The 54499-nt window shown below is 72.6% G+C and carries 51 protein-coding genes, 6 tRNA genes and 3 pseudogenes; 23 read left to right on the top strand and 37 right to left on the bottom strand.

Annotation, left to right across the window (positions count from 1 at the left end; translation table 11 throughout):
• Nucleotides 1-191 precede the first annotated feature (191 nt).
• Nucleotides 192-263 (bottom strand) — tRNA-Val (locus AC5WRT_RS12970).
• 82 nt (nucleotides 264-345) lie between these two features.
• Nucleotides 346-774 (bottom strand): TIGR02611 family protein, encoded by a 429-nt coding sequence (locus AC5WRT_RS12965; RefSeq protein ID WP_496093388.1) that lies wholly within the window; start codon nucleotides 772-774, stop codon nucleotides 346-348.
• Nucleotides 775-964: 190 nt separating this feature from the next.
• Between AC5WRT_RS12965 and AC5WRT_RS12960 the strand changes: the two genes are divergently transcribed.
• Complete coding sequence (locus AC5WRT_RS12960; RefSeq protein ID WP_004002642.1) at nucleotides 965-1378, top strand: SsgA family sporulation/cell division regulator; 414 nt, start codon at nucleotides 965-967, stop codon at nucleotides 1376-1378.
• Nucleotides 1379-1687: 309 nt separating this feature from the next.
• Complete coding sequence (locus AC5WRT_RS12955; RefSeq protein WP_496093389.1) at nucleotides 1688-2248, top strand: CGNR zinc finger domain-containing protein; 561 nt, start codon at nucleotides 1688-1690, stop codon at nucleotides 2246-2248.
• Nucleotides 2249-2315: 67 nt separating this feature from the next.
• Here the strand turns inward: AC5WRT_RS12955 and AC5WRT_RS12950 are convergent, their stop codons facing one another.
• Both AC5WRT_RS12950 and AC5WRT_RS12945 read right to left on the bottom strand, forming a co-directional pair.
• Nucleotides 2316-2468 (bottom strand): hypothetical protein, encoded by a 153-nt coding sequence (locus AC5WRT_RS12950; protein ID WP_165289388.1) that lies wholly within the window; start codon nucleotides 2466-2468, stop codon nucleotides 2316-2318.
• A gap of 198 nt (nucleotides 2469-2666) precedes the next feature.
• Nucleotides 2667-3116, bottom strand: coding sequence for a hypothetical protein (locus AC5WRT_RS12945; RefSeq protein ID WP_496093390.1), 450 nt, complete (start codon nucleotides 3114-3116; stop codon nucleotides 2667-2669).
• Nucleotides 3117-3438: 322 nt separating this feature from the next.
• Between AC5WRT_RS12945 and AC5WRT_RS12940 the strand changes: the two genes are divergently transcribed.
• Entirely contained in the window at nucleotides 3439-3969 is a 531-nt protein-coding gene (locus tag AC5WRT_RS12940) for a DsbA family protein (RefSeq protein ID WP_496093391.1), read from the top strand.
• 31 nt (nucleotides 3970-4000) lie between these two features.
• Here AC5WRT_RS12940 and AC5WRT_RS12935 read toward each other — a convergent pair whose 3' ends face one another.
• The 3 genes from AC5WRT_RS12935 to AC5WRT_RS12925 form a co-directional block, all read right to left on the bottom strand.
• Nucleotides 4001-4825 carry a GNAT family N-acetyltransferase gene (locus AC5WRT_RS12935; RefSeq protein WP_496093392.1) on the bottom strand — a complete coding sequence of 275 codons (825 nt, stop codon included), beginning with the start codon at nucleotides 4823-4825 and terminating at the stop codon, nucleotides 4001-4003.
• A 113-nt stretch (nucleotides 4826-4938) separates the two neighbouring features.
• A complete protein-coding gene (locus AC5WRT_RS12930; protein WP_496093393.1) occupies nucleotides 4939-5760 on the bottom strand; it encodes an aminotransferase class IV in 822 nt (273 codons plus the stop codon).
• Entirely contained in the window at nucleotides 5757-6812 is a 1056-nt protein-coding gene (locus AC5WRT_RS12925) for a chorismate-binding protein (RefSeq protein ID WP_496093394.1), read from the bottom strand. The genes AC5WRT_RS12930 and AC5WRT_RS12925 overlap by 4 nt, the downstream gene beginning before the upstream one ends.
• 178 nt (nucleotides 6813-6990) lie before the next feature.
• Between AC5WRT_RS12925 and AC5WRT_RS12920 the strand changes: the two genes are divergently transcribed.
• From AC5WRT_RS12920 to AC5WRT_RS12900, 5 genes are all read left to right on the top strand, one after another.
• A tRNA-Gly gene (locus AC5WRT_RS12920) sits at nucleotides 6991-7063 on the top strand.
• 38 nt (nucleotides 7064-7101) lie between these two features.
• A tRNA-Cys gene (locus AC5WRT_RS12915) sits at nucleotides 7102-7175 on the top strand.
• Between the two features lies 1 nt (nucleotide 7176).
• A tRNA-Val gene (locus tag AC5WRT_RS12910) sits at nucleotides 7177-7248 on the top strand.
• Nucleotides 7249-7294: 46 nt separating this feature from the next.
• A tRNA-Val gene (locus tag AC5WRT_RS12905) sits at nucleotides 7295-7366 on the top strand.
• A 29-nt stretch (nucleotides 7367-7395) separates the two neighbouring features.
• Nucleotides 7396-7467: transfer RNA gene (locus tag AC5WRT_RS12900), tRNA-Val, on the top strand.
• Between the two features lie 51 nt (nucleotides 7468-7518).
• Here AC5WRT_RS12900 and AC5WRT_RS12895 read toward each other — a convergent pair.
• From AC5WRT_RS12895 to AC5WRT_RS12885, 3 genes are all read right to left on the bottom strand, one after another.
• Nucleotides 7519-7800: a TFIIB-type zinc ribbon-containing protein gene (locus tag AC5WRT_RS12895; RefSeq protein WP_496093395.1), complete on the bottom strand. Its 282-nt coding sequence runs from the start codon at nucleotides 7798-7800 to the stop codon at nucleotides 7519-7521.
• A gap of 279 nt (nucleotides 7801-8079) precedes the next feature.
• The gene (locus AC5WRT_RS12890; RefSeq protein ID WP_496093396.1) at nucleotides 8080-9036 is read right to left on the bottom strand and encodes a phosphotransferase; all 957 of its coding nucleotides are present in this window, start codon (nucleotides 9034-9036) and stop codon (nucleotides 8080-8082) included.
• 385 nt (nucleotides 9037-9421) lie between these two features.
• A complete protein-coding gene (locus AC5WRT_RS12885) occupies nucleotides 9422-9598 on the bottom strand; it encodes a hypothetical protein (protein WP_330341125.1) in 177 nt (58 codons plus the stop codon).
• 601 nt (nucleotides 9599-10199) lie between these two features.
• Here AC5WRT_RS12885 and AC5WRT_RS12880 point away from each other — a divergent pair.
• Nucleotides 10200-11516 (top strand): annotated as a pseudogene (locus AC5WRT_RS12880) (serine/threonine-protein kinase); the annotation flags it as partial.
• Between the two features lie 137 nt (nucleotides 11517-11653).
• Here AC5WRT_RS12880 and AC5WRT_RS12875 read toward each other — a convergent pair.
• From AC5WRT_RS12875 to AC5WRT_RS12835, 9 genes are all read right to left on the bottom strand, one after another.
• A complete protein-coding gene (locus AC5WRT_RS12875; RefSeq protein WP_496093397.1) occupies nucleotides 11654-12472 on the bottom strand; it encodes a TrmH family RNA methyltransferase in 819 nt (272 codons plus the stop codon).
• 88 nt (nucleotides 12473-12560) lie between these two features.
• The gene (gene cobA, locus AC5WRT_RS12870) at nucleotides 12561-13793 is read right to left on the bottom strand and encodes a uroporphyrinogen-III C-methyltransferase (RefSeq protein WP_496093398.1); all 1233 of its coding nucleotides are present in this window, start codon (nucleotides 13791-13793) and stop codon (nucleotides 12561-12563) included.
• A 170-nt stretch (nucleotides 13794-13963) separates the two neighbouring features.
• Nucleotides 13964-18202: a nicotinate-nucleotide--dimethylbenzimidazole phosphoribosyltransferase gene (cobT, locus tag AC5WRT_RS12865; protein WP_496093399.1), complete on the bottom strand. Its 4239-nt coding sequence runs from the start codon at nucleotides 18200-18202 to the stop codon at nucleotides 13964-13966.
• A 382-nt stretch (nucleotides 18203-18584) separates the two neighbouring features.
• The gene (cbiE, locus tag AC5WRT_RS12860) at nucleotides 18585-19814 is read right to left on the bottom strand and encodes a precorrin-6y C5,15-methyltransferase (decarboxylating) subunit CbiE (RefSeq protein ID WP_496093400.1); all 1230 of its coding nucleotides are present in this window, start codon (nucleotides 19812-19814) and stop codon (nucleotides 18585-18587) included.
• 87 nt (nucleotides 19815-19901) lie between these two features.
• A complete protein-coding gene (locus AC5WRT_RS12855; protein ID WP_496093401.1) occupies nucleotides 19902-20540 on the bottom strand; it encodes a GNAT family N-acetyltransferase in 639 nt (212 codons plus the stop codon).
• Between the two features lie 129 nt (nucleotides 20541-20669).
• Nucleotides 20670-21500, bottom strand: coding sequence for a MetQ/NlpA family ABC transporter substrate-binding protein (locus AC5WRT_RS12850; RefSeq protein ID WP_496100234.1), 831 nt, complete (start codon nucleotides 21498-21500; stop codon nucleotides 20670-20672).
• A gap of 117 nt (nucleotides 21501-21617) precedes the next feature.
• Nucleotides 21618-22355: a methionine ABC transporter permease gene (locus AC5WRT_RS12845; RefSeq protein ID WP_496093403.1), complete on the bottom strand. Its 738-nt coding sequence runs from the start codon at nucleotides 22353-22355 to the stop codon at nucleotides 21618-21620.
• Nucleotides 22352-23386, bottom strand: coding sequence for a methionine ABC transporter ATP-binding protein (locus tag AC5WRT_RS12840; protein WP_496093404.1), 1035 nt, complete (start codon nucleotides 23384-23386; stop codon nucleotides 22352-22354). The genes AC5WRT_RS12845 and AC5WRT_RS12840 overlap by 4 nt, the downstream gene beginning before the upstream one ends.
• A 340-nt stretch (nucleotides 23387-23726) precedes the next feature.
• Nucleotides 23727-24377: an HAD family hydrolase gene (locus tag AC5WRT_RS12835; RefSeq protein ID WP_496093405.1), complete on the bottom strand. Its 651-nt coding sequence runs from the start codon at nucleotides 24375-24377 to the stop codon at nucleotides 23727-23729.
• An 87-nt stretch (nucleotides 24378-24464) separates the two neighbouring features.
• On the opposite strand from AC5WRT_RS12835, the gene AC5WRT_RS12830 reads away from it, so the two are divergent.
• Both AC5WRT_RS12830 and AC5WRT_RS12825 read left to right on the top strand, forming a co-directional pair.
• Nucleotides 24465-24824 carry a hypothetical protein gene (locus tag AC5WRT_RS12830; protein ID WP_496093406.1) on the top strand — a complete coding sequence of 120 codons (360 nt, stop codon included), beginning with the start codon at nucleotides 24465-24467 and terminating at the stop codon, nucleotides 24822-24824.
• Between the two features lies 1 nt (nucleotide 24825).
• Entirely contained in the window at nucleotides 24826-25245 is a 420-nt protein-coding gene (locus AC5WRT_RS12825; protein ID WP_496093407.1) for a hypothetical protein, read from the top strand.
• 33 nt (nucleotides 25246-25278) lie between these two features.
• Here the strand turns inward: AC5WRT_RS12825 and AC5WRT_RS12820 are convergent, their stop codons facing one another.
• The 3 genes from AC5WRT_RS12820 to AC5WRT_RS12810 all read right to left on the bottom strand — a co-directional run bounded on the left by AC5WRT_RS12820 (nucleotide 25279) and on the right by AC5WRT_RS12810 (nucleotide 27597).
• Nucleotides 25279-25776 carry a GNAT family N-acetyltransferase gene (locus AC5WRT_RS12820; protein ID WP_496093443.1) on the bottom strand — a complete coding sequence of 166 codons (498 nt, stop codon included), beginning with the start codon at nucleotides 25774-25776 and terminating at the stop codon, nucleotides 25279-25281.
• A gap of 46 nt (nucleotides 25777-25822) precedes the next feature.
• Nucleotides 25823-26329, bottom strand: a complete 507-nt coding sequence (locus AC5WRT_RS12815; RefSeq protein WP_496093408.1) for an RNA polymerase sigma factor — start codon at nucleotides 26327-26329, stop codon at nucleotides 25823-25825.
• Nucleotides 26330-26421: 92 nt separating this feature from the next.
• Nucleotides 26422-27597, bottom strand: coding sequence for a glycerophosphodiester phosphodiesterase (locus AC5WRT_RS12810; protein WP_496093409.1), 1176 nt, complete (start codon nucleotides 27595-27597; stop codon nucleotides 26422-26424).
• Between the two features lie 366 nt (nucleotides 27598-27963).
• Between AC5WRT_RS12810 and AC5WRT_RS12805 the strand changes: the two genes are divergently transcribed.
• Nucleotides 27964-28635 (top strand): lysophospholipid acyltransferase family protein, encoded by a 672-nt coding sequence (locus AC5WRT_RS12805; protein ID WP_496093410.1) that lies wholly within the window; start codon nucleotides 27964-27966, stop codon nucleotides 28633-28635.
• 310 nt (nucleotides 28636-28945) lie between these two features.
• Here the strand turns inward: AC5WRT_RS12805 and AC5WRT_RS12800 are convergent, their stop codons facing one another.
• The 4 genes from AC5WRT_RS12800 to argH all read right to left on the bottom strand — a co-directional run bounded on the left by AC5WRT_RS12800 (nucleotide 28946) and on the right by argH (nucleotide 33666).
• Nucleotides 28946-30469 (bottom strand): MFS transporter, encoded by a 1524-nt coding sequence (locus tag AC5WRT_RS12800; protein WP_496093411.1) that lies wholly within the window; start codon nucleotides 30467-30469, stop codon nucleotides 28946-28948.
• Entirely contained in the window at nucleotides 30466-31017 is a 552-nt protein-coding gene (locus AC5WRT_RS12795; RefSeq protein ID WP_496093412.1) for a TetR/AcrR family transcriptional regulator, read from the bottom strand. The genes AC5WRT_RS12800 and AC5WRT_RS12795 overlap by 4 nt, the downstream gene beginning before the upstream one ends.
• 81 nt (nucleotides 31018-31098) lie before the next feature.
• On the bottom strand, nucleotides 31099-32070 hold the full coding sequence (locus AC5WRT_RS12790) for an aldo/keto reductase (RefSeq protein ID WP_496093413.1): 972 nt from the start codon (nucleotides 32068-32070) through the stop codon (nucleotides 31099-31101).
• Between the two features lie 162 nt (nucleotides 32071-32232).
• Complete coding sequence (argH, locus tag AC5WRT_RS12785) at nucleotides 32233-33666, bottom strand: argininosuccinate lyase (RefSeq protein WP_496093414.1); 1434 nt, start codon at nucleotides 33664-33666, stop codon at nucleotides 32233-32235.
• 410 nt (nucleotides 33667-34076) lie between these two features.
• Between argH and AC5WRT_RS12780 the strand changes: the two genes are divergently transcribed.
• Entirely contained in the window at nucleotides 34077-34664 is a 588-nt protein-coding gene (locus AC5WRT_RS12780) for a pyridoxamine 5'-phosphate oxidase family protein (protein WP_496093415.1), read from the top strand.
• 3 nt (nucleotides 34665-34667) lie between these two features.
• Complete coding sequence (locus AC5WRT_RS12775; protein WP_496093416.1) at nucleotides 34668-35372, top strand: L,D-transpeptidase family protein; 705 nt, start codon at nucleotides 34668-34670, stop codon at nucleotides 35370-35372.
• Nucleotides 35373-35402: 30 nt separating this feature from the next.
• Here the strand turns inward: AC5WRT_RS12775 and AC5WRT_RS12770 are convergent, their stop codons facing one another.
• Entirely contained in the window at nucleotides 35403-36881 is a 1479-nt protein-coding gene (locus tag AC5WRT_RS12770; protein ID WP_496093417.1) for a sensor histidine kinase, read from the bottom strand.
• Entirely contained in the window at nucleotides 36878-37618 is a 741-nt protein-coding gene (locus AC5WRT_RS12765) for a response regulator transcription factor (protein WP_496093418.1), read from the bottom strand. The genes AC5WRT_RS12770 and AC5WRT_RS12765 overlap by 4 nt, the downstream gene beginning before the upstream one ends.
• 208 nt (nucleotides 37619-37826) lie before the next feature.
• On the opposite strand from AC5WRT_RS12765, the gene AC5WRT_RS12760 reads away from it, so the two are divergent.
• The 8 genes from AC5WRT_RS12760 (at nucleotide 37827) to AC5WRT_RS12725 (ending at nucleotide 45783) form a co-directional block, all read left to right on the top strand.
• On the top strand, nucleotides 37827-39179 hold the full coding sequence (locus AC5WRT_RS12760) for a ferredoxin reductase family protein (protein ID WP_496093419.1): 1353 nt from the start codon (nucleotides 37827-37829) through the stop codon (nucleotides 39177-39179).
• Between the two features lie 28 nt (nucleotides 39180-39207).
• Nucleotides 39208-39702: an FMN-binding protein gene (locus tag AC5WRT_RS12755; RefSeq protein ID WP_496093420.1), complete on the top strand. Its 495-nt coding sequence runs from the start codon at nucleotides 39208-39210 to the stop codon at nucleotides 39700-39702.
• A 73-nt stretch (nucleotides 39703-39775) separates the two neighbouring features.
• Nucleotides 39776-41158: a ferredoxin reductase family protein gene (locus tag AC5WRT_RS12750; RefSeq protein ID WP_496093421.1), complete on the top strand. Its 1383-nt coding sequence runs from the start codon at nucleotides 39776-39778 to the stop codon at nucleotides 41156-41158.
• 17 nt (nucleotides 41159-41175) lie between these two features.
• The gene (locus tag AC5WRT_RS12745; RefSeq protein WP_496093422.1) at nucleotides 41176-42012 is read left to right on the top strand and encodes an FMN-binding protein; all 837 of its coding nucleotides are present in this window, start codon (nucleotides 41176-41178) and stop codon (nucleotides 42010-42012) included.
• A complete protein-coding gene (locus AC5WRT_RS12740; protein ID WP_496093423.1) occupies nucleotides 42005-42808 on the top strand; it encodes an FAD:protein FMN transferase in 804 nt (267 codons plus the stop codon). The genes AC5WRT_RS12745 and AC5WRT_RS12740 overlap by 8 nt, the downstream gene beginning before the upstream one ends.
• A gap of 82 nt (nucleotides 42809-42890) precedes the next feature.
• Nucleotides 42891-43058 (top strand): hypothetical protein, encoded by a 168-nt coding sequence (locus AC5WRT_RS12735; protein ID WP_496093424.1) that lies wholly within the window; start codon nucleotides 42891-42893, stop codon nucleotides 43056-43058.
• Between the two features lie 74 nt (nucleotides 43059-43132).
• Nucleotides 43133-44947, top strand: a complete 1815-nt coding sequence (locus tag AC5WRT_RS12730; protein ID WP_496093425.1) for an ABC transporter ATP-binding protein — start codon at nucleotides 43133-43135, stop codon at nucleotides 44945-44947.
• Nucleotides 44944-45783 carry a serine/threonine-protein kinase gene (locus AC5WRT_RS12725; protein WP_496093426.1) on the top strand — a complete coding sequence of 280 codons (840 nt, stop codon included), beginning with the start codon at nucleotides 44944-44946 and terminating at the stop codon, nucleotides 45781-45783. The genes AC5WRT_RS12730 and AC5WRT_RS12725 overlap by 4 nt, the downstream gene beginning before the upstream one ends.
• Before the next feature lie 15 nt (nucleotides 45784-45798).
• Here AC5WRT_RS12725 and AC5WRT_RS12720 read toward each other — a convergent pair whose 3' ends face one another.
• The 7 genes from AC5WRT_RS12720 to argC form a co-directional block, all read right to left on the bottom strand.
• Nucleotides 45799-46566 (bottom strand): hypothetical protein, encoded by a 768-nt coding sequence (locus tag AC5WRT_RS12720; protein ID WP_496093427.1) that lies wholly within the window; start codon nucleotides 46564-46566, stop codon nucleotides 45799-45801.
• Entirely contained in the window at nucleotides 46556-47143 is a 588-nt protein-coding gene (locus tag AC5WRT_RS12715) for an RNA polymerase sigma factor (protein WP_496093428.1), read from the bottom strand. The genes AC5WRT_RS12720 and AC5WRT_RS12715 overlap by 11 nt, the downstream gene beginning before the upstream one ends.
• 565 nt (nucleotides 47144-47708) lie before the next feature.
• A complete protein-coding gene (locus AC5WRT_RS12710; protein ID WP_496093429.1) occupies nucleotides 47709-48254 on the bottom strand; it encodes an arginine repressor in 546 nt (181 codons plus the stop codon).
• Between the two features lie 7 nt (nucleotides 48255-48261).
• Complete coding sequence (locus AC5WRT_RS12705) at nucleotides 48262-49467, bottom strand: acetylornithine transaminase (protein ID WP_496093430.1); 1206 nt, start codon at nucleotides 49465-49467, stop codon at nucleotides 48262-48264.
• A complete protein-coding gene (gene argB, locus AC5WRT_RS12700) occupies nucleotides 49464-50375 on the bottom strand; it encodes an acetylglutamate kinase (RefSeq protein ID WP_496093431.1) in 912 nt (303 codons plus the stop codon). Before argB ends, AC5WRT_RS12705 begins: the two co-directional genes overlap by 4 nt.
• Nucleotides 50372-51550 carry a bifunctional glutamate N-acetyltransferase/amino-acid acetyltransferase ArgJ gene (gene argJ, locus AC5WRT_RS12695; RefSeq protein ID WP_496093432.1) on the bottom strand — a complete coding sequence of 393 codons (1179 nt, stop codon included), beginning with the start codon at nucleotides 51548-51550 and terminating at the stop codon, nucleotides 50372-50374. Before argJ ends, argB begins: the two co-directional genes overlap by 4 nt.
• Nucleotides 51547-52575, bottom strand: coding sequence for an N-acetyl-gamma-glutamyl-phosphate reductase (gene argC / locus AC5WRT_RS12690; RefSeq protein WP_496093433.1), 1029 nt, complete (start codon nucleotides 52573-52575; stop codon nucleotides 51547-51549). Before argC ends, argJ begins: the two co-directional genes overlap by 4 nt.
• Before the next feature lie 304 nt (nucleotides 52576-52879).
• Between argC and AC5WRT_RS12685 the strand changes: the two are divergent.
• Nucleotides 52880-53323 (top strand): annotated as a pseudogene (locus tag AC5WRT_RS12685) (DUF6314 family protein); the annotation flags it as partial.
• On the opposite strand, the gene AC5WRT_RS12680 reads toward AC5WRT_RS12685, so the two are convergent.
• Entirely contained in the window at nucleotides 53308-53901 is a 594-nt protein-coding gene (locus AC5WRT_RS12680; protein WP_496093434.1) for a histidine phosphatase family protein, read from the bottom strand. The pseudogene AC5WRT_RS12685 and the gene AC5WRT_RS12680 sit on opposite strands and share 16 nt — an antisense overlap.
• A gap of 73 nt (nucleotides 53902-53974) precedes the next feature.
• Nucleotides 53975-54421 (bottom strand): annotated as a pseudogene (locus tag AC5WRT_RS12675) (GNAT family N-acetyltransferase).
• Nucleotides 54422-54499 lie beyond the last annotated feature (78 nt).

The following is a 54499-nucleotide window of genomic DNA, read 5'->3' as shown; positions in this document are numbered from 1 at the left end:
GTTGCCGGTTCGGCAAAAAGGAGGGTCGGGCCGCACGCCCCGACGCAAGGGGCCCGCAGGCGGCCGGTGATCAGGAAAGGGAGCCGACGGGGCGGCACGCCGGTCGGCACGGACGGACTCCGCCGACCCGGCGCGGCCCGTACATGCCGACGGCCCACCTGCTCTTTCGTCAGATGGGCCGTCGGACCGGGTGGGCGATACTGGGTTCGAACCAGTGACCTCTTCGGTGTGAACGAAGCGCTCTCCCACTGAGCTAATCGCCCGGGCGTAGGAAGAACATTACCCCATGTCAGCGGTTGCTTCCGACCAAGGGCCGGGTGGGGCCGGCCGGGCGGCGCGGCCGGCTCACCCGTCCTGGATCCCCCACGGCACGACGAAGCCGAACTTCCACCTGTAGACCCCGGCCAGCACGGCCACGAACACCACCCCGATCGCGGTCAGCGCGATGTTGCGGCGACGCACCTCGGGTTCGAGGGCGCGCTGGGCGGCCTCGGTGACCTTGCACTTGGTCCAGCGGAGCACGAGCTGCGCCCAGACGAACTCGGTCGCCCAGATCGCCGTGCCACCGAAGATCACCACCCAGCCGGGACCCGGCAACGGCAGCATGACGATCCCGGCCACGACCACCGCGAGGCCGACCAAGAAGACGCAGACCTGCCAGCCGAGGTGCAGCAGCCGGCGGGCCTTGATGAATTCCGGTGCCCGGGAACCGAGCCGCCGGCCGCCCATCCCGTCCACGGCGGCCTCGCCCGACCCGTCACTCCCCGTATTCATACAGACAAACCCTACCCGCGCGATTCCGTCACCGGAATGGTCGTTGATCTCGTACGAGTTCTCGGCCGGAAGAGTTACGTAAAGCCACGCAAAACCCTCAGAGGGGTTTACAACGGCATCGTAGGTGGCATGTCGATTTCGCCGACGTGCGAATCCCCGAGCGCACACTGAGCGAAAGGCCCTGGCGCTTATGAACACCACGGTCAGCTGCGAGCTGCACCTGCGCCTCGTTGTGTCGAGCGAGTCCTCCCTGCCTGTCCCCGCAGGCCTGCGGTACGACACGGCCGACCCCTACGCCGTGCACGCCACCTTCCACACCGGAGCCGAGGAGACCGTCGAGTGGGTGTTCGCCCGCGACCTCCTCGCCGAGGGGCTGCACCGTCCCACCGGCACCGGCGACGTCCGAGTCTGGCCGTCGCGCAGCCACGGTCAGGGCGTCGTGTGCATCGCCCTCAGCTCCCCGGAGGGGGAGGCCCTGCTCGAGGCCCCGGCAAGGGCCCTTGAGTCCTTCCTGAAGCGAACCGACGCCGCGGTGCCCCCGGGCACGGAGCATCGGCACTTCGATCTGGATCAGGAGCTCTCACACATCCTGGCGGAGAGCTAGGTCGCGGCCCTCGAAAGCAGCCCGGCGCCGTCCACTCGGGGAGACGGCTCGGGCCAAGACAACCGCATACGGCACAGCCCGGCGCCGTCACCGTGAGCGATGCACGCGGGACGGCGTCCAGGTGTGCCCGCCCGCTTCCGCCGCCGTGCGACCGGGGCGCGCGGCGCGCCGGAGGGAACCAGTCCGGGCGCGGAGGCGTTCCACCGGCAATCGGAGTCGGGCTCGGGCCGGTGCGGTGGGCGCGGATGTCGCTACCATCGGCCAGCATCGGCGGGCGTCGGCCCGACCCCCCAGGCCAGGGAGCGAACAGTGCTGATCACCCACGACACCCGGTGCGCGCTCGACACCGTGGTGGATCTGGTGAACACCGCGCCGGAGGACGACGCGGCGGCCGACGGACTGCCCGACGTCCCGGCCCTCGCGGATTTCGTACGAAACCACAAGATCAGTGATGTCGGTGTGCTGTCGGAGTTCGACCTCTCGGCGGTGCGCAGGGTCCGGGGCCGCTTCGCGGCGATCTTCGCCGCGGCGGACGCCCGCTCGGCCGCGGGGCTGATCAACGAACTGGTCGCTGCGGCGGGCACCACCCCGCGCCTGACGGACCACGACGGCTACGACTGGCATGTGCACTACTTCGCACCCGGCGCCTCCGTGGCCGACCACCTCGCCGCCGACTGCGGCATGGCGCTCGCCTTCTTCGTGGTGGCCGGGGAGCAGGAGCGGCTGCGGCGCTGTGAGGCACCGGACTGCCGGCGCGCCTTCGTCGACCTCTCCCGCAATCGCTCGCGCCGCTACTGCGACAGCCGCACCTGCGGCAACCGGCTGCACGTGGCCGCCTACCGGGCCCGGAGGAAGGAGGCGACGGGCTGACCGGCGCGGGACTGCGGCCGGGGCGACGTCGGTCCCGGCGGGTGGCGCCGGGACGGACGTGTACGGCTCACAGCAACAGCAGGTCGTGCAGCGCAGCCATGAGGAGCAGACACCCGATCACCGCAAGGAAGATCATCAGCGGTGGCTGGGATAGGGCGAAGAGGCACCCGCGCGGCTCGTCCTTCGGCGGCGCGGCCTCGCTCTGTCTCGTGTCCAGCATCTCGCCGCAGATCATGGCGCAGAGGAGGGCCTGCGCGCGATCAACACGCTCGTGGAGTCCGGGAGTTGCCGCATATCGCGCCGTGTCGTCCGACTCGCTTCGGGTTGTGAACGGTTCCGGCCGGACGCGCGACGCTCTGTGTCGTTTCAGTCCGGGGGGGCCGGCAGGGCGGTCGCCCCGCCGTGGAGGCCGCAGGTGTCATATGCCGTGCTTCTTGAGAATGGCCTCGATGTCGCTGAAGTCGTCGCCGGAGCCCGCCGAGCCGGCCGCGCGCGGGGCGACGGAACCCTTCGCGGACCGGCTGCCCGCGCCCAGGGACGGTGCGGAGGCCCCCGGAGCCACGGCCTCGGTGCGCTCGGCCCCGGCCACCGCACGCCCGGCACGGGTGCCGCCGCGCCGGCGCTCCACCGCCCGCGTGCTCGCGAACAGCAGCCAGGCCGCGCCCAGCACGCCGAACCCCGCCCAGGCGGTGGGGCTGAAGGCGGTGTCGGCGAGCCAGCCGACGACCCCGGTCATGACCAGGCCGACCGGCACCAGCGCGTAGGCCGCGATACGGGCCGCCGCGAGGAAACGCTTGCGGTAGGCCGTGACCACCGCGATACCCAGGCCCGCCGCGGACACGGCGGAGCAGACGGTCTCGGCAATCATCCGGTCCTCCTGGCGGGCTGGGTGGGGGGCAGATGTCTCCCGGACGCGGCACACCGCACGGCACGACGCCTCCGTCCCCTCCATCCTGCACCGCCCCGTGCCGGCGATGCCATGCTCCGGCGGGACATCAGGGACATCTCCGGGTCGTCTCCTGCCGAGGTGCGGTGGGCAGCCGTACCGGCACGTCTCCCGGGCCCGCGGCACCCCGGCCGCGCCCACCCTGCGCGGCGGCCCGCACCGCACCCACGTCCCCCGGGCCGGCGCACGGCGGCCGTACCGGCCCGATTGGGTCGCCCGCGTCCGGCCTGGAAGACTGGTCGGCATGAGCGACTCCTCCCCCGATCCCACCCCCGCACGCGCCGACGCCGTCGTCCTCGACATCTGGTGCGAGCTGCAGTGCCCCGACTGCCGCACCGCCCTGGACGACGTCCGCGCGCTGCGTGAGCGCTACGGCGACCGGCTGGAGGTGCGGCTGCGGCATTTCCCGCTGGAGAAGCACAAGCACGCCTTCGCCGCCGCGCAGGCCGCCGAGGAGGCGCTGGCGCAGGGCAAGGGCTGGCCGTACGTGGAGGCCGTGCTGGAGCGGGTCGAGGAGCTGGGCCGTGCGGGCGAACCCTTCCTGGTCGAGGTGGCCGGTGAACTCGGCCTGGGCGCCGACGAGTTCGACACCGCGCTGATCGACGGCCGGCACATACTGATCGTGGACGCCGATCAGGCCGAGGGCAAGGCGATCGGGGTGACCGGCACCCCGACGTACGTCATCGGCGGCGAGCGCCTCGACGGCGGCAAGAGCCAGGAGGGTCTGCGCGCACGCATCGAGGAGATCGCCGACCGTCTGCTGGGCGGCGCCTGACCCGCGGACCGCCCCCGACACGGCGGGACGCCTACCACAGGGCCTTGGAGAGAGCCCGGACCGTCGTCTCGTAGCCGAGCGACTCGTACAGCCGCTCGGCCGGGGCGTTGCCCGCGTGCACATTGAGGCCGAGGAGCGGCCGGCCGGCCTCGATCGCCTGGCGTTCCGCCAACAACATGAGCGTACGGCCGTGTCCCCGGCCCCGGTGCTCCGCGTCGGTCTCGACGTCGTACACGAAGGCCTTGGTGTCCTGCAGGGCCACCCACAGCATGCCCACCCGGACGCCCTCGTGCTCCAGGACGCTGAACAGCATGCCCTCGGTCGCGAGCCCGTGCGGCAGCAGGTGCTCGTGGTCGCTGCGGGCCTTCTCGTACGCCGTGGCCTCGGGGACGCCGCGCTCCATCCACATGCGCGCGTAGTGCTCGCTCTCGTACGCGTGCCACACGTCGAACTCGGTGTCCGTCATCGGCCGCGCGCCAGTTGCCGGCGGCAGTTCGGGCGGAACGGTCCCGAGGCGCTTCTCCATGCCGCGGTTGCGCAGGGTGTAGCCGAGAGCGCCGAACAGCCGCAGGGCGATGTCCGCGGAGGCGGGGACGAGGGTCTCGATCTGTGTGCAGCCCCACCCGCGCGCCACCTCCTCGGCGGCGAGCGCGGCCACCGTGCCCCGGCCGCGCCGCCGGTCGGGCTCGTCGATCCGCAGGCCGATGACGCGTGCCGTCGAGTCCCCGAAGGACGGCGAGGTGCCGAGGTGCATCTCGCCGACGGGACGGCTGTTCACGCACACCTGGAAGCGGCGGGAGCGGGTGCCGTCGGCGTTGTGCTGGAGCGGCTCGAGCGGCCGCAGGGTGGTGGTCATCAGTGGTGTTCTACCCGCGTCCGGCCCTCGAGTCAGCCGGTTTTCCGAGGACTGTGCCGCCCCGCTCGCCAGGCCTGCGGGAGCAGGTGTGCGCCGCCGACCCGCGTTCCGGCTCAGGGGTCCAGGTCCTGCGCGGCGTGCTCGTCGAAGATCCGCATCGCCTTCGCGGTGACGGGTCCCGGGGTGCCGGACAGCTCGCGGTCGTCCACCCGGTGGACGGCCTGGACGTCGCGCAGGGTGGAGGTGAGGAAGACCTCGTCGGCGCGCCGCAGCACGTCCAGCGGCAGGTCGGTCTCCTTGGCCCCCGTCCACTCGACGGTCAGCGCGCGGGTGATGCCGGGCAGGCAGCCGGAGGAGACCGGCGGGGTGTGGATCTCGCCGTCCAGGACGACGAACACGTTCGATCCGGTGCCCTCGCAGAGCTGTCCGACCGTGTTGCCGAACAGCGCCTCCGAGGCGCCGTGTTCATGAGCACGGGCGAGCGCGACGACGTTCTCGGCGTACGAGGTGGTCTTCAGGCCGGTGAGGGCGCCGCGCTCGTTGCGGGTCCACGGGACGGTGATCACGGCGGTGGTGTCCGGGCGGCGGCCGGTCTCGCCGAGGGCGACCACGAGGGTCGGGCCGTGCTCGCCGCGGTCGGAACCGAGCGGGCCGTGACCGCCGGTGTAGGTGATCCGCAGCCGGCCGAGCGGCATCGGGTTCGCCTCCAGCACCGCCGCGCAGGCCCCGCGGATCTCGTCGTGGTCGGGGTCGGGCAGGCCGAGGCCCCGGGCCGAGCGGGTCAGCCGGTCCAGGTGCCGGGTGAGCGCGAACGGCCTGCCGTGGACGGCCTTCACCGTCTCGAAGATGCCGTCCCCCACGGTGAGCCCGTGGTCGAAGACGGAGACACGGGCGGACTCCAGGTCCCGCAGCCCGCCGTCCAGCCAGATCCTCATGCGAACACCCCTCCACTCGCGTCGTACGCCCCCGACGCTACCGCGAGCAGCCGGGACGCCTTGAGCTCGGTCTCCTGCCACTCCCCCTCGGGCTCCGAGCCCCAGGTGATGCCGGCGCCGGTGCCGAAGCGCAGCATCCCGGCTTCCCGGTCGATCCAGAATGTGCGGATGCCGACGGCCAGCTCGCCGGTGCCCCGGTCGGCGTCGACCCAGCCGATGCCGCCGCAGTACGGCCCGCGGGGCGCGGTCTCCAGCGTTGCGATGATCCGCAGGGCGCTGGACTTCGGTGCGCCGGTGACCGAGCCGGGCGGGAAGGCGGCGTCGAGCAGCTCCGGCCAGCCGGCGCCGTCGCGCAGCTCGCCGCGGACCGTGGAGACCAGGTGGACGAGCCCGGGGTGCTTCTCCACGGCGCACAGGTCGGGGACGGTCACGCTGCCGGTGGCGCAGACGCGCCCGATGTCGTTGCGGACCAGGTCCACGATCATCACGTTCTCGGCGTAGTCCTTCTCCAGGAGGTCCGCCTCGGTGCGTCCCGTGCCCTTGATCGGCCCCGACTCCACGACACGCCCGTCCCGGCGCAGAAACAGCTCGGGCGAGGCGGTGGCGATCTCCACGCCGTGCTCCGGCAGCCGGATCGTCCCGGCGTACGGCGCCGGGTTGCCGCGGGCCAGCAGGGCGGCCAGGGCGTCCACGTCGGCGTCCGGGGGGACGGGTGCGCCGAGCACCCGGCAGAGGTTCGCCTGGTAGACCTCGCCGGCCGCTATGTGCTCGCGGATCCGGCGGACGCCCGCCGTGTACGCGGCCCGGTCCAGGGAGGAGGTCCACTCCTCCGCCGCCGGGCCCCGCCAGGCGCCCGGTACCGGGGCGGGCACCGGCTCCGTGCGCACGTCCGCGAAGCGGGCGCAGGTCAGCCGGCCCTCGAAGTCGGCGCAGACGGCCCAGAAGCCGGTGGATTCCAGGGCGGCCGGGTCGCTGGTCACGTCGAGGAGGCCGGTGGCGACGCGGTCGCCGAAACGGGCCAGGGGAAGCAGGCCGGGAGGGTCGTGAAGCACGTGGACGAGTCTAGGTCGGGCGTCCGGCAGGTGGCCCTGTGATGTCCCGGAGGGTGCTGTGACCACGAGGTCCGTCGAGGGCACCGCAGCACGCTGCGCAAACGCGTTTTTGTACTGGCCCGGGAATCCGCTAGAGTTCAACACGTCGCCGGGCCGCGCAAGCGGACCGAAACGACAGGCGGACGTAGCTCAGTTGGTAGAGCGCAACCTTGCCAAGGTTGAGGTCGCGAGTTCGAGCCTCGTCGTCCGCTCGAAGGAAGAAGGGGATCGTTCGGTCCCCTAGACTCCTGGTGGAGTGGCCGAGAGGCGAGGCAACGGCCTGCAAAGCCGTCTACACGGGTTCAAATCCCGTCTCCACCTCCAAGGACGATTAGCTCAGCGGGAGAGCGCTTCCCTGACACGGAAGAGGTCACTGGTTCAATCCCAGTATCGTCCACTGGATCCTCTCGTAGGATCCTGGATCTTCTCGAAGATCCCCACCCGCGCGATTAGCTCAGCGGGAGAGCGCTTCCCTGACACGGAAGAGGTCACTGGTTCAATCCCAGTATCGCGCACTGCCTGTGACTCACCCGTCACAGGGCACGGACGATTAGCTCAGCGGGAGAGCGCTTCCCTGACACGGAAGAGGTCACTGGTTCAATCCCAGTATCGTCCACGCGGCACGAAGCCCCCCGGTCGTCTCGTACGGCGGGGGGCTTCCGCGTGCTCAGCTGGAGAAGAGCATGTGCGCCCAGCTCTTGTGGTGGTCGTGGTGGTGGCCGTGGCCGCCGTGGTGACCGCCGTGCGGGGCGCCCCAGGCGGGCGCGTGCGGGGCCGGGTACGGCTGCGGGGCCGGCGGGACCGGCTTGGACCACTGGGCCTCCAGCTGGGTCAGCGCCTCCAGCTCGCCGTAGTCGAGGAAGATGCCGCGGCAGCCGCTGCACTGCTCGATCTGGACGCCGCTGCGGTTGTAGGTGTGCATCGGCGCGTGGCACTTCGGACAATGCATGGTCGGCTCAACTCCTCGCCGGTCGGTCCTGCTTCGTGCTTCTCCGGAACAGACTCCGTCCGGTCCCGGCTGGTTGCAGCCTAGTGCCCCCAAACAGGCAACGTTCGCCCCGTCGCGACGCCCGGCGCGCTCCCCCACTGCCTGGGGGCGTGGTAAGTGCCCCCACTCGCCGCACGGACCGGAGGCCCACGTACGTCCCGTACGAGGGCCTCCGGCCGGCACGCCGACAGCACGCACCGGACGCCCGCTCCCGACGGGCAGACGTCGCCTGCCGGGGCATCAGTCGCCGTCCAGCGGCGCCAACCGGTGCGGAACCGGGGACATTCGGGCACATGCGTCGACGACCGCCCGCTCCACCTCGTCCAGCGGGCGGTCGGCAGCAAGCGCCTTGGTGACGGCGAGGGCGGCCGTCTGCACGGTCAGCGCGCGGGCCGGCACGTCCAGGGCGGCCCACGGGTCACCGGCCGCGGGCACGGCCGGCCCACCGGCCCGGCGGTAGGCGCCGAGGAAACGGGTCCACTCGTCGGACGGGAGGAGCCCGCAGGCGTACCAGGCGGCTGGGCGGGCGAGGTCCCAGGCCGGGACGCCGGCGCCCAGGTCGTCGACGTCGATCAGCCGCCAGGGGCCGTCCGGCGCCGGGTGGCGGACGAGCTGACCGAGGTGCAGGTCGCCGTGGCACAGGGCGGGGGTGCCCGGCACGGGAGCCTCGGCGCGGGCCCAGGCGGGCAGGGCGGCCCAGGCCGCGAGAACGGGACCGGCGGCGGGGTGCGGCCCCGCAAGCAGGGCCGTGCGGAGCCGGGCGACGGCGCGGGCGGCCTTCGCCGGGCCGCGCATCGGGGGCAGTCCGGGCGGCGAGGGCGTGCGGTGCAGCCGGGCAAGGAGGGTGGCGGTGGCCTCCCAGGGGGCCGCGTCCGCGGCGCCCGGGTCCACGGGGGCGCCGTACGGCCAGAAGGTCACGAGGCGGCCCAGCAGCGCGGTCGGGGCCGGGGCGAGTGGTGGCAGGAGAACGCCGGGGAGGCGGGCGGCCATGGCGAGGCGCCGGGTCAGCTCGTCGGGGTCGGTACCGGGGGCGTGGGCCTTCGCGACGGTGCCGGCGTGCCGTACGACGGTGGCGTCGGGGCGGTCGGCGAGCGGTGTGCTGCCGCAGGCACAGGGGGCGCCGTCGGTGCCGGGGTGGGCGGCGGCCCTGGCCGTCGCGGTCAGCGCCGGTATGAGGGCGGGGGTGTCTGTGGTCAACGGTGCCTCGGCAAGGTGGACTGGGCAGACGAGGGTACTGGCGCGAACGGGCTGCTCGGCACCCCAGGGAGTTTCGTTCGGATCAGCCAGGGTCCGCGACGCCCGGCACGGCACCTCGCCGCGGGACCACCCGAGTACGCCCAGATACGCGGGGGATCCTCCGCCTTACGCTGCACCGCACCGGCGCCGCGGCCCGTCCGACCTGATCCGAACCAGACCCCCAGGCGTACGGCCCCGCCCTGAAAACCCGCCCCCTGAACGGCGCATGCCGGCGCAGCTCCCCAGCTGCGCCGGCATTCGTGCCGTCCGCCGCACCCCCGTCCCCACGGGGTTTCCTGGATGGATGTCCCCGCCCGGACCGCTCTTCCGGGCCTGGGGACGCCGCTCAGCGCCCCAGCATCACACCCACGGACGACGCCTGTGTGGCCACCGTCTCCCAGCCGTCGAAGACCAGCAGGAGCAGGGCCGCCAGGGGAAGGGCCATGAGCGTCGCCACCAAGGGGTGGCGGCGGCCCGTCCGGCGCGGTGCGAACGCCGGGCGTCGCGGTGCCGTGTGGGCCATGGTCCCTCTCCTGACCGTGTCGGTTGTCGTCGGCAGCGGCGGATGCCTGACCTCGGGGGACGAGTGCTGCACCCGCCGCTTGACCTCAAATCTAGGCGCGGGGCCGCATCACGGCGTCATGCCCTCGTATCGATTGCCGGGCCTCCCCGAGGATGAGGCACGATCCGGGACGTACTCCCCTGGGTGGAGACGCGCAACGGGGTCTCGGGGTCTTCCCGGAGGGGGCGCCCGCCGTGTCGGTCATGTCCGAAGCGCCCTGCGACCGGAATGAGTGACTTCGATCACTCCGGGCAGGGGTGGGACCGGCGCCGCGCACGGTCCGTCGCCGGCCCCGCGCCGGGGTCCGCGGGCCCCGGGCGGCGGGTGCCGGGCAGGCAGGGGAACCGATGCCACCTGGCGCGTCATGATCCCAACGCCTGCCCGCACTTGCGCCGTTGGCGACTGCGATGACCCAAGACCCCGGCCCGCGCCCGCTTCCTGACCGCGTTTCATGTCGTACCGCGGGAAGCCACATTCCTTCAGCGCCGGAGGGCGCGGCCTCTGCGCGCAGGCGGCCGTGGAAACGTAAGCTGTGCCACGTCACAGGGACCGGGCAGCGGGGATGAACATGGCGATGATGCGCCTGAGGCGCGAGGACCCGCGCGTCGTCGGCTCGTTCAGGCTTCACCGACGGCTCGGCGCGGGCGGCATGGGTGTGGTCTACCTCGGCTCCGACAAGAAGGGGCAGCGGGTCGCGCTGAAGGTGATCCGGCCCGACCTTGCGGAGGACCAGGAGTTCCGGTCGCGGTTCGCCCGTGAGGTCTCCGCCGCCCGGCGCATCCGGGGCGGCTGTACGGCCCGGCTGGTGGCTGCCGACCTGGAGGCCGAGCGGCCCTGGTTCGCCACGCAGTACGTGCCCGGACCCTCCCTGCACGACAAGGTCGCCGACGAGGGCCCGCTGAGCGCGGCCGACACCGCCGCGATCGGTGCGGCACTGTCCGAGGGCCTGGTCGCGGTGCACGAGGCCGGTGTCGTCCACCGGGACCTGAAGCCCTCCAACATCCTGCTGTCCCCCAAGGGGCCGCGGATCATCGACTTCGGCATCGCCTGGGCCACGGGCGCCTCCACACTGACCCACGTGGGCACGGCGGTCGGCTCTCCCGGCTTCCTCGCGCCGGAGCAGGTGCGCGGCGCGGCCGTCACCCCGGCGACGGACGTGTTCTCGCTGGGCGCGACCCTCGCCTACGCCTCCACCGGTGACTCGCCCTTCGGGCACGGCAGTTCGGAGGTGATGCTGTACCGGGTGGTGCACGAGGAGCCGCACCTGCACGGCGTACCGGACGCGCTCGCCCCGCTGGTGCGGGCCTGTCTGGCGAAGGACCCCGAGGACCGGCCCAGCACTCTGCAGCTGTCGCTGCGGCTCAAGGAGATCGCCGCGCGGGAGGCTCAGGACCTGGACGGCGGACGGCCGCCCGCGCCGCGTGCCGCGGAGGCGGACCGGCCCACCGGGCGGCTCGTGGACACCTACCCCGAGCCGCAGCGCGCCCGGCGCACCTCCCCCGGCACGCCGGTGCCTCGCGGCGGCACCCCCGCCCGGGGCGGAACACCGGCGCGTGGCGGAACGCCCGCACGGACCGGCAGCGGCCCGCGCGGAAACGGCACGGGCGCCTCGGCACGGCCCCGCTCGGCGCGTACGACCCCGGCACCGCGCTCGGGCAGCGGGGGCCGTCCGGCCCTGCGGAGCGGTTCCGGGCGGCCCCCGCAGCGGACGACGGGCACCGGGCTCCGGCCGGCCAACCCCCGGCTGTTGCGCCAGCGGCTGTTCGTGTTCGTGGTGGTGACGCTGCTCGTGGCGCTCGGCATCGCGGTGGCGCAGGGCTGCCAGGGTCCGGCCCGCGGGCTCGGCGACGACGCCGTCCCGCGGCAACGGCAGACACAGCCGGCCCACGCGGCGGACGCCGGGCGGCCGGTGCCCGACCGGTACGCTCCGGCACCCGCCACCAAGCTCAGGCGCCAGGGTCCTGTCGTCGAACCCGTCGCCCGCCCGACGGGCGGGCGGGAGTTCGACGACGGGAACTACGACTCCGGGCGGCCGGCGGTCACGGCGTAGAAGGCGACCGCCGCGGCCGCGCCCACGTTGAGCGAGTCGACGCCGTGGGACATCGGGATGCGGACCCATTCGTCGGCGGCGACCAGCGCCTGGGTGGACAGTCCGTCGCCCTCGGCGCCAAGCATCAGGGCCACCCGGTCCATCCGGTGCGGGGCGGCCTCGTCGAGGGTGCGGGCCTTGTCGTCCGGGGTGAGGGCGAGCAGCGTGAAGCCGGCCTCGCGGACCGAGTCCAGCCCCTTCGGCCAGGTCTCCAGCCGGGCGTACGGCACCGAGAACACCGCGCCCATGGAGACCTTGACGCTACGGCGGTACAGCGGGTCGGCGCAGTCGGGTGACAGCAGCACCGCGTCCATGCCGAGGGCGGCGGCCGAGCGGAAGATCGCGCCGATGTTGGTGTGGTCGTTGACCGACTCCATGACCACGACCCGGCGCGCGGACCGCAGCAGTTCGCCGGCCGTGGGCAGCGGCTTGCGCTGCATGGAGGCGAGCGCGCCCCGGTGCACGTGGTAACCGGTGACCTGCTCGGCGAGTTCGGGGCTCACGGCGTAGACGGGGGCGGGGAGTTCGTCGATGACGTCGCGCATGACGTCGATCCACTTGGCCGAGAGCAGCATGGAGCGCATCTCGTAGCCTGCTTCCTTGGCCCTGCGGATGACCTTCTCGCCCTCGGCGATGAACAGGCCCTCGGCGGGTTCGCGCTTGCGGCGCAGTTCGACGTCGGTCAGGCCTGTGTAGTCGGAGAGGCGCGGGTCGTCGGGATCCTCGACGGTGATGAGATCGGCCACAGGGTGATACTGCCTTGTCCTGGGTGTGCTGCCAACGGCTGGGAATGACTAGGTTACCCGGGGTTACGCATGATCAAGCGGTTGGTCGTCATGTGGTGGGCGCGGGGCCGACCGTCACGACCTCGCCGATCACGATGACCGCCGGGGGCCTGACGTCCTCGGTCCGCACGGTCTCGGCGACCGTGGCGAGGGTGGCGTCGACGCGGCGCTGCGCGGCCGTCGTGCCTTCCTGGACCAGCGCGACGGGGGTCTGCGGGGACTTCCCGTGCGCGACGAGCGTCTCGGCGATCTTCCCGATCTTGTCGACGCCCATGAGGATCACCAGCGTCCCGGTGAGCTTGGCCAGCGACGGCCAGTCGACCAGGGAGCGCTCGTCGTCCGGGGCGACATGGCCGCTGACGACCGTGAACTCGTGCGCCACCCCCCGGTGCGTGACCGGGATGCCGGCCGCGCCCGGCACCGAGATCGAGCTGGAGATGCCGGGGACCACGGTGCAGGGGATGCCGGCCTCGGCGAGTGCCTGGACCTCCTCCATGCCCCGGCCGAACACGTACGGGTCGCCGCCCTTGAGCCGTACGACCGACTTGCCCTGCTTGGCGTGCTCGACGAGCGCGTTGTTGATGGCCTCCTGGGCCATGAAGCGGCCGTACGGGATCTTCGCCGCGTCGATGACCTCGACGTGCGGCGGCAGTTCCGCGAGCAGGTCACGCGGACCGAGCCGGTCGGCGATGACGACGTCCGCCGCGGCGAGCAGCCGGCGGCCACGGACCGTGATCAGGTCGGGGTCGCCGGGGCCGCCGCCGACCAGGGCGACACCCGGGGTGCGGGTGCGGTGGTGCGGGGCCACCAGGGTGCCGTCCCGCAGTCCCTCCACCACCGCGTCCCGGATGGCGGCGGTGTGCCGCGGGTCGCGGCCGCGCGCCTCGGTGGTGAGAACGGCGACGGTGACGCCCTCGCTGTGGCCGGTGGCCGGGGTCCAGGCGGTGGCCTGGTCGGCGTCGTCGGAGCGGACGCACCAGACGCGGTGGCGCTCGGCCTCGGCGGACGCCCGCGCGTTGGCCTCGGGGTCGCTGGTGGCGATCAGGGCGTACCAGGCCTCGGCGAGGTCGCCGTCCTGGTAGGGCCGCCTGGCCCAGGTGATCTCCCCCGACTCGGCCATGGCCTCGACCGAGGGAGTCGCCTCCGGTGAGACGAGGGTGATGTCCGCGCCCGCCGCGATCAGTGCCGGGAGGCGGCGCTGGGCCACCGTGCCGCCGCCGAGGACGACCACGCGGCGGCCGGAGAGGCGGAGGCCTACGGGGTAGGCGGGGTGTTCGGCCATGGCTGGCTCCTCCGGGGCTGTGCGGTGGCGCTGACGTGCGGATTTTATGCGGGGCGGGGTTGCGCCCGAGCAGGTGTCCGGTGGCTGGGCACGATGGCCGGGCACGGACCGACGGACGTTCGCGACAGGGGCCCGGCACCGCGGCGGTCCCGGGCCCCTGGGAGCGCCCGCTACTTCTCCGTCACTCCCGCCGAATCGAACGTCGCCACCTCGTGCATCGCCCTCGCAGTGCTCTGCACCAGCGGAAGCGCCAGCAGGGCACCCGTGCCCTCGCCCAGCCGCAGGTCCAGGTCGACCAGGGGGCGCAGGCCCAGCTTGTTGAGGGCAGCCACGTGGCCGGGCTCCGCGCTGCGGTGGCCGGCGATGCAGGCCGCGAGGACCTCGGGGGCGATGGCGCGGGCGACCAGGGCGGCGGCACCGGCGCTGACGCCGTCCAGGATCACCGGCGTACGCAGGGACGCGCCGCCGAGCAGCAGGCCGACCATGGCGGCGTGCTCGAAGCCGCCGATGGCGGCCAGGACGCCGACGGGGTCGGCCGGGTCGGGCTGGTGGAGTTCCAGGGCACGGCGGACGACCTCGGTCTTGCGGGCCAGGGTCTCGTCGTTGATGCCGGTGCCGCGGCCGGTGACCTCGGCCGGGTCGGCGCCCGTGAAGACCGAGATGAGGGCGGCCGACGCCGTGGTGTTGGCGATGCCCATCTCGCCGGTCAGCAGCGCCTTGTTGCCGGCCGCCACCAGGTCGCGGGCGGTCTCGATGCCGACCTCGATGGCCGCCTTGGCCTCCTCGCGGGTCATGGCGGGGCCGGTGGTCATGTCGGACGTGCCGCCCCGGATCTTGCGGGGCAGCAGGCCGGGGGTGGCGGGCAGGTCGGCGGCGACGCCGACGTCCACGACGCACACCTCGGCGCCCACCTGGCCCGCGAAGGCGTTGCAGACCGCTCCGCCGCCCAGGAAGTTGGCCACCATCTGGGCGGTGACCTCCTGCGGCCAGGGGGTGACGCCCTGGGCGTGCACGCCGTGATCGCCCGCGAAGATCGCGACGGCGGCGGGCTCCGGGATCGGCGGCGGGCACTGCCGGGACAGCCCGGACAGCTGCGCGGAGATGATCTCCAGCATGCCGAGCGCGCCGGCCGGCTTGGTCATGCGCTTCTGGCGCTCCCAGGCCTCGCCGAGGGCCTTGGCGTCGAGCGGGCGGATCTGGGCGACGGTCTCGGCAAGCAGGTCGTGGGGTTCCTCTCCGGGCAGGGCGCGGCGGCCGTACGTCTCCTCGTGCACCACCCAGGACAGGGGGCGTCGCTTGGACCACCCGGCCTGCATCAGCTCGGGCTCGTCCGGGAATTCGTCGACGTACCCGACGCACAGATAGGCGACGACCTCCAGGTGCTCGGGCAGGCCGAGCGCGCGGACCATCTCCCGCTCGTCGAAGAAGCTGACCCAGCCGACGCCGAGGCCTTCGGCGCGGGCGGCGAGCCAGAGGTTCTCCACCGCGAGCGCCGAGGAGTAGGGCGCCATCTGCGGCTGGGTGTGACGGCCGAGGGTGTGCCGGCCGCCGCGGGTGGGGTCGGCGGTGACGACGATGTTGACCGGGGTGTCGAGGATGGCCTCGATCTTCAGTTCCTTGAACTGCTTGGCCCGGCCCTTGGGCAGCGACTTGGCGTAGGCCTCGCGCTGGCGCATCGCCAGTTCGTGCATCGTGCGCCGGGTCTCGGCGGAGCGGATGACGACGAAGTCCCAGGGCTGCGAGTGGCCCACGGAGGGCGCCGTGTGCGCGGCCTCCAGGACGCGCAGCAGCACCTCGTGCGGGATGGGGTCGCTGCGGAAGCCGTTGCGGATGTCCCTGCGCTCGCGCATGACCTTCAGGACGGCCTCGCGCTCGGCGTCGGCGTAGCCGGGCGCCGCCGGGCCGCCGGTCTGTCGTGCTTCCGCCACTGCTGCCGTGCCGCCTTCCGCCTGGTCGGTGGCCCGGATCTGCGGGTCCTCCGCGTCCTGTACGGCAGCGGGCGCCTGCACCGGCGCGGGCTCGCCCTCGCGCGGCGCGGGCACGCTGGGCGCCGCCTCCTGTTCCTCCTCCGTGGGGAGTACCAGGGGTTGCGGCGGGGTCGGCGCCAGGTGCGGGGTCGTGGGGACCTGGCCCTCGACCGGCACGAACTGCCCGAGCGGCTGCTCGGGATGCGGCAGCACATGGGAGGGCAGCGGTTCGGCAAGGGCGCCCGGTCCGCCGGTCTCCACGGGCGCGGAACCGTCGGCCGGCGCGGGTCCGGCTTCGGCGGCGGCCGGCACCGGGGTGCCGCCCGGCTTCGGGGCGGCCGTGGCCTCCGCGGGCTGTGACTGCGAGGCGGTGGCAGCGACGGCATCGGGGCCGGCCGTGCCGGGCTGGGCCTGCGGATGCGGTTCCACGGCCGGATGGGGCTGCGGCTCACCGGGTACCGCCTGGGCGTCGTGCGCAAGGGGCTGCTCGGCCAGCTGCGGGCCCTGTGGGACGTGTGCCGGGTAGGGGTACGGCTCGGCGGCCCCGGGGCCGCCGGGCGCGGAGTCCGGTACGACGCCCGGGGCCGGAGGTGCGGCGGTGGCCCGGGCGTCCGCCGGCTCCGGAGTGACGGCCCGAGTGACGGCCGGGGTGCCGGACGCGGGCGCCGGTACGGCACCGGCCTCGGGCGCGACGGAGGGTTCGGGTGTGTGCACGGCGTCGGTGACCGGCGGGACCTCGGCGGGCACGGCGCCGGCCTGCTCGTCAGCCGTACCGGACTGGGCATCAGCCGCACCGGGAAGCGTCGGCACGGCGTCGGTGACCGGCACGGCGTCGGTGACCGGTAGGGCCTCGGCGGGCACGGCGCCGGGCTGGGCGTCCACGGCACCGGGGCTGTGCGGGTCGGGCTGTGCCGGGGTGGCGTCGCCCGGGGTGTGCGGGGCACCTGTCGCGGCGGCCGGTGCCTGCGCGGCGGGAGCGGGCGCGGGACCGTCCTGGGCGACAGGGGCGCCGTCGTCGGCGACGGCAGCCTGGCCGGACGGCACGGTCGCCGCGTCGGCCCCGGCCGGAGCCACGGCGACCCCCTCGGTGACAGGGCCGGTGTCCGCGGCCGACGTCTCGGCGCCGCCCTGCGGTTCGCCCCCGGCCTGCTCCGGGGCCCGGCCGGGCCCGTCCTCACCGGAGCGCTGAACGGCCTCGACCGGCCCGGCGCCGTCGGCGACGGGCACGCCTGCCTGTTCGGCCGGCCCGGCCTCGGTCCGCGCGGGCGTCGGCGCAGCCTCGTGTGTGGGCGCGGCCAGGACCTGGTCATGATCCGGGGCCGCCGTCTCCGCGGTCATCGGCACCGGAGCCCCCCCGGCACCCACGACGACCTGGCCGGGCTCGGCGGTCAGGGCCGCCCCGGCCGCCTCGGCACCTCGATCGGACCGACCGGCGTCCACCGACGCCTGGCCGGCAACCGTGAGACCGCCCACGGCAACGAGTCCGCCGTCCCCGGCAGTCGTCCCGTCGGCAGGCTCCGCACCGGCCGCGTCCCCCGCGCTCTCACCGCCCTGGCCGGGAACAGTGACAGTGGCCTGAACGTCCTCGGCGCCTTCCGCCACGCCGGATTCGGCAACGGCCGGACCGGCGGCCAAGGGCTCGGCGCCCTGAGGAACCCCCGCCCAAGCCGTGTGCACCACCCCGTCGTGGCCGTGCACGGGCTGTACGCCGTCGTGGCCGTGGACCAGTTGCGCGGTGCCGGGCGCCGGTGCGGCGGCCTGGTTCGTGAGGCGGGCGACGGCGGCCTGCGCGGCGCCGGACGCTTCGGCCTGTGCGGCGGTGTCCACCACGACAGCCGCCGGGTCAACCGTTTCGGCAGCGGGAGTCTGGACGCCGGCCTGGACCGCGGGGGCGGTCGGTGCCGCACCCCAGGGAGCCGCGCTCTGCGGGGCCGTCTCACCCGGCAGCTGGGCGTCGAGGTACTCGGGGCCGGCGGCGACCGGACCGGGCTGCCGTACCGGCGCACCGGCCGGGCCGCGGTCGGCGAGGGAGCGGACCGGGCTCGCGGAGGCGTCGGGAATGGGCGGCCCGAGGTGCAGCGGACGGCGCGGCGGCTGCGCGGCGGCCTGCTGGTCCTGCGGAGCCGAGAGGATCGGCGACGGCGGCACCGAGGCCGGGGCCGGGTTCGGCAGCCGGACGCCGCCGAGGTCGACGGAACCGCTGTCACGGCCGGCCGCCTCGTGCGCCCCCGGCTGGTGAACGGCCTCGACGACCGGTTCCGGTGCGGGTGGCGGAACCTCGTTGCCCCATGCGCCCTGGGCGCCCGGCAGCAGCAGGTCTTCGTCCTCGGCGGGTGCCTCGGAGAGGTAGGTGTACGCACCGGGCGCGGCGACGCCCGGCTGCTCCACCATGCCTGCGCTCTCCGGCTCCCCCTCGCCCGGGACCTGGCCGGTGTCGGTCATGCGTACCCCTCGCCCATCGGTTTAGTGCTCCTACGACCAGCTCACCCGGAACGGCGCACCGACCGCCCATAGTGAAGAACGAGCGTCCGTGCCCAGCGGCACGAACGACCCGCCGGAAAAGGCGACAAAGCCATTCAGTGGCATTGTCCCGGCCGCCCGGCCCTCGCGACAGCATGATCCGCGACAGCCCGCTGTGGACTGCGCCACGTTGCGCGTCCTCCGGTTCCGCAGTACCACACCCACCCCAAAACGGGCGTGCTTTCCGGACATTGGCGAACGAAGTTCCGGGCCGCCGGTGTGGCACAACGATCGGCCAGCCTACCGCGCGCGGTACGACAATCGGATCACGGGGCGCGTTCGGGGAGCGCCCGCCCGTCACCCCTTATCGAGGCGCTTCGCGCCGCAGCAGTTCTGCCGTGAGCAGGAACGCGACGCTCCGCTCGGTCTCCGTCCAGGCACGGGTGTCGAGTTCGACGGACTGCAGCAGTGCGCACTCGACCCGGTATCCGTGCTCGGTCAGGTCGCGGCCGACGAGTTCGGCCGCGTCGCGGGTGGCGGCGTCGGTGACGATGCGCTGCGGGCGCCGGTCGGCGACGGCGGAGACGACAGCAGCTCCCCCGCCTCCGACCCGGACGACGTCCGGTTCGGGCAGGTCCTCCAGGACGTGCGGGGCGGTGCCCTGGACGATCTGGAGCTGGGCGCCGTACCGGCGCGCGGCCGCGTCGGTACGGGCACAGGCGGCGGGATCGCGGTCGACGGCGATGACGGCCGCTCCGGCGCGCGCGGCCTCGGCGGCGAACGCGCCGGAGCCGCTGCCGATGTCCCAGACCAGGTCGCCGACCCGGGGGCCGAGCCGGGCGAGTTGGGCGGCGCGCAGCAGCTGCCGTTCACCCTCGCCGAGGCCGCCGGCCGGTCCGTCGCCGTAGCTCGCGTCGGGCTGCACCCAGCCGCGCGGGCCGGCGCCCGGGTCGCGGCCGGCGATCCAGCCACCGCCCTCCCCCGCGCCGACCGGGCCACCGATGACGATGACGACGTTGGGGTCGCGCCAGGTGTGGTCGGCGGCCTTGTCGGAGGTGACGACGGTGACCTGCTCGCGGTCGGTGCCCAGTTCCTCGCAGATGACGAAGGTCCGGTGGACGCCCTCCAACAGCAGCCCGAGTTCGGCCGGTCCGGCGCCGGGCGCGGTGAGGACGGCGACCTTGGTGTGGGCGCGGCAGACGTTCACGGCCCGGCGCAGGGTGCGCGGGTGGGCGACGACCACCTGGGCGTCGTCCCAGGGCATGCCGGCGCGGGCGAAGGCGGCGGCCACGGAGGAGACGGCGGGCACGACCTCGACCTCCAGGCCGAACTCCGGGGCGCGCAGGGTCCGCACGACACCGAAGAAGCCGGGATCGCCGTCGGCGAACACGACGGCGGTGCCGCGATGGGCGGCGATCCGGCGGGCGGCGAGCGCGACGCTGCCCAGGCGGACGCGTTCGGCGGCGGGCGGGACCTCGGGCAGCGCCAGGTGGTGCGCCGCTCCTGCCACGAGTGTGGCGGCGCCGAGGGCGGCTCGTGCCGCGTCGGTCAGCGGCGAGCCGTCCCAGCCGATCACCGTGACCCGGTCGGCCATCGTCGTTTCTCTCCAGGTCGTCGCAGGTCGTCAGGGGTACGGGCCCGTGGCCGGGCCTCCCGAGCGTACCTGGTGGGGCTGAGGGGCTCAGTTCCAGTCGGAGTACGAGGTGAAACCGCCCGTGTCGGCGAGCTGCTCCTCGACGCCGTCGAGGTCCTCGGGCAGCAGGCTCCAGACGATGAGGTCGGTGCGCACGTCGGTCCACTCGCCCCGAGTGTCCCGGGTCCGGGCTATCCAGGCGCCGCGCAGGACGCCCTCGCTGATGCAGCCGATCTTCTGGGCCACCTGCTGGGAAGCGGTGTTGTCGGCCGCGGTGCGCAGCTCCAGGCGCTCGAACTTCTGGTCGTGGAACAGCCACTGGGCGGTGGCCAGGGCCGCCTCGGAGGCGTAGCCCTCGCCGCGTGCCCAGGGGGCGATGACGTAGGCGATCTCGGCGGAGCGCACGCGCCAGTCGGCGTGCCGCAGATGGACGGTGCCGACCAGGCGCTGGGTGAGGAACTCGTCCACGGCGAAGACGATGCCGCGTCCCTGCGCCCGTTCGGCGGGGGCGTGTTCGGTGATCCAGGCGCGGGCGTCGGCCTCGGTGTACGGCTGCGGCACGGAGGTCCAGGCGGTGACCAGTTCGTCGTTCATCATCTCGGCGAAGGCCTCGACGTCGGACTCCTCGAAGGGACGCAGCACCAACCGCTCCGTGCTGATGGAGATGTTGGGGAAGGTGCTAGTCATGCGCCGCTCCGTAACCTTCGGAAACCTTCAGGGCCTGCTGAACTGCCCAGCATGCAGCATGTAACCACTGAACCGCACGATCGGGGCCCGCTCCCGTGCGGGAGCGGGCCCGTGGGCGGGCGGGCCGGATCAGAAGGAGGGGATGACCGAGCCCTGGTACTTGTCCGCGATGAGCTTCTTGACCTCGGGCGAGACGAGGAGCTTGGCGAGCTTCTTGACCCGCGGGTCCTTCTCGTTGCCCTTCTTCACGGCGAGGAAGTTGGCATACGGGTTGTTCTTGGCGGACTCCAGGATGATGGCGTCCTTGGCGGGCTTCAGACCGGCGGAGATGGCGTAGTTGCCGTTCACCACGGCCGCGTCCACGTCGTCCAGGGAGCGCGGGGTCTGGGCGGCCTCGACCTCCTTGAACCTGAGGTTCTTGGGGTTCTTGGTGATGTCCTGCGGGGTGGCCTCGTTGCCGACGCCGGGCTTGAGGGCGATGAGGCCGTTCGCGGCGAGCAGCTTCAGGGCACGGGCCTCGTTGACGGCGTCGTTCGGGACGGCGACGGTCGCACCGCTCTTCAGCGCGTCGGCCTTCTTGACCTTGTGGGAGTAGAGACCGAGCGGCTCCAGGTGCACCGTGACGACGGGCACGATGTGGGTGCCCCGCTTGGCGTTGAAGTCGTCCAGGTACGGCTGGTTCTGGAAGTAGTTGGCGTCCACGGAGCCGTCCTCGGTCGCCGTGTTCGGCGTGATGTAGTCCGTGAACTCCTTGACCTCCAGGTCGAGGCCCGCCTTCTTCGCCAGGTTCTTCTTGACGAAGTCCAGGATCTCGGCGTGCGGGGTCGGGCTCGCGGCGACGACGAGCGGGCCGCTGTAGTCGTGGGAGGCGGAGGAACTGCCGGAGCCGCAGGCGGTCAGCCCGAAGGTGAGGGCTCCGGCGGCGAGGACGGCGGTGGTGAGCTTGGCGGTGTTACGCACGAAAAGTGCCTTTCCTTAAGGGTGGTGCGACCCCGGACCAGGGGCTGTCGGCGCGAAGCGCCGTCGTCGGGGGGTGGTCGGGTGGCGGGTGGGCGAACGGGCAGTCGTGGGCAGCGCTCAGGCGGCCTTGCCGACGTCGGCCGCCGCCGGCTCCTTCGCCTTCAGCAGGCGGAGCCTGGGCGCCGGGCCAAAGCGGCCGCCGCGGCTGTGCAGGGAGCGTGCGGCGAGGTCGCCGGCGAACTGGATGAGGGAGATGACGACGGCGAGGATCGCGACGGTGATCCACATCAGCTCGGTCTCGAAGCGCTGATAGCCGTAGCGGACGGCGAGGTCGCCGAGCCCGCCGCCGCCGACCGTGCCGGCCATGGCGGAGTAGCCGATGAGAGCGATGACCGTGGTGGTGGAGGAGGCGATCAGCGAGGGCAGGGCCTCGGGGACGAGGACCTTGCGGACGATCGTCCAGCTGTTGCCCCCCATCGACTGCACGGCCTCGACGAGACCGTGGTCCACTTCGCGGACGGCCGTCTCGACCAGCCGGGCGAAGAACGGGATGCCGCCGATGGCGAGCGGCACGATCGCGGCGGTCGTACCGATCGTCGTCCCGGTGACCCAGCGCGTGAAGCTCATCAGGGCGACCATCAGGATGATGAACGGCATGGACCGGCCGATGTTCACGATCTGGCCGATCACCTTGTTGGCGAGGACGTTCTGCAGCAGGCCGCCGCGGTCCGTGAGGACGAGGAGGATGCCGAGCGGAAGGCCGGCGGCGACGGCGATCAGGGTGGACCAGAGCACCATCCGGAACGTCTCGGTGCACGCCTGCGACAGCAGCGGCTGCATCTCGGACCAGGTCACCTGGCGCCCTCCTTCACCAGCAGGGCCTCCCGGCCCACGACGTCGATCTGCAGGCCCTGTTCGCGCAGGAAGCCGATCGGCACCACGTTGTCCTCGTACCGGCCGGGCAGTTCGATGCGCATGCGGCCGATCTGCAGGCCGCCGACGGTGTCGATGGCGGCGCCGAGGATCGAGATGTCGATGTTGTAGGTGCGCGAGAGCTGGGAGATGACGGGCTGGGTGGCGGCCTCTCCGTGGAAGGTGACGTCGAGGACGGTCCGGTCGGCGCCGGTGCGCTCGCCGCTCACCGGGAACAGCGCGGCGGCCAGCTCGGAGCCGGGCGTGGCCAGCAGTTCGCTGACGGTGCCGGACTCCGCGATCCGGCCCTTCTCCATGAGGGCGGCGGAGTCGCAGACCGCCTTGACGACGTCCATCTCGTGGGTGATGAGCAGAACGGTCAGGCCCAGTTGCCGGTTCAGGTCGCGCAGCAACTGGAGGATGGAGCGGGTGGTCTCCGGGTCGAGGGCGCTGGTGGCCTCGTCGGAGAGCAGCACCTTGGGGTCGCCGGCGAGGGCGCGGGCGATGCCGACGCGCTGCTTCTGACCGCCGGAGAGCTGGGCCGGGTAGGCCTTGGCCTTGTCGGCGAGACCGACGAGGTCGAGAAGTCCGAGCGCCCTACGGGAACGTTCCTTCCCGGACTTGCCGAGGATCTCCAGCGGCAGCTCGACGTTGTCCTGCACGGTCCGCGTGGAGAGCAGGTTGAAGTGCTGGAAGACCATGCCGATGCGGCTCCGCGCCCGGCGCAGTTCCTTGCCGGCGCGCGGACCGCGGCCGGCGAGGGCGGTGAGGTCCTGTCCGGCGACGGTCACGGTGCCGGAGGTGGGGCGCTCCAGCAGGTTGATGCAGCGGATGAGGGAGGACTTGCCGGCGCCGGACTGGCCGATGACGCCGTAGACCTCGCCTTCGCGGACGTGCAGATCGACGCCGTCGAGGGCGGTGACCTCACGGCCGCGGGAGCGGTAGACCTTGGTCAGGCCCGAGGTGGTGATCACAGGATTTCCGTCACTGTCGGTTGCGCGGGCGTGGGTGTGCCCGGGCACGGGTGCATGCGGTTCAGGCATGGGGGGACGCGCGCCTCGTACGGAGTGTGCGCACGGACACGCCACGGCTCTCGCTTCGGGGCGCGAGGCTCAGCTGATGCGGGGGCCCTCTAGAAGGCGCACATTCGGCACATCAGGCGACACAGGCAACGAGCACCGGGCGTCATGGTCGCCTCGGTCGCAAGGGTGCGGCAGCTCGTCGTGGTCATGCGATCAGTAAACCAGACCTGCGGTGCTGACCGGTCGCCACTGTCCGGATGGTGGACAGCGGCGGACAGCAGGGGCGGGAGGCTCAGCGGCGGACGGAGATCTCCACGCCGGTGTCGGTGACCAGTGCGGACAGGGCGGACAGGTTCTCCACCACGAGGTCGGCGTCGAGTTCTTCCGCCCGGTGGGTTGTGGCCAAGGCCACGGTGGTCATCCCGGCGGCGCGGCCCGCCTGCAGTCCGGCCGGGGCGTCCTCGAAGACGACGCAGCGGGCCGGATCGACGCCGAGCTGCCGGGCGGCGAGCAGGTACGGCTCGGGGTCGGGCTTGCCGCGCGTGATGTCGTCCGCGGCGATCAGCGTCTTGGGCAGGATGCCGACGGCGTCCAGACGGGCCTCGGCGAGCCGCCGGGTGGCGGAGGTGACGACGGCCCACCGGTCGGCCGGCAGCGCGTCCAGGAAGTCCCGGGTGCCGGGCAGCAGCCGTACGCCCCCGCCGGCTACGTCGTCCACCTCCAGCTGCTCGACCCGGGCGACCGCCTCCGGCACCAGGTGGGCGGGCAGCAGGTCGGCGACTATCTCGGCGGCGGGCCGTCCGTGCAGGGCCACACGCCCGAACTGCTCGGCGGTGATCGCGTACTCGCGGGCCCAGCGGGTCCAGCAGCGCTCGACGGAGTCGAGGGAGGAGACAAGGGTGCCGTCGTTGTCGAACAGGAGGGCGTGCGCGTGGATCGTCATACCCCGACCCTACGACGTGGTCTAGACCCTCCGGCGTACGGCGGGGTCGGCGGCGGGCGCCCGATTCCGCCGTAATAAGGTCACCGCATGCTCAATGCCCTGACGCTGGTGACCGGGGTCGCCGCGCTGTTGCTCGCCGCCTGGTGCGGCTGGGCCGCCTACCGCGACCAGCCGACGAAGGACTGGCACTTCATCGGCATGGCCGTGGTGTCGCTGCTGGCCGTGGTCCAGCTGGTGGTCGGCATCGTGCAGCTGGCGCGTGGCGAGAGGCCGGTGCAGGGCACGACGATCTTCGTGGCGTATCTGCTGGGCGCGTTCGCGTGCGTTCCGGCGGCCGGGTTCATGTCCCTGGCCGAGCGGACCCGTTGGGGCTCGGTGACGGTCGCCGCGGGCGGTGTGGTGCTCGCCGTGCTGGAAGTGCGGCTCTTCGACATCTGGGGAGGCTGAGATGACGGCGGTGGAGGAGAAGCCGACCCGGTTGATCAGAGGACCGGGCATGCTGCTCGTCTGGTTCTACGGCGTGATGGTGGTCGGCGCCGTGTCGCGTTCGGCCTACCAGATCTCCACGGAGTTCGACCGGGCGCCGCTCGCCTACTCGCTGTCGGCCGTGGCCGGTGTCGTGTACGGATTCATCACCTACACGCTGATCCGGGGCGGGGAGACGGCGCGCAGGGCGGCACTGGTGTGCTGTGCCGCCGAACTCGCGGGGGTGCTGCTCGTCGGTACCTGGACCCTGGTCGACCACTCGGCGTTCCCGGACACGACCGTCTGGTCGTACTACGGGGCGGGGTACATCTTCATTCCGGTGCTGCTGCCGATCTCCGCGATGTACTGGCTGCGCAGGGCGCGGAACGAGACGCGCGCCTGAGGAGCGTCGCGCCCCTCCCGGGGCGCTTTCTCCTCACGCCGTCCGGACGAAAGCCCCCGCCGGCTTCTCCAGGACGATCAGCTCCACTCCGTCGTCGCCCTTGGAGCGGCCCACCGTCTCGTATCCGGAGCGGCGGTACAGACGGAGGTTGCCCTCGCTGCGGTGGCCGGTGAGGAGGCGGAACCTGGTGGCGCCCCGCTGCTGTTCCAGCGCCGTCTCGGCAGCGCGCAGCAACCGCGCGCCGATGCCGTGGCCCTGGAGACGGGGATGGACGCAGAGTGTCCCGATGGCGGCCGCGCCGTCCTCGGTGACCTTGCCGCGCACCGATCCGACCACCTCGTCGCCGAGCCGGGCGACGAAGACGCAGTCGGAGGCGACCTCCTGACGGACGGAGTCCAGGGTCTGCACGAGCGGGTCGATGCGGTAGTTGCCGTACAGCGCCGCCTCGCTCTGGAAGCACAGGTACTGGAGCCTGAAGATCTGCTCCGCGTCCTGCTCGGTCGCCGCCGAGATGGTCACGCTCATGCCCATGTGCGCACGCCTCCCGCTCACCTGATCATCCGTTGTTCCCTCACTCCTATCCCCGCACTTCGGGGGCCGCAACCTCCGGCGTGAGCAATCGACGCAGACATCCCAGACATCTGGAGCGTTCCGGGCCGAGACTGCCCTGTGAGATACCCAACTCCCCCGCGATCTCCCGGTATGTCAGGTCCTTGGGGGACAGCAGGGCCTCGAGCAGGCGGGGGCAGCGGCCGGGCAGCCGGCGCACCGCGTCGCGCAGTGCGCGGCACCGGGCGGCGGTGAGGGCGAGTTGTTCCGGTCCGGGGCGGCCGTCGTCGACCGGTTCGAGGCCGTACGGCAGTTCCCGCCGGGTCGTACGGCGGCTGCGGCGCGCCTCGGCCCGTACGGCCCTGCGCAGCCAGCGCTGCGGGTCGCCCGGCGGCCCGTCGGTCTCCAGCCGCTCCAGCAGCCGTACCCAGACGGCCTGCTCCAGGTCGCCGGGCTCACTTCCGGTGGCATATGCCTCGGCGGATGCCTCGGCGGTGAGCAGAGGATGCAGGGCGGCTACCAGGTCGTGTGTCATATGCGGAACGACGCGCCGCCCCGGGAGCGGGTTTCCGGGGCGGCGGGCAGACACTCCGAACGGAGTGCGGGCGGGTGCCGTGGTTGACGCGGTCAGCCCTCGAGGAAGTCGGCGCGCGCGAGCAGGCCGGTGTCGGCGTTGTCGGTGAAGACGCCGTCGATGCCGGTCGCGAAGTAGGTCCGGAAGGCGCCGAAGGAGTCGCCGTAGCCGTCGGCCGCGCTGCCCCTGCGGTATTCGGCCGGAAGGAACGGGTTCTCGTTGCGCATGGTGTAGGGGTGCAGGATCAGGCCCACCTTGTGCGCGTCGGAGACGAGGCTCGTCGGCTCGCCCAGGGTGCCGTCCGGGTTCTTCGGGATGACGAGGTCCAGGGTCGGGCCGATGCCCTGGGCGTAGCCGGCGATCTCGCGCAGGCCCTTCGGGGTGATGAGATCGGCGACCGTGCGCGGGTCGCCCGCCTCGACGAAGTCGTAGGGGCGGCTGTCGGCGGAGGAGAGCAGCACGACGAGCGGGTTGTCCACCAGTCGGTTCAACCTCTGGATGCTGGTGGGCTCGAACGACTGCAGGATGACCGGCGAGTTCCGGCCGTCCTTGCCACATGCGCGCAGCAGCTTGGCGACCCGCTCCTCGAGGCTTAGGCCGAGCTTGCGGAAGTACGTGGGGTGCTTGGTCTCGGGGTAGATCCAGACCTGCCTGCCGCGCTTGCGTGTCTGCTCGTCCTGCCACTTCAGGACCTCTTCGAAGGTGGGGATCTCCCAGCGCCCGTTGTACAGGGTGTTGTGCGGCCGGTTGGCCGGGATGCGCTCGACCGCGCGCAGCGTCTTCAGTTCGGCGAGCGTGAAGTCCTCGGTGAACCAGCCGGTGGTGGCGACCCCGTCCAGCGTCTTCGTGGTCTTCCGGTCGGCGAACTCCGGGTGGGAGGCGACGTCCGTGGTGCCGCCGATCTCCGGCTCGTGCCGGCAGACCAGATGGCCGTCCTTGGTGGGCACCAGGTCACCGGCCTCGACGACGTCGGCGCCCAGGTCCAGGGCCAGGTGGTACGAGCCGAAGGTGTGCTCGGGACGGTAGCCGGCCGCCCCGCGATGGCCGATGATCGTCGGCACCGGCAGGCTCTTCAGGCCCCGGCCGCCCCGCCCCGCGGTCGTGGGCTCGGCGGCCTCGGCCGTGCCCGGCAGTCCGAGGGCCGCTCCGCTCACGCCGAACACCGCCGCGCCGAGGATCGCCCGCCGCCCGGTGCCCTGCGTCTTCTTGTCCGCCTGGTCGCCGCCCATCAGCGCCTCCTGCCGTCCGCTCGTGAGTCGCGCCGATCGTAGGGGCGTGGACATGACCGAAGGGAGTCCCCCGGCGGAACACCCGGGGGACTCCGTGTGTCCCGTGGGAGCGGTGTGCTGACGGACCGTCGGCTTCGGCGGCCACCGGCCGGGTAGCCGAGTGGGTGACGGCCGTTCGCGAGATCCGTCACATCGTCTCAAGGGTGTTACGTTCGGTCCCCCGGGCGTCACCGCAGGTAAACCCGCGTCAACACTTCGTAAGACCTCGGTGAACCGGGCGTCCCCGATGTGCGCCCGGCCGGGAGCCGCGAGTAATCTCCTCACCTGCACAGACACATATCGACCACCTCGACATCGGAGGACCCGTTGTCCCGCTTCGCGCTCATCAAGGCAGTGCTCGGACCGATCATGCGCCTGATGTTCCGCCCACAGGTGGAGGGCGCGGAGCACATCCCCGGCGACGGTCCGGTCATCCTGGCGGGCAATCACCTGACGTTCATCGACTCGATCGTGCTGCCGCTCGTCACCAAGCGGCAGGTCTTCTTCATCGGCAAGGACGAGTACGTCACCGGCAAGGGCTTCAAGGGCCGGCTGATGGCGTGGTTCTTCACCGGCGTCGGCATGATCCCGGTGGACCGGGACGGCGCGAGCGGGGGCGTGGCCGCACTGATGACAGGGCGGCGGATCCTGGAGGAGGGCAAGATCTTCGGGATCTACCCCGAGGGCACCCGGTCGCCCGACGGCCGGCTGTACCGGGGGCGCACCGGTATCGCGCGACTGACGCTGATGACCGGTGCGCCGGTCGTTCCGTTCGCCATGATCGGCACGGACAAGCTGCAGCCGGGGGGCCGGGGCATCCCGCGGCCCGGCAAGGTCACCGTCCGCTTCGGTGAGGCGATGGAGTTCTCCCGGTACGACGGGATGGACCGGGACCGGTATGTGCTGCGGGCCGTGACCGATTCCGTGATGGCGGAGGTCATGCGGCTGTCGGGGCAGGAGTACGTGGACATGTACGCGACCAAGGCAAAGGCCGCCTAGGGTCGCCCAGGGGGGTTTCGTTCGGATCAGGCCGGACGGGCCTCGGCGTCCGGCGCGATGCGTCGCACGGCGGAGGAGCACCGGCGTACCGGGCGTACCCGGGTGGTCCGACAACACGGCGAGGTGCCGTGCCGGGCGTCACGGGCCCGGGCCGACCCGAACGAAACCCGCTGGTCCTGTCGTCGAACTCCCGTCGTCCGCCCGAAGGGCGGGCAGGAGTTCGACGACAGGGGCCCAGCGGTAGGGCGTGCCGGCTGCTTGCGGGCGCGTGTGCGTGGTGGTTTCTCGCGTCCCGTTCGGGGCGCTTCGCTCAGCCGGCGCCCTCGAGGTTCTGCCCCTTCAGCAGGAACCACGCCGCCAGCGCCGTTCCCAGCAGGACGGCCGCTCCCGCGCCCGAGGCCAGGTGCATCCCGTGGACGAAGGCGTCGCGGGAGGCGTCCAGGAGTACCCCTGCCGTGTGCGGGGGCATCTTCGTCGCCGCCTCCACGGCCGCGCCCAGTGACTCGTGGGCCTCGGCGGGAGTGCCGGCCGGGCCGGTGAAGTCACGGTAGGCGCCCGTGACGATCGAGCCCAGCAGGGCGATGCCGAGGGCCGCGCCCAGTTCGTACGCCGTCTCGGACACCGCCGAGGCCGCGCCGGCCTGCTCCTTGGGCACGCTGGAGAGGATCACGTCGGCGGTGACGGTGAAGGACAGCCCCGCACCGATGCCCACGACCAGGAGCGCGGCCCCGAGGGCCGGATAGCCGGTGGAGCGCCCCATGGCCGTCAGTCCGGCCAGGGCCAGGCCGACGCCCGCGAGGCCGCCGGAGACCACGGTACGGACCGAGAAGCGGCGGGCCGCCCGGCCCGCGACCAGACCGGCCGCCACCGCGCCGACGGCGGCGGGCAGTTCGGCCAGGCCGGCCTCGAACGGGCGCCTGCCCTGGACGAGTTGCAGGTACTGGGAGAGGAAGAACACCAGGCCGGACATGCCCAGCACGGTCAGCAGGTCGGCGAGGACCGCCCCGCTGAAGCCGCGCTGCCGGAAGAGCCGCATGTCCAGCAGCGGGGCCGGCATGCCGAGCTGGCGGCGCACGAAGCCGCGGAGCGCGGCCGCGCCCAGCAGGCCCGCGGCGACCGTGGGCCCGGAGAGGCCGTGCGTGGCGGCCTCCTTGACGGCGTACACGACGCCGATCGTGCCGGCCAGCGACAGGACGACGCTGAACAGGTCCCACGGGCCGGGGTTCGGATTGCGGGACTCGGGCAGCGTGCGGATGCCGACCAGGACCAGGACCGCCAGCACGGGCAGGTTGATCAGGAAGACCGAGCCCCACCAGAAGTGCTCGAGGAGGAAGCCGCCGGCGATCGGGCCGATCGCGGTGCCGGCGGAGGCGGTGGCGCCCCAGATGCCGACGGCGAGGCTGCGCTCGCGCGGGTCGTTGAAGAGGTTGCGGATCAGGGCGAGGGTGGCGGGCATCAGGGTGGCGCCCGCGACACCGAGCAGCGCCCGCGCGAGGATCATCAGTTCCGGTGTGGTGGCGTACGCGTTGAGCGCGGAGATCGCGCCGAACGCCGTGGCGCCGCCGAGCAGGATCCGCTTGCGGCCGATGCGGTCGCCCAGGCTGCCCATGGAGACCAGCAGACCTGCGATGACGAAGGAGTACACGTCGCCGATCCACAGGAGCTGGGTGCCGGAGGGGTGCAGGTCTTCGCTGATGTAGGGGGTCGCCAGGCCGAGGACAGTGGCGTCGACGGCCACCAGCAGCACGGCCAGGACGAGGACGGAGAGCGCGAGCCAGCGGCCCGGGCGCTTCACCGCCTCCGCCCTGTGCGCCGGCTGCAGGGTGCTGGTCATGATTCCTCTCTTCGCAGAGCGCCGCCGAGCAACAGCCCGGCGACCATCGTCGGGAAGTCCCTGGCGGCCACGCGGCCGTCCAGGGTGGCCCAGGCGCAGGAGGCGATCAGGCCGTACAGCGCCTCGGTGAGCCAGACCGGGGGGAGGTCGATGCGGAACTCGCCGTTTCGCTGACCGCGTTCGAAGACGGCGCCGATGCGCGCGTCAAGCCGCTGCCAGCCGTCGTTCTGCCGCTCGCCCTCCCACAGCTGGCTCTCGCCGTACAGGAAGGCGAGCAGTCCGGCCGCGGGCTGGAGCTCGCGCACCAGCCTGCGTACGGCCTCGCTCGCGGGCCCGTCGTCCGGCCGGGCACGGTCCACGGCCGCCGCGCACTCCTCGATACCGAGTGCCTCCAGCGCCCGGACGAGTGCGTCCCGCCCGGCGAAGTGGCGGTGCAGCGTGGCCCGGCTGATCCCGGCGGCCTTGGCGACCTCGTCCATGGTCGCGGTGGACTTGCGGGTCAGCAGGGCGGCCGCGCTGCGCAGAACCTGGTCACGATCGAGAGCCATGAGACAAGGATAGCTTGAATGAGACGAACTTGTCTCATGCAGGGCGTTCGTGACTCACGTGACCGGCCAGGGGGTCTGGGATCAGTGCCAGGGCAGCTGTCCGCGACGCTCCCAGTAGGCGCGCGGGTCCTCGGCGAGGGCGGCGAGGCGGGTCAGCTGGTCCTCGTCGAGGTCGACGGCGGGGGCGTGGAGGTTGGAGACGAGCTGGGTGACCGTCGCCGCGCCGGACAGGACGACGCCGGCCCAGGGCCGGGAGAGGATCCAGGCGAGGGCCACCGCGTCGCAGCCGAGACCGGTCTCCTCGGCGACGGTCCGCAGCGGCTCGGGCGCGTGCGGCTCGGCCAGCCGGCCGTTGGCCATGCCCTCCTTGACGATCACGGTGAGCCCGGCGTCGTGCGCCTCGGCGAGCGCGGGGGCGGCAGAGGGCTCGAGCACGTTGTACGTCGACTGGACGGTACGGAAGAGGGGCTCACCCCCGACGGTCACCTCCAGAGCGGCGCGGACGGCCTCGGCCTGCGCGGGGCCGCTGGTGGAGAAGCCGATCGTCAGGCCCTGCGCGGCGGCCTCGGCGAGACGGGCGTGCAGGTCCTTGTCCGTGAGAGCGGGGCTGTCCGGGGTGACCGAGTGGATCTGGTAGAGGTCGAGGCGGTCGCCGAGTACGGCGTCGGTCTCGGCCCGCTGCCGCTCGTAGGCGGCGAGGCTGTGGTCCTTGACCTCGTGGGTCTCGGCGTCCGCCGACCAGCCGGCGGTGTAGGTGTAGCCCCATTTGCTGCCGACGACCACGTCGTCGCTGTCCGGGCGGGCGTTCAGCCAGTCGGCGAGGAACTCCTCCGAACGGCCGTAGGAGCGGGCCACGTCGACGTAGCGCACGCCCTGCGCGTAGGCGGCGTCGAGGAGTTCGTGCGTCCGGGTGCGCAGCGCCTCCACGCTGCGGTTCTCTCCGAGGTCCTCGTCGCGGTCCAGGTTGATGTAGCCGGGGCGACCCACTGCGGCCAGGCCGAGGCCGATGTGGCAGGTCGGCGTGGTTGCTGCGGCGAGACGGGCGAAGGGCATCACGGGCTCCGTTCGGTCGGCTCCGGTACGGCTGTCGACCAACGTAACCCGCGATGACCCCGAGGTCCGCCCGAGAACCCGTGTCCGGCCGGTGCTCCGGCTCACGGGCGCGCCGTGGTCACCGGCGCGGTTCCCATGCCCCCCGTTCAGGGCCGCTTCGCCTCAGCTCTTCTTCTTTGCGTCCGCCCACTCGTGCTGGGCCGCAACGTCCGCCTTCATCTCGGCCAGCTGGACGGCGACCGCGCCGGGTGCCGTGCCTCCGCGCCCGTCGCGGGAGGACAGGGCGCCCGGCACATTGAGGACCGAGCGCACCTCCGGAGTGAGATGTGCGGAGATCTTCGCGAACTGCTCGTCCGTGAGGTCGTCCAGTTCCTTGCCCTCCGCCTCGGCGGCCTTGACGCACTCGCCCGCGACCTCGTGCGCCACCCGGAACGGCACGCCCTGCTTGACCAGCCACTCGGCGATGTCGGTGGCGAGCGAGAAGCCGGCCGGGGCCAGTTCCTCCATGCGTTCGCGGTTGACGGTGAGGGTGGCGATCATGCCGGTGAAGGCGGGCAGCAGGACCTCCAGCTGGTCGCAGGAGTCGAAGACCGGCTCCTTGTCCTCCTGGAGGTCACGGTTGTAGGCGAGCGGCAGGGCCTTCAACGTCGCCATCAGACCCGTCAGGTTGCCGATCAGGCGGCCCGACTTGCCGCGGGCCAGCTCGGCGATGTCCGGGTTCTTCTTCTGCGGCATGATCGACGAGCCGGTGGAGAACGCGTCGTGCAGGCTCACGAAGGAGAACTCCTTCGTGTTCCAGATGATGATCTCCTCGGCGATCCGGGAGACGTTCACGCCGATCATCGCGGTGATGAAGGCGAACTCGGCGACGAAGTCACGCGAGGCCGTGCCGTCGATGGAGTTGCCGACGCTGCCGTGCTCGAAGCCGAGGTCCTTCGCGACCGCCTCCGGGTCCAGGCCGAGCGAGGAGCCGGCGAGTGCGCCGGAGCCGTACGGCGACACCGCCGTGCGCTCGTCCCACTGGCGCAGCCGCTCGGCGTCCCGGGACAGGGACTGCACGTGGGCGAGGACGTGGTGCGCGAACAGGACCGGCTGGGCGTGCTGGAGGTGGGTGCGGCCCGGCATCGCCACGTCCGGGTGGGCCTCGGCGAGGCCGATCAGGGCGTCCTGGAGGTCGGCGATCAGGCCGCCGATCGTACGGGCGTGGTCGCGCAGGTACATCCGGAAGAGGGTCGCCACCTGGTCGTTCCGTGACCGGCCGGCACGGAGCTTGCCGCCGAGGTCCGGGCCGAGGCGCTCCAGCAGGCCGCGCTCCAGGGCGGTGTGCACGTCCTCGTCGGCGAGGGTGCCGACGAAGGCGCCGGAGGCCACGTCGGCCTCCAGCTCGTCGAGGCCGGCGATCATGCGCTGCAGCTCGTCCGCCGTGAGGAGGCCGGCCTTGCGCAGCACGCGCGCGTGGGCACGCGAACCGGCGATGTCGTACGGCGCGAGCCGCCAGTCGAAGTGGACGGACGCGGACAGCTTCGCCAGGGCCTCGGCGGGACCGTCGGCGAAACGGCCGCCCCAGAGCCGTACCTCATCGCTGTTGCTGCTCACTTGGGCTGCTCCTAGGAAATGGTCGGACGGACGGAGTGCGCGTCAGGTTATGCCCGCGGATCGCGACGGGCGGCGATCCGCGGGGGCAGGCCGTGGATGTCGATGCACAGGGCGTTCACGGGTCTCTCCGCGCACTGTCCCTGCCATTGTGTATGAGTATGCAGAGTGCTGCATGATTCGTCAATTTGCCGGGCCCCTGAACGGCGGCACTCGCTTTGCCGTACCTCCCACCGCACGCAGGCGCCGCGTCGTTCAATCGCCGACCCGCCACCTGCACGCTCACGAAGTGAGACGGCATGCAGCCGTGACCGCCCCGACCAGCGCCGACCGGGGCGGCCGCGGTGGTGCCGACGGGATTCTTCGGAGAAATACTTAGACAATCGAAGGAGTTGCGTCGATACTCCGTGGACATGGGAAAGAGCTACGAGCGCATCGACGGCAGGCTCCGGACGTTCATCGAGGAGCAACCCCTCTTCTTCACCGCGACCGCCCCGCTGTCCGGCGACGGCACGGTGAACCTCTCCCCCAAGGGCCTCAGGGGCTCCTTCACCGTGCTCGACGAACAGACCGTGGCCTACCTGGACTTCGCCGGGTCGAACGCCGAGACCATCGCGCATCTCAGGGAGAACGGGCGGATCACTCTGATGTGGTGCGCCTTCCAGGGCCCGCCGAACATCGTGCGTGTCCACGGCAGGGGCGAGCCGGTCTTCCGGGACGACCCGCGCTTCGGGGAACTGCTCGCCCGGTTCCCGGACATCGACCCGAGCATGCACGGACTGCGCGCGATCATCGTCGTCCACGCGGAACTGATCCGCGACACGTGCGGTTACGCCGTCCCCTACATGGCGTACGAGACGGACCGTGACCTGCACGGAAAGCGTTTCGCGCGGGAGGACGACGTCTCGCTGAGCACGTACTTCGCAAAGAAGGAGCACGTGGCGACGAGCCTGGACGGACTACCCGGGCTGCCGTTGCCACTGCCTCCGGCTACCGTCTGAGCCATGCGCCCCGGTGCCCTGCTCGCCCTCGTGTCCGCCTCCTCGTTCGCCCTGCCCGCGCCGGCTGCGGGCGCCGGGTCCGTCCCGCTGCCCGCGCGGATGGCCGACACCGGCGGCGGCAGTCAGCTGATCACCGCGCAGGCGGCACGCGCCGACTCGACGTCGGGGACGCTCACTTGGTGGGACCTGCGGGACGGACAGTGGGTGGCGGCCGGCAGGGCTCCGGCGCGGTTCGGAGCGAACGGACTGGCGGAGGGCGGCTCACGCACACAGGGCACGAACACCACACCGACCGGCCTGTACGGTCTTCCGTTCGCCTTCGGGATCAAGGCGGCGCCGAGCGGGACGAGAGTCGCCTACCGCGCGGTGACAGGGAGTTCGTGGTGGTGCGAGGACATGGACTCGCGATCGTACAACCGGTGGGTCGACCCGCTGCCCGCCGACTGCCGTGCCTCCGAGTCGGAGCACCTGATCGCCTACCCGACCCAGTACGCCTACGGGCTCGTCGTAGGGTTCAACTACGACCGGCCGGTGCGAGGGCGTGGCGCCGGGATCTTCCTCCATGTGAACGGGAAGGCGGCGACGGCCGGTTGTGTCTCGGTGCCGAAGGACGCGATGCGGCGGATCCTTCAGTGGGCCGAGCCGGAGAAACGGCCGCATGTCGCCGTCGGGACCGTGGCAGGGGCCACGGCCGTCACCCGGTACTGAGGCAGGACTCGCCGCGGGAGGGGCGGCGGCTCAGGTGGGCAGGCGCACCTGGAACGTCGTGGAGCCCGGTCTGCTCTCCAGGGCCACCGCCCCGCCATGCGCCTCGGCCACCGCCGCCACGATCGACAGCCCCAGGCCCGCCCCCGCGCCGGAGGCGTTCGGGTGGCGGCGGTGTTCGGCTCGGGTGAAGCGTTCGAAGACGCCGGGCTGGACGTCTTCCGGGACGCCGGGGCCGTCGTCGTGGACGGAGAGGACGGCCGAACCGGCGTCGGCCTCCAGGATGACCGACACCTTCGTGCCGACGGGTGTGTGCAAACGCGCGTTGGCCAGCAGATTGGCCACCACCTGGTGCAGACGGTGGGCGTCGCCCGGCACCGTCACCGGGTCCTCGGGCAGGTCCAGGCTCCAGCGGTGGTCGGGGCCGGCGGCGCGGGCGTCGGTGACCGCGTCGAGGACCAGATGGGTCAGGTCGACGGGGTGGCGCTCCAGCGGACGGCCGGCGTCGAGCCGGGCGAGCAGGAGCAGGTCGTCGACCATCAAGCCCATGCGGGAGGACTCGGCGGCGATGCGCTCCAGCGCCCGGGTCACCTCCGGCGGCACCGGACCCGGGTGAAGGAGGGCCAGCTCGGCGTGACCGCGAACCGAGGCGACCGGGGTGCGCAGCTCATGGCTGGCGTCGGCGGCGAAGCGACGCAGCCGCTCTTCGCTCGCGTGCCGTTTGGTCAGCGCGTCCTCGACGTGCCGCAGCATGCGGTTGAACGCGGCCGCCACCCGACCGACCTCACTGCGCGGATCCGCCGCGGGCGCCCGCGGCGGCAGGGCGACCTCGCCGCTGGCCAGCGGCAGCTCACTGACCCGGGTGGCGGTGGCGGCGACCCGGCTGAGGGGGCGCAGGGACCAGCGGACCCAGAGGGCACCGGCCACCCCGGTGGCGGTCAGGGCCAGGCCGAAGACGATCACCGAGACCAGTTCCAGGCGCTGCACGGCGGACCGTACCGGTTCGGTCGGCAGCCCGGTGATCAGCACGTCCCCGTCCCGGCCCTGCCAGGCCATCAGCCGGTAGTCGTGCAGGTGGGACAGGCACACGGTGTGTCCCCGGCCGTCCACCGGCACCGCGGCCAGCGCCGCCCGGTCGGCGGCGGTCAGGCCGGCCCCGAGGTCGGGGTTCTCGACCGAAGGCACGACCGCGGCGCTGGTGACCCGGCCGTTCATCAGGCGGGCGCCGAACGTCTCGGCCGACTGCCGACGGGTGTCACCGTGCTCGTCGCCGTCGCCGTCGGAGGGCTTGTACGTGCCGTGCTCCAGGCTCTGCGCGAAGGTCGGCCCGGTCTGCTGCAGTTGCTGGTCGAGGCGACGGGTGAGGAAGCCGTTCAGTTCCACGACGGCGGCCACCCCGACCGCTGCACAGCTGATGGCGAGCAGGACGACCAGTCCCGCGATGAGCCGGGCGCGCAGCGTGCGGGGCCGGGGCAGCCGACCCGCACCGCCGAAGCGGGAGAAACGGCTCATTTGGTCACCGGCTTCAGCACGTAGCCCGCACCGCGCACGGTGTGGATCATGGGCTCGCGGCCCGCGTCGACCTTCTTGCGCAGGTAGGAGATGTACAGCTCCACGACATGGGCCCGGCCGCCGAAGTCGTAGGACCACACCCGGTCGAGGATCTGGGCCTTGCTGAGCACCCGGCGCGGGTTGCGCATGAGGAAGCGGAGGAGTTCGAACTCGGTGGGTGAGAGCTCGATCAGCTCGCCGGCCCGGGTGACCTCGCGGGCCTCCTCGTCCATGACCAGGTCGCCGACCGTCAGCCGCGGTCCGTCCTCCTGCTGGCGGGCCATGCCGGCCCGGCGCAGCAGGCCGCGCAGCCGCGCGACGACCTCCTCCAGGCTGAAGGGCTTGGTGACGTAGTCGTCGCCGCCGGCCGTGATGCCCGCGATCCGGTCCTCGACCGCGTCCCGGGCCGTGAGAAAGAGCACACAGACGTCCGGCTTCACCTCCCGCAGCCGGCGCAGCACGGCGAAGCCGTCGGTGTCGGGGAGCATGACGTCGAGGACGACGGCGTCGGGCAGCAGCTCGCGCGCGCCGTCGAGGGCCGAGACGCCGTCGCAGGCCGCGCGCACCTCCCAGCCCTCGTAGCGCAGGGCGCCGGTGAGCACCTCGGCGAGGTCGGGGTCGTCGTCCACGACCAGGACGCGCAGCGGGGTGCCGTCGGGTCGGGTGAGGGCCGGGCGGCCGGAACGGGTGGTGTTCATCGCGTCTACCAGCATCACCCAGGTGGCGCGGTGGGGCGTAGCGCCCGCCCTCTGAGTTTTCTCTGAGTGCCGTCCCCGGTGCCCTGAAGGCCGTCTGAGAACCCGCTCTGAGTCTGCTCTCAAACCACCTGTTCAGAGGGTTGTTCAGAGGTGGCTCAGAGCTTCGCCGCGCACAGTGGCCCGGTACGACGACGAAGGGACGCGATCGATGACCACCGTGGACGCGAGGCAGGTGGCTCCTCCGGTGCCCGGGACCGCACGGCGCTCCCCCGCGGGGCCCGTGCTGGCCGTGCTGTGGGCCGGAGCGGCGGCCGTGGTCGCGCTCTGGTGGACGGACACCGGGTCCGTGATCGGTGCGGCCGGCTGGCTGACCGGCGCAGGGCGGATCGCCGGCCTGCTGTGCGGGTACGCCTGCGCGGTGCTGGTCGGCCTGATGGCGCGGGTGCCGCTGCTGGAGCGGCGGGTCGGCTCGGACCGGGTGGCGCGCTGGCACGCGATGGCGGGACGGTACACGGTCTGCCTGCTGGTCGCGCACGTCGTGCTGATCCTCGCCGGGTACGCGGCCCAGGACCGGGCCTCGGTGTGGCACGAGACGGTGACGGTCGTCCTGGACTATCCGGACATGCTCAAGGCCACCGCCGGCACGGTGATCCTTTTCGCGGTCGGCATCACCTCGGCGCGGGCGGTGCGCCGCCGCACCAGCCACGAGTTCTGGTACTACGTGCACCTGCTGACGTACGCGGCCGTGTTCCTGGCCTTCTTCCACCAGCTGACGCTCGGGAACGAGTTCAACGGCAAGCCGGTCGCGACCGCCGTCTGGTACGCGCTGTACCTGGCCGTCGCCGCCCTGGTGCTGTGGTACCGGATCCTCACCCCGGTCCGTCTCAACCGGCGCCACCAGCTGCGTGTGGACGCGGTCCACCAGGAGGCGCCCGGTGTGTACTCGGTCGTCGTGCGCGGGCGGCACCTGGACGAGCTGGAGGCGCGGCCCGGGCAGTTCTTCCGCTGGCGGTTCCTCGGCGAGGGACTGGGCTGGACGTCGACGCCGTACTCCCTGTCCGCGCCGCCGCGCCCGGACCTGATGCGCATCACGGTCAAGGCGCTCGGCGACCACAGCGCGGCCGTCGCCCTGCTGCGGCCCGGCACCCGGGTGTGGGCGGAGGGCCCCTACGGCTCCATGACCGCCGACCGGGCCACCAGCCACCACTCCCTGCTCATCGCGGCCGGTGTCGGCATCACCCCGTTGCGGGCGCTGTTCGAGACGCTGCCCGGCGAGGTCACGCTGCTGTACCGGGCGCGCAGTGCCGAGGACCTGGCGCTCGGCGGGGAGCTGGAGGCGATCGCCCGCCGGCGCGGCGCCCAGGTGCTGTACGCGCTGAACGGCCCCCGCGGCGAGCGCCCCGCCATCACGGCGGAGTCACTGCGCGCGACCTTCCCCGGCATCGCCGGCCACGACGTCTACATCTGCGGGCCGCACGGCTTCGCCCGGGACGTGTACGAGGCACTGCGGGCGGCCGGGGTCCCGGACCGCCGTATCCACCACGAGTCGTTCGAACTGTGACAACCAGCGAAGCTGCGAGGCAGATCACGTGCACGCCCTGAAGAAGAACCGCCCCCTGCGCCGCATCGTGCTGGCCAGTGCCGCCACCGTCTCCGGGATGGTGCTGTTGCTGTCGCTGAAGCCGCACGCGAGCCCCACACTCGCCACCGCCGACACCAGGTCGCCGACGGTGTCGAGCAGTTCGGCCCCGTCGAGCGGCTCGGGCGCCTCCGGCGGGTCCGGCTCGTCCTCGGGGTCGACGACGGGCAGCAGGACGGCCACCGGCGACACCGTCCAGACCCGCTGGGGCCCGGTACAGGTGCGGGTCACGATCAGGAGCGGAAAACTCACGGACGTGACGGCCGTGCAGTACCCGCAGGACAACCCGCGCGACCAGGAGATCAACAGCTACGCTCTGCCCCAGCTGCGGCGGGAGGCGCTGGCCGCGCAGAGCGCGAACATCGACATGGTGTCGGGCGCCTCCTACACCAGCACCGGCTACAAGCAGTCCCTCCAGTCCGCGCTCGACTCCGCCGGGCTGTGAGGCGGGACTGCTGAACACCGAGCGCATGCGCCACGTATCTGAGGGCCAAGGGTCAAGTCCCCCCGGAGGAACCGTGACCACCACGCTCGCAGGCGGACGTGCCGCCCGCCGCCAGACGATGCGCCGCATCCGCCCGCGCCGCAGCCCGGCCGTACCGCTGCTGCTCGCCGTCTGGGCGGGCGCGGCGGCCGTGCTGTGGCTCTGGTGGCACAACACCCCGTCCATCGCCGACGACACCGGCAGAATCCTCAACGCGGGCCGGATCACCGGCCTGCTGGCCGGCTATCTGATGGCGCTGGTGGTGCTCCAGATGGCGCGCGTGCCGGCGTTGGAGCGGCGGGTCGGCTCGGACCGGGTGGCCCGCTGGCACGCGATGAGCGGCCGCTACACCCTCTCCCTGATCGTGGCGCACGTCTTCCTCACCATGTGGGGGTACGCGCGGCAGGCGGGCAAATCGCTCGGCGACATCGTCCAGCAGACCGTCGACTCCGTGAACCAGTTGCCGGACGTGGGCAAGGCCGCCGTCGGCACCGGCCTGTTCGTGCTGATCGGGCTCACCTCGGTCGGCGTGCTCCGCCGCCGACTGCCGTACGACGCCTGGTACCACGTGCACCTGATGACGTACGCGGCGGTGTTCCTGACCTTCTGGCACCAGATCACCACCGGCAACGACTTCGCGGTCGAGCCCCTGGCGAAGACCTTCTGGTACGGCCTGTACGGCGCGGTCACCGCGCTGGTCGTCTGGTACCGCGTCCTCACGCCGATCCGGCTGAACCTGAGGCACCGGATGCGGGTGGAGGCCGTCATCGAGGAGACGCCGGGCATCGTGTCGGTGCTGATCGGCGGGCGCAGGCTGCACCGGATGGGCGCGGAGGCGGGCCAGTTCTTCCGCTGGCGGTTCCTCGCGCCGGGCATGCGGTTCAGCTCGCACCCGTACTCGCTGTCGGCGGCGCCCCGCCCGGACATGCTGCGGATCACGGTCAAGGCGATCGGTGACCACAGTGCCCGGCTGCGCGAGCTGACGCCCGGAACCCGGGTGTGGGCGGAGGGACCGTACGGCGCGCTGACCGCGCAGCGCCGCAGCCGGGGCAAGGTGCTGCTGGTCGCGGGCGGGGTCGGCATCACGCCGATGCGGGCGCTGTTCGAGACGCTGCCCGGCGCGGCCGGCGACATCACCCTGCTCTACCGGGCCAACAGCACCCAGGACCTGGCCCTGTGGGACGAGCTGGCGAAGATCGCCGACGAGCGGGGCGCCCGGCTGATGTACGCGGTGAACAGCCCCGACGGCGAGCGGCCGGACATCTCCGCGGAGAACCTGCGGCGGAAGATCCCGGACATCGACCGCCACGACGTCTTCATGTGCGGCCCGCCCGGGTTCGCGCAGTCGGTGTACGAGGCACTGCGCGGCGCGGGGGTTCCCGCCCGCCGCATCCATCACGAATCGTTCGAGATGTGAGCGGGAGCTACGGACAGATGAGGAAGAGCCACCCCGTACGACGGGTCGTGCTGGCCACCGCCGCGACCGTGTCCGGTGTCGTGCTGCTGCTGTCGCTGAAGCCGGCGTCCGGTCCGGCCGCGGCGTCGGCGGCGGGCGCCGCCCCGCAGCAGACGGCGGCGGGGCAGCAGGCCGCGCAGGGCGGATCGCAGGCGGCGGGGGCGAGTTCCGGCACGGTGACCGGTGATGCGACGCAGACGCCGTACGGCACCGTGCAGGTACGGCTGACCGTCGCCGGCGGGAAGATCACCAAGTCGGAGGCCGTCAAGGCACCCAAGGGCGGACTCAGCGACCAGAAGACGGCGATGGCCGTACCGAAGCTCAACCAGGAGGCGGTCGCGGCGCAGAGCGCGCGGATCGACGCGGTGTCGGGTGCGACGTACACGAGCGACGGCTACAAGAAGTCGCTGCAGTCGGCGCTGGACAAGATGAAGTCGACGGGCTCCGCCGGACAGCCGAGCGGCTCCTCGGGGAGCGGCTCGTCCCGCTCCGGGTCCTCCGGTTCCAGGTCCTCCGGTTCCGGGTCCTCCGGTGCGGCGCAGGCGCGTACGGTCACCGGGAAGGTCGCGCAGACCCAGTACGGGCCGGTCCAGGTGCGGATCACCGTCAGCGGTGGCAAGATCACCAAGGCGGAGGCCGTCCAGGCACCCAAGGGCGGGCTCAGCGACCAGAAGACGGCGATGGCCGTACCCAGGCTCAACCAGGAGGCCGTCACGGCCGGCAACGCGCACATCGACGCCGTCTCCGGCGCCACCTACACCAGCGCCGGCTACCGGCAGTCCCTCCAGTCGGCGCTGGACCAGGCCGGTGGCTGACCCGGTGACCGAACCGGCCGGTGCTCCCGCCGCGGTGCGCCACGCGGAGGAGGTCATGGGGACCGTCTTCTCCTTCGACGTCCGCGGCGGAGAGCGCGGCGCGGTGCGTGGGGCGTTGGCCGAGGCAGTCGCCGGGCTGCACCGTGCGGACGCGGTCTTCAGCACCTACCGCGAGGACAGCGAGGTCTCACGGCTGGCCAGGGGCGAGCTGACCGTCGCGGACTGCTCGCCCGAGGTGGCCGAGGTGCTGGACCTCGCCGACGAGGCGGAGCGGGTGAGCGAGGGCTGGTTCAGCCCCCGGTACCGCGGCTCGCTGGACCCCACCGGCATCGTCAAGGGCTGGGCCGCCGAGCGGGCGGCGCGGCTGCTGGCGGGGGTGGCCGGGGTGTGCGGGGTGAGCGTCAACGGGGGCGGGGACGTGCAGATGCTCGGCTCGCCGGAACCGCAGCGGCCGTGGCGCGTGGGTGTGGCCGACCCGCTGCGGCCGGGTGGTCTGGCGGCGGTGATCTCGGCGGCGGGTGTGGCGGAGCTGTCGGTGGCGACCTCGGGCACGGCCGAGCGGGGCGCGCACATCGTTGATCCCCGCACCGGCAGGCCCGCGGTGTCGGACCTGGTCGCGGTGACGGTCGTGGGACCCCGGCTCACCTGGGCCGACTGCTGGGCCACGGCGGCGTTCGCGATGGGCTCGCGGGCGGGGCTCGCCTGGCTGGAGTCGCTGCCCGGCGTGGAGGCCCTGCTGATCACGGCCGGGGACGAGGTGCGCTGCACCGGGGGGCTGGCCGAGCGATTGGGCTGACGACCGGCTTTTTACCTGTGACGGCCATCCCATTCCCGTCCTGGGACGTACCCCGTGTGCAGTGAGTTTCAGGAGGAGCGCTATGGCCATCTTCAGCAGTCTCTTGCCCGCCAAGCGCCGTGACCGCGACCACGACGACACCTCACGTCACTTCGGCTCGCGGCACGGGCACGGCCACACCGGCGGTCACCGCCACGACGACTTCGACCGGCACGACCACGGCGACCGCGGCGACGACCACGGATACTGATCACCCAGAAAGGCCGAGCGGACCGGAGACCGGAGGCCCCGGTCCGCTCGGCCGAGCCCCGAGGGACCCCTCCCATGGCGCACGTCCTGCGGCGTCTGCTGTCGGTCACGGAGGCGTCCGACGCCGTCGTGGCGGGAGCGCCCCCGGTGTCGCCGCGCGCGGTGTTCCGACGGTTCTGGCCCTATACGCGCGGCGGTCGGCGCTGGCTGGTCCCCGTCCTCGTCCTCAGCCTGCTCGGTCCGGCCGTCGACGCCGCCGAGCTGTGGCTGTTCAAGATCGTGGTGGACGAGGTCCTCGTCCCACGGGACCTGCGGCCCTTCGTGTGGATCGCACCGGCCTATCTGGGCCTCATCCTCTTCTCCGGCGTCCTGCGCTTCGCCGACGACATGACCTCGGCCTGGGTCGGCGAACGCTTCCTGCTCTCGCTGCGCTGCGACGTCTTCCGGCACGTCCAGGGGCTGTCGCTCGGCTTCTTCGAACGCCGGCGGCTCGGCGATGTGCTCTCCCGGGTCACCGGCGACGTCGACGCGGTCGAGACGTTCCTGCTCTCGGGGGTCGCGGACGCCCTGTACTACGTGGTCCGCCTGGCCCTCTTCCTCGGCCTGCTCTTCTACCTGCGCTGGGACCTGACCCTGCTCGCCCTGGTCGTCGTGCCCCTGTTCTGGGGAGCGGCCCGGCACTTCTCCCGGCTGATCAAGGCGGCGTCCCGGGAGCGCAGGCGGCGCGGCGGCTCGCTCAGCGCGATCGCCGAGGAGGTGCTGGGCAATGTCGCGCTGGTGCAGGCGTACAACCGGCAGGGCTGGGAGGAGCGCCGGTTCGAGCGGGAGGGCGTCGGCAGGTTCCGGGCGGTGATGGCCTCGACGCGGATCCGGGCCGTCTATGCCCCCCTCGTCGAGATCATCGAGGTGACCGGTGGTCTCGCGGTGATGGGCCTCGGCACCTGGAAGCTGGCCCAGGGACAGCTCACGCTGGGCGGGCTGCTGGTCTTCCTGGCCCTGATCGGCAAGCTGTACGGCCCGGTCCACGGCCTGTCCCGGCTCGGCACCACGTTCTACGCCGCCTCCGCCTCGGCCGAGCGGATCATCGAGCTGCTGGACCAGCGGCCGCAGGTCACCGAGCGTGCGAACGCCCGGCGGACCGGCCGGGCCCGGGGCGCGGTGGAGTTCGACGGCGTCTGGTTCCGCTATCCCGGCGCCCCGTCCTGGGCGTTGTCGGGCGTGTCCTTCCGCGTGGCCCCGGGCGAGACCCTGGCGCTGGTCGGCGCCAGCGGGGCCGGCAAGTCGACCGTCGCCAAGCTCCAGTTGCGGTTCTACGACCCCGACCGGGGAGCGGTCCGGCTCGACGGGAGCGATCTGCGCGAACTGTGGCTGTCCGACGTACGGGAGAGCGTCGCCGTGGTGCTCCAGGAAACGCTCGTCTTCCACGGCACCGTGCGGGAGAACATCGCCTACGGCCGGCCGGGGGCGAGCGAGGCGGACATCGTCGCGGCGGCCCGCGCGGCGGACGCCCACGAGTTCATCGAGCGGCTCCCGGAGGGCTACGACACGCTGGTCGGCCAGCGCGGCCGCACACTGTCCGGCGGGCAGTGCCAGCGCCTGGCGATCGCGCGCGCGATGATCAGGGACGCACCCGTGCTGCTGCTGGACGAGCCGACCACCGGGCTCGACGTGCGCTCGGGGCGGCGGATCATGGAACCGTTGCGCCGGCTCATGGCCGGGCGGACGACCGTCGTCATCTCCCACAACCTGCTGACCGTCCGCGACGCCACCCGGATCGTGGTCCTGGACCGCGGCAGGGTCGTCGAGGACGGCGCACCGGACGACCTGCTGCGCGGCCAGGGGGCGTACGCCCGGCTGCACCGGCTGAGCACGGGCGCGGTGCTGTCATGAGCGGCTCTGCGCCCCCGCCCCTGGCACCGGGCGCGAAACCGGCTCCCGGGTACGTGATCCTGGCGCATCTGACCCGCACCGGGTGGCTCGACGTGTACGACGCGTGGAGCGAGGAGCGTGCCTGCCGGTGCGTGATCAAGGCGCTGCGGCCCGACCTGCGCGGCGACGAGGGACTGGGCGCACGGCTGGTGCGGGAGGGCCGGTGGCTGCGGGAGTTCAGCCATCCGCACCTGGTACGGGGCTACGAGACCGTCGAGCGGCCCGAGCCGCTCGTCGTCCTGGAGACGCTGACCGGTGAGACGCTCTCCCACCTGGTGCACCGCCTGCGGCGCCGGCCGGCCGCGGCCGATGTGGCTCTGCTCGGCGGGCAGGTGTGTTCCGCTGTCCACTATCTCCACGGCCGTGGCCTGCTGCACCTGGACCTCAAGCCCTCCAACGTGGTGGTGGAGCGCGGCCATGCCAAGGTGCTGGACCTGAGCATCGCCCGGCCGCCGGGGCCCGCGCCCGCCGGCGGGGGCACGTTCGGCTACCGCGCTCCGGAACAGGCGCGCGGCGGAGCGCTCACGGCCGCCACGGACGTGTGGGGTATCGGCGTCACGCTGTTCGAGGTCGCGTGCGGCGAGCCGCCGTTCGACCGCGGGGAGACGGTGGACGAGGGCGGCGGCACCGCGGGCGGCCGGTGTCCGTCGACGGAGCGGACGGCCCCGCCGATCGCGTCCCGCCGACGGCTGCCGCACACTCTCGCCGCGGCCGTGGACGCCTGTCTGCGGCGCGACCCGGCGGCGCGGCCCACGGTCGCCGAACTGACCGCTGCCCTGGAGAGGGCACTGCCTTGAGCAGGGGCGTCTCACTCACGTCTGCGACTCCACCACCTGGCCCCTGTGCAGCTGGGCCGTGGCGAGGACGGTGCCGTCGGGAGCGGTCAGCCGGGCGCCGGTGAGGGTCGAAAGGTCGCCCGGGGCGGCCACGCCCCACTGGCCGTGTCCGCCGGTCAGCGGGAAGTCGCCGACACGCACGGAGGTGCCGTCGGAGTGCTCCAGCAGACAGGTCACCCTGCCGGTGTACGAACGGAGCGGGCCGGCGAGATCGACGGACATGAAGACCCAGCCGGGGGGTCCGGGGTGGGCGTAGACCTCACCGGCGGACCGCCCGCCGTTCCCGGCCGACGTCATGTCCCCGACCATCATGGGCTCGGACGCGACCGCGGGAGCGGTGGAGGCGATGAGCGCCTCCACCGCCGTGCCGATCCCCCACCCCGCGAACCCGACGGCGACGGCGAGCGCGGTGAGGACGGCCGCGAGCCGCAGCCTGGCCCGGCGGGCACGCCCGCGCAGGCCCCGCGTCGCGCGGCCGGAGGCGCCCTCGCGGCCCTCGTGCGCCGGCGGCTGCTCGGCCAGCCTGCGCGCCACCCGCGTCTCGAACCCGGTCGGCGGCTCGACGTCCGGCAGCAGGCCGATCAGCCGGTCGCCGACCAGCGTGAGCCGGCGGACGTACTCCCGGCAGTCCGCGCACCGGTCCAGATGCGCGACCGCCTCGGCGCGCTGCCGGCCGGGCAGCACGCCCAGCGCCAGTTCGGCGCCCATCTCCCGCAGCTTCTCGCAGCCGGCGTCACTCGACATGGTCGCCTCGCTTCGGGGACGCGAGTGTGGTGCGCAGTTTCGCCATGGCGGACCTGATCCGCGTCTTCGCGGTCCCCAGCGGGATCTCCTCGGTGTCGGCGATCTGCTGGGCGGTCATGCCGTAGATGCCTGCCATCACCAGGGCCCGGGCCTGTTCCCGGGGCAGCCGGGCCACGGCGGCCCGCAGTTCGGCGGAGGCCTCGTCGGCCAGCGCCCACTGCTCGGGGGTCTCGGTGACGGCGCCGATGACGGTGTCGACGTCCTCGGGGGCCATCGGCTCGCTCCGCCGGGCCCGGACGGCGTCGACGGCCAGGTTGTGCGCGATGGTCGTCAGCCAGGTGGTGACCGAGCCGCGGCGCGAGTCGTAGATCTGCGCATGACGCCACGCCCGCTCGAACGTCAGCTGGGCGACGTCCTCGGCGAGTTGCTCGTCCCTGGTGACGGCCATGGCGACGCCGAAGACCCGGTGCTGGAATCTGCGGACGAAGACGACCGCGAGTTCCGGGTCACCGGTGGCCAGCCCGGCCAGCAAAGCCTCGTCCGGGAGACGGCCCACAGGGAACCGGAGACCCGACACACTTCTGTATACGGACGACGACCGCCAGGGGATTGCCCGCCCACCTGCCCGCCCGCCGCGGAAGATCACACGCCCATTGTCCGCCGACGGGCGAGGCGCCGCATGCCAGGACCTGTCCAGTGCCCCGACAGGCGACGTTCGCCCCGTCGCGACGCCCGGCACGCCCCCCCACTGCCTGGGGGCGTGGGAGGTGCCCCCACTCGCCGCCCCGACCGAAAGTCCGAGTACGTCCAGTGCGAGGGCTTTCGGCCGGCACGCCGACAGCACGCACCGGACGCCGCTCCTCGACGGACAGACGTTGCCTGCCGGGGCACCGGCGTCGCGGACCCGGGCCGATCCGAAACTCCCTGGTACTACGGGGTTTCTGACCATTCCCGTCTGCCGCGCGACGCCATGCACAATCCCCCACTGCCTCGAGGACGTGGGAGGTGCCCCCACTCGCCGCTGCGAGCCCACACCCGAGTACGTCCGGTACGAGGGCCTGGAGCCGGGACGCCGAGAGCACACACCTGACGCCGCGCGTCTGCCCTTCGAAGGGCAGACGCCAATTGCCCGGACAGAACACCTAGTGGCCGTTCTGCGCCAGTCGCAGCAGGTGGTCCGCGAGGGCCTGCCCGCCGCTCGGCTCCCGGCTGATCAGCAGCAGCGTGTCGTCGCCGGCGATCGTGCCGAGGATGTCGTGCAGCTCGGCCTGGTCGATGGCGGAGGCCAGGAACTGGGCGGCGCCCGGCGGGGTGCGCAGGACCACGAGGTTCGCGGAGGCCTCCGCGGAGATCAGCAGCTCCTGGGACAGCCGCCGCATCCGCTCCTCCTTCGCCGACTCCCCCAGCGGCGCGCGGGGGGTGCGGAAACCGCCCTCGCTCGGCACCGCGTAGATCAGTTCGCCGTCGGTGTTGCGGATCTTCACCGCGTTCAGCTCGTCGAGGTCCCGGGAGAGCGTCGCCTGGGTGACACTCAGCCCGTCGTCGGCGAGCAGCTTCGCCAGCTGGCTCTGCGACCGCACCGGCTGCCGGTTGAGGATGTCCACGATCCGGCGGTGCCGCGCGGTACGGGTCTGCGGCACGGCCGGTCCGGCACCCGCCGCCTGCTCGTGGTCCTGCGCCTGGCTCATCGTCGTCCTATTCTCCGGATCGTCCGTCCCCATCCACTGGGTTCGCTGCGTCGAGGATGCCGGGCAGCGCCTGGAGGAAGGCACCCACCTCGGCGTCCGTGATGTTCAGCGGCGGCATGAGCCGTACGACGTCGGGGGCGGGCGCGTTCACCAGGAACCCGGCCTCCTGGGCCGCCGCTTGCGCCTGCTGCGCGTGCGGCCCGGTGAGCACGATACCCAGGAGCAGCCCGGCGCCTCGCACGGAATGGATCAACGGGTGGCCCAGGCCCTCGATTCCCTCGCGCAGCTTCTCGCTCTGCCGCTTGACGTTCTCCAGCAGCCCGTCGTTCGCGATGGTGTCGAGCACGGCGAGGCCGGCGGCGCAGGCGACCGGGTTTCCGCCGAAGGTGGTGCCGTGCTGGCCCGGCCGGAGCAGCTCGGCGGCCCGACCGAAGGCCACGGTGGCGCCGAGCGGCAGCCCGCCGCCGAGCTGCTTGGCGAGGGTGACGACATCGGGCAGCACGCCCTCGTGGGCCTGGTACTCGAACCAGGTTCCGGTGCGGCCGATGCCGGTCTGCACCTCGTCAAGGACCAGCAGGGCGCCGGTGGCGGCGGTGATCGCGCGGGCGGCCTTCAGATAACCGGCCGGCGGCACCACGACGCCGTTCTCGCCCTGGATCGGCTCGATGATCACGAGAGCCGTGTGCTCGGTGACCGCCGCCGCGAGCGCCTGGGCGTCGCCGTAGGGCACGTGGGTGACATCGCCGGGCAGCGGCCGGAAGGGGTCCTGCTTGGCGGGCTGGCCGGTGAGCGCGAGGGCACCCGTCGTACGGCCGTGGAAGCCGCCGCTCGTGGCGACCATGTGGGTGCGCCCGGTGAGCCGGCCGATCTTGAAGGCGGCCTCGTTGGCCTCGGCGCCGGAGTTGCAGAAGAAGACCCTGCCCTCCCGGCCGAAGAGCGTCAGCAGCCGCTCGGCGAGGGCGACGGTGGGCTCGGCCATGAAGAAGTTGGAGATGTGGCCGAGCCGGCCGATCTGCTCGCTGACGGCCTCGACGATCGCCGGGTGGGCGTGGCCGAGGGCGTTGGTGGCGATGCCGCCGACCAGGTCGAGGTACTCCCGGCCCTCGGCGTCCCACACCTTCACGCCCTCGCCGCGCACGAGGGCAAGGCGCGGGGTGCCGTAGTTGTTCATGAGCGCGCCCTGCCAGCGCTCGGTCAGCTCCCGGTTGCTCATGACTCCCCCTGTTCGACCGGAATGTCGTCGGGCACGACCATCGTGCCGATGCCTTCGTCGGTGAAGATCTCCAGCAGGATCGAGTGCTGGACCCGGCCGTCGATGACGCGGGCGGTCGTCACGCCGTTGCGCACGGCGTGCAGGCAGCCCTCCATCTTCGGCACCATGCCGGAGCTCAACTCCGGCAGGAGCTTCTCCAGCTGGGAAGCGGTGAGGCGGCTGATCACCTCGTCGGAGTTCGGCCAGTCCTCGTAGAGTCCCTCGACGTCGGTGAGGACCATCAGCGTCTCGGCGCCCAGTGCCGCGGCGAGCGCCGCGGCCGCCGTGTCGGCGTTGACGTTGTAGACGTGGTGGTCGTCCTGGGAGCGGGCGATCGACGAGACGACGGGGATACGGCCGTCCGCCAGGAGCGCCTCGACGGCTCCCGTTTCGATGCCGGTGATCTCGCCGACCCGGCCGATGTCGACCAGTTCGCCGTCGATCTCGGGCTGGTGCTTGGTGGCGGTGATGGTGTGCGCGTCCTCGCCGGTCAGGCCGACGGCGAGCGGGCCGTGCTGATTGAGCAGGCCGACCAGTTCCCGCTGCACCTGCCCGGCGAGCACCATGCGCACGACGTCCATGGCGTCCTCGGTGGTGACGCGCAGGCCGGCCTTGAACTCGCTGACGATGCCGTGCTTGTCGAGGGCGGCACTGATCTGCGGGCCACCGCCGTGGACGACGACCGGCTTGAGGCCGGCGTGCCGGAGGAAGACCACGTCCTGGGCGAAGGCGGCCTTGAGTTCCTCGTTCACCATGGCGTTGCCGCCGAACTTGATGACGACGGTCTTGCCGTGGTGCCGGGTCAGCCAGGGCAGCGCCTCGATGAGGATCTGGGCCTTCGGCAGGGCCGTGTGCTTGCGAGTGCTCATGAGGAGTAGGCGCTGTTCTCGTGGACGTAGTCGGCGGTCAGGTCGTTGGTCCAGATCGTCGCGGTCTCGGTGCCGGCGGCCAGGTCGGCGACGATGTGCACCTCGCGGTAGCGCATGTCGACCTTCTCGCGGTCCTCGCCGACGCTGCCGTTCTTGCACACCCACACCCCGTTGATGGCGACGCCCAGCCGGTCCGGCTCGAAGGCGGCGCTCGTGGTGCCGATGGCGGAGAGCACGCGGCCCCAGTTGGGGTCCTCGCCGTGGATCGCGCACTTGAGGAGGTTGTTGCGGGCGATGGAGCGGCCCACCTCGACGGCGTCGGCCTCGCTCGCCGCGTTGATCACCTCGACCCTGATGTCCTTGCTGGCGCCCTCGGCGTCCCGGACGAGCTGCTGTCCGAGGTCGTCGCAGACCTGGCGTACGGCGGCGGCGAACTCGGCGTACTCCGGGGTGATGCCGGAGGCGCCGGAGGCGAGGAGGAGCACGGTGTCGTTGGTGGACATGCAGCCGTCGGAGTCGACCCGGTCGAAGGTGACCCTGGTGGCGGCGCGCAAGGTCTTGTCCAGCACCTCGCTGCCGAGGTCGGCGTCGGTGGTGAGGACGACCAGCATGGTGGCGAGGCCGGGGGCGAGCATGCCGGCGCCCTTGGCCATGCCGCCGACGGTCCAGCCGTCCTTGGTCACGACCGACGTCTTGTGCACGGTGTCGGTGGTCTTGATGGCGATGGCGGCCTTCTCGCCGCCGTGCGGGCTGAGCTGGGCGACCGCCTTGTCCACACCCGGCAGCAGCTTGTCCATCGGCAGCAGCACGCCGATCAGGCCGGTGGAACAGACGGCGACGTGGCCCGGGGCGTGGCCGCCCGTCTCGTCGTGGCCCGCGGCGTTGAGCGACTCGGCCACCTTCTCCGCGGTGGCGTGGGTGTCCTGGAAGCCCTTCGGGCCCGTACAGGCGTTGGCGCCGCCGGAGTTCAGGACGACGGCGGTCAGCTCACCGCCCTTGAGGACCTGCTCGGACCACAGCACCGGCGCGGCCTTCACGCGGTTGGAGGTGAAGACGCCCGCGGCGGCACGGCGCGGCCCGTTGTTGACCACGAGGGCCAGGTCGGGATTGCCGTTCTCCTTGATCCCGGCGGCGACGCCCGCCGCCGAGAATCCCTTGGCTGCCGTGACGCTCAAGGTGCGACTCCGATCGTGGAAAGGCCGGTGGTCTCGGGGAGACCCAGGGCGATGTTCATGCTCTGGACGGCACCGCCCGCGGTGCCCTTGGTCAGGTTGTCGATGGCGCTGATCGCGATGATGCGGCCCACGGACTCGTCGTACGCGACCTGGAGCTGAACGGCGTTGGAACCGTGGACGGACGCCGTCGCCGGCCACTGCCCCTCGGGGAGCAGGTGGACGAAGGGTTCGTCGGCGTAGGCCTTCTCGTAGGCGGCGCGCACGGATTCCGCCGTCACCCCGGCCAACGCGGACGCGCTGCACGTGGCGAGGATCCCGCGGGGCATCGGTGCCAGGGTCGGCGTGAAGGACACCTTCACGGCCTCCCCGGCGGCCCCGCTGAGGTTCTGGATCATCTCGGGCGTGTGCCGGTGAACGCCGCCGACGCCGTACGGCGACATGGAGCCCATGACCTCGCTGCCGAGCAGATGCGGCTTGGGGGCCTTGCCGGCGCCGGAGGTGCCGGACGCGGCGACGACCACGGCCTCCGGCTCGGCGAGCCCGGCGGTGTAGGCGGGGAACAGGGCGAGGGTGACGGCGGTCGGGTAGCAACCGGGCACCGCGATGCGCTTGGACCCCTCCAGCGCGGCGCGGGCACCCGGAAGTTCGGGGAGGCCGTAGGGCCAGGTGCCGGCGTGTGCGGAGCCGTAGAACCGCTCCCAGTCGGCCGCTTCCCTCAGCCGGAAGTCGGCGCCCATGTCCACCACCAGCACGTCGGGGCCGAGCTGTTCGGCGACGGCGGCGGACTGCCCGTGCGGCAGCGCGAGGAAGACCACGTCGTGCCCGGCGAGTGCCTCGGCCGTGGTCTCGGTGAGCACGCGGTCGGCCAGCGGCAGCAGATGCGGCTGCAGCGCGCCCAGCCGCAGGCCGGCGTTGGAGTTCGCCGTCAGGGCGCCGATCTCGACCTCGGGGTGCGTGAGGAGCAGGCGCAGGACCTCGCCGCCCGCGTATCCGCTCGCTCCGGCCACCGCCGCACGTACCGCCATGTCACCCTCCTCTGGATGGCATGACTATACGGTCTGCCGCAGTTTTATGCAACGATGTCGGGCGGGGCAGCATGATGCGGCGCGTGAGCACAAGGGCCGGCGCACAACGCGATCTCCGTGGCGACGCAGCGCCGCACGGCGCGGGCACCGCCGGCCCGACAGCGCCCCGGGCGGGGGGCGGCCGGGGCGCCGCGTAAGCTCGGTCGGACCCGAAGGGGCGCGGGAACCGCGCGACCGGCCACGGTGGACCGCACTCGGCGACGCACACCCCCGGCAGGCGCGACCCACGGCGGAAGGCACGGTGATGGACGGCGAGTTCTGGCCGGTGGCCGACGTGCTGGCGCATCTCGCCGGCCGCTGGCGCGTCGCGCGGGCCGTGCGGGATCTGGCGAGCGGGGACGAGGGCCGCTTCGAAGGGGTCGTCGACTTCACCGGACCGCCCGGCGGAGCCCTCCTGCACGAGGAGTCCGGCGCCTTCACCTGGCAGGGCGTGACCCGGCCGGCCACCCGTACGCTGCGGTTCCTGCCGGGGCCGACGCCGGCCACGGCGGAGGTGCGGTTCGCGGACGGGCGGCCCTTCCACCGGCTGGACCTGAGCACGGGGCACTGGGTCGCCGAGCACCCGTGCGCGGCGGACCTCTACCGGGGCGAGTTCACGGTCCGGGAGGCCGACCGTTGGCGCACGGTGTGGCGGGTCGGCGGCCCGGCGAAGGATCTGGTGCTGAGCACGGACTATGTACGCGAGGGCTGGGCCGAGACCCCGTCGAGACGCAGGTTCCAGCGGCCCGCGCGGCCGGTGACGGTGGACAGGGACAGCGGGCGCACGTCGATGTTCCAGTAGGTCGGGGGCGGAGCCTTCAGGGCGTAGACCAGGGCCGCGCGGATCACGGCGGGCTCGGCGACGGCGACGATCCGGGCGCCGTCCTCCGCCGGGCGGGTGTCCAGCCACCCGCCGACCCGGGAGATGAACGCCAGCAGGGACTCACCGCCGTGCGGGGTGGCGCGCGGGTCGGCGAGCCAGGCGTCCACCGCATCCGGCTCGCGGGCCATGGCCTCACCCAGGGTCAGGCCGCGCCAGCGGCCCATGTCGCAGTCCCGCAGCGCCAGTTGGACCAGCGGGGCGTACCCCAGCGCGTCCCCGGTGGCCCGGCAGCGCGGCGTCGGCGAGCAGTACCGCAGCTCGGCGGCCGCCAGCGGCAGCAGGCCCCCGGCGGCGCGCTGCACCTCGTCCCAGCCGGCCTGGTCCAGCGGCCGGTCGTCCTGGAAGCGCTCCGCCAGCAACGGTGCACTGCGCGCGGCGGCGACGAACGTCACCCTCAGTGGCATGCGGTGATGGTGTGACGGTTGTGTGCCGGGGTCAAGAGCTGTTGCCTGTGAGCTACCGGGGGTGAGCGGCCGCTTACTCGACCGCGTGCTCGAAAGGGTGCATCATCCACTGGTCGGGGCGGTCAAGCGGGCAGAAGCCCAGCTTCGCGTACACCCCGTGCGCGTCCTCCGTGGCGAGCAGGATGCGGCGCAGACCGTAGGACGCAAGGGTCGCGGACACCGGCGACGAAGGCCGTGCCGACGCCCTTGCCGCGCACCGAGGGGTCCACGTACACGTCGGCGAGCCAGGCGAACAGCGCCCGGTCGGTGACCGCGCGCGCGTACGCCACCTGTGCGCCGGAGGCGCGCTCGTACACCCCGAAGTCCAGTGAGGCCGCCATCGCGCGCTCGTGCGTCTCGCGGGGTCGGCCGATCGCCCAGTGGGCGTCGGCCGACAGCCAGCCGTGGACGCGGTCCACGTCGACGCGGCCGGGGTCGGCGGAGAACTCGTACTCCTCGGGGAGGGGGGTGTGTCGCTCATGCCCGGATCCTCACAGGCCGGAACGTCGGCTTCGAGCTGTTCGCGTCGCTGGAGTTCACCTGCGGCATGGTCACCGTG

The sequence above is a fragment of the Streptomyces sp. NTD91 genome (assembly GCF_059510455.1).
This window is presented reverse-complemented; position numbering and strand designations above follow the sequence as displayed.

What these genes read in the sequence shown, in the direction of transcription:
- AC5WRT_RS12965 (WP_496093388.1), bottom strand. Translation starts at nt 774, where the DNA reads ATGAATACGGGGAGTGACGGGTCGGGCGAGGCCGCCGTGGACGGGATG.
- AC5WRT_RS12960 (WP_004002642.1), top strand. Translation starts at nt 965, where the DNA reads ATGAACACCACGGTCAGCTGCGAGCTGCACCTGCGCCTCGTTGTGTCG.
- AC5WRT_RS12950 (WP_165289388.1), bottom strand. Translation starts at nt 2,468, where the DNA reads ATGCTGGACACGAGACAGAGCGAGGCCGCGCCGCCGAAGGACGAGCCG.
- AC5WRT_RS12945 (WP_496093390.1), bottom strand. Translation starts at nt 3,116, where the DNA reads ATGATTGCCGAGACCGTCTGCTCCGCCGTGTCCGCGGCGGGCCTGGGT.
- AC5WRT_RS12940 (WP_496093391.1), top strand. Translation starts at nt 3,439, where the DNA reads ATGAGCGACTCCTCCCCCGATCCCACCCCCGCACGCGCCGACGCCGTC.
- AC5WRT_RS12935 (WP_496093392.1), bottom strand. Translation starts at nt 4,825, where the DNA reads ATGACCACCACCCTGCGGCCGCTCGAGCCGCTCCAGCACAACGCCGAC.
- AC5WRT_RS12930 (WP_496093393.1), bottom strand. Translation starts at nt 5,760, where the DNA reads ATGAGGATCTGGCTGGACGGCGGGCTGCGGGACCTGGAGTCCGCCCGT.
- AC5WRT_RS12895 (WP_496093395.1), bottom strand. Translation starts at nt 7,800, where the DNA reads ATGCATTGTCCGAAGTGCCACGCGCCGATGCACACCTACAACCGCAGC.
- AC5WRT_RS12885 (WP_330341125.1), bottom strand. Translation starts at nt 9,598, where the DNA reads ATGGCCCACACGGCACCGCGACGCCCGGCGTTCGCACCGCGCCGGACG.
- cobA (WP_496093398.1), bottom strand. Translation starts at nt 13,793, where the DNA reads ATGGCCGAACACCCCGCCTACCCCGTAGGCCTCCGCCTCTCCGGCCGC.
- cobT (WP_496093399.1), bottom strand. Translation starts at nt 18,202, where the DNA reads ATGACCGACACCGGCCAGGTCCCGGGCGAGGGGGAGCCGGAGAGCGCA.
- cbiE (WP_496093400.1), bottom strand. Translation starts at nt 19,814, where the DNA reads ATGGCCGACCGGGTCACGGTGATCGGCTGGGACGGCTCGCCGCTGACC.
- AC5WRT_RS12855 (WP_496093401.1), bottom strand. Translation starts at nt 20,540, where the DNA reads ATGACTAGCACCTTCCCCAACATCTCCATCAGCACGGAGCGGTTGGTG.
- AC5WRT_RS12835 (WP_496093405.1), bottom strand. Translation starts at nt 24,377, where the DNA reads ATGACGATCCACGCGCACGCCCTCCTGTTCGACAACGACGGCACCCTT.
- AC5WRT_RS12830 (WP_496093406.1), top strand. Translation starts at nt 24,465, where the DNA reads ATGCTCAATGCCCTGACGCTGGTGACCGGGGTCGCCGCGCTGTTGCTC.
- AC5WRT_RS12825 (WP_496093407.1), top strand. Translation starts at nt 24,826, where the DNA reads ATGACGGCGGTGGAGGAGAAGCCGACCCGGTTGATCAGAGGACCGGGC.
- AC5WRT_RS12820 (WP_496093443.1), bottom strand. Translation starts at nt 25,776, where the DNA reads ATGGGCATGAGCGTGACCATCTCGGCGGCGACCGAGCAGGACGCGGAG.
- AC5WRT_RS12815 (WP_496093408.1), bottom strand. Translation starts at nt 26,329, where the DNA reads ATGACACACGACCTGGTAGCCGCCCTGCATCCTCTGCTCACCGCCGAG.
- AC5WRT_RS12810 (WP_496093409.1), bottom strand. Translation starts at nt 27,597, where the DNA reads ATGGGCGGCGACCAGGCGGACAAGAAGACGCAGGGCACCGGGCGGCGG.
- AC5WRT_RS12800 (WP_496093411.1), bottom strand. Translation starts at nt 30,469, where the DNA reads ATGACCAGCACCCTGCAGCCGGCGCACAGGGCGGAGGCGGTGAAGCGC.
- AC5WRT_RS12795 (WP_496093412.1), bottom strand. Translation starts at nt 31,017, where the DNA reads ATGGCTCTCGATCGTGACCAGGTTCTGCGCAGCGCGGCCGCCCTGCTG.
- AC5WRT_RS12790 (WP_496093413.1), bottom strand. Translation starts at nt 32,070, where the DNA reads ATGCCCTTCGCCCGTCTCGCCGCAGCAACCACGCCGACCTGCCACATC.
- AC5WRT_RS12780 (WP_496093415.1), top strand. Translation starts at nt 34,077, where the DNA reads ATGGGAAAGAGCTACGAGCGCATCGACGGCAGGCTCCGGACGTTCATC.
- AC5WRT_RS12775 (WP_496093416.1), top strand. Translation starts at nt 34,668, where the DNA reads ATGCGCCCCGGTGCCCTGCTCGCCCTCGTGTCCGCCTCCTCGTTCGCC.
- AC5WRT_RS12770 (WP_496093417.1), bottom strand. Translation starts at nt 36,881, where the DNA reads ATGAGCCGTTTCTCCCGCTTCGGCGGTGCGGGTCGGCTGCCCCGGCCC.
- AC5WRT_RS12765 (WP_496093418.1), bottom strand. Translation starts at nt 37,618, where the DNA reads ATGAACACCACCCGTTCCGGCCGCCCGGCCCTCACCCGACCCGACGGC.
- AC5WRT_RS12760 (WP_496093419.1), top strand. Translation starts at nt 37,827, where the DNA reads ATGACCACCGTGGACGCGAGGCAGGTGGCTCCTCCGGTGCCCGGGACC.
- AC5WRT_RS12745 (WP_496093422.1), top strand. Translation starts at nt 41,176, where the DNA reads ATGAGGAAGAGCCACCCCGTACGACGGGTCGTGCTGGCCACCGCCGCG.
- AC5WRT_RS12735 (WP_496093424.1), top strand. Translation starts at nt 42,891, where the DNA reads ATGGCCATCTTCAGCAGTCTCTTGCCCGCCAAGCGCCGTGACCGCGAC.
- AC5WRT_RS12730 (WP_496093425.1), top strand. Translation starts at nt 43,133, where the DNA reads ATGGCGCACGTCCTGCGGCGTCTGCTGTCGGTCACGGAGGCGTCCGAC.
- AC5WRT_RS12725 (WP_496093426.1), top strand. Translation starts at nt 44,944, where the DNA reads ATGAGCGGCTCTGCGCCCCCGCCCCTGGCACCGGGCGCGAAACCGGCT.
- AC5WRT_RS12720 (WP_496093427.1), bottom strand. Translation starts at nt 46,566, where the DNA reads ATGTCGAGTGACGCCGGCTGCGAGAAGCTGCGGGAGATGGGCGCCGAA.
- AC5WRT_RS12710 (WP_496093429.1), bottom strand. Translation starts at nt 48,254, where the DNA reads ATGAGCCAGGCGCAGGACCACGAGCAGGCGGCGGGTGCCGGACCGGCC.
- AC5WRT_RS12705 (WP_496093430.1), bottom strand. Translation starts at nt 49,467, where the DNA reads ATGAGCAACCGGGAGCTGACCGAGCGCTGGCAGGGCGCGCTCATGAAC.
- argB (WP_496093431.1), bottom strand. Translation starts at nt 50,375, where the DNA reads ATGAGCACTCGCAAGCACACGGCCCTGCCGAAGGCCCAGATCCTCATC.
- argC (WP_496093433.1), bottom strand. Translation starts at nt 52,575, where the DNA reads ATGGCGGTACGTGCGGCGGTGGCCGGAGCGAGCGGATACGCGGGCGGC.
- AC5WRT_RS12680 (WP_496093434.1), bottom strand. Translation starts at nt 53,901, where the DNA reads ATGCCACTGAGGGTGACGTTCGTCGCCGCCGCGCGCAGTGCACCGTTG.